The organism is Shewanella sp. P1-14-1, from assembly GCF_001401775.1.
Classification (GTDB): Bacteria; Pseudomonadota; Gammaproteobacteria; order Enterobacterales; family Shewanellaceae; genus Shewanella; species Shewanella japonica.
On record NZ_LKTL01000006.1, the window covers coordinates 57,672 to 115,342 of the forward strand.

Sequence of the window (57,671 nt, forward strand, 5' to 3'; positions counted from 1 at the left end):
ATAACAATTCCTGATGATTGTTGATAAAAATGCAAATTAAAATGAAACACCTAAGGTGATTAGGCGCTTTCTGATTCTGAAAACGTGGGATAATCAGTTAAGCCTTTTTCATTACTGCCAAACAAGGTTTGTGGATCATGATTTGCCCAAGGTTGACCGTGTTTTATCCGTGATGGCAGGTCTGGGTTCGCGACAAATGGTCTACCAAAAGCAATCATGTCAGCCACACCTGATTCGATAGCTGAGATTGCTCGTTCAACGGTGTATTTACCCGCATAAATCAACACTCCGGCAAAGGCATTGCGTATGGCATTTTTAAAGCTATTACTCATAACGGGGGCATCATCCCAGTCGGCCTCTGCAATATGTAAATACGCAATATTATGCTTATTTAACAGCGCAGCTGCAGCAACATAGGTTTGTTCTGGATTAGCATCGACAGTGCCATTAAGTGTCGTGAGTGGTGCTAACCTGACACCAATTTTGTCGGCACCAATAGCTGCAGCCATTGCGCTAATCACCTCATCAAGAAATCGCAGTCTATTCGTTAAGTTACCACCATATTTATCAGTACGGTGATTAGATTCAGAATCAATAAACTGGTTAATCAAATAGCCATTAGCGGCATGAAGTTCAATACCATCAAAACCTGCATTAATTGCATTGCTAGCCGCTTGTGTAAACTCGGCGATCACTGTATCAATATCTGCTTGTGTCATTTCGCGTGGGGTTACCACATCAACAAAACCGGGAGCATGAGTACCATCGTCGATGAAAACCTTGACGTTATTCGCTTTAATTGCAGAGGATGAAATAGGTTGCAAACCACCAATATTTTGCGGGTGAGTAACACGACCAACATGCCACAATTGAGCAAACATGATCCCATTGTTGGCGTGTACAGCTTTGGTAACTTTTTGCCATCCATCTAATTGGGCTGATGAATATATTCCTGGGGTCCAAGCATAGCCTTGTGCTAAAGGGGATATTTGTGTGCCTTCACCAATGATAAGTCCTGCTGAACTTCGCTGAGCGTAATAGGCTGCCATCATTTCATTTGCGCTGTTATCAGGCAAACTCGCTCTTGAGCGGGTCATGGGGGGCATGACAATGCGATTTGCCAACGTAAGTTGGCCTAATTTGATAGGGTTAAATAGTGCTGCTGTCATGATTTTTCCTCGACATTGGGCTAATGAAGGAAATCATAACGGCAAGAACTCATTGCAAAAACAGCAAATGATACAAATAACTTTTGTTAATTATGCAAAAGTAAATACTGTAATTTCAGCGCTACAACTTCATTGAGCGCCAAAACAGTTCAAAACTTGCTTCACGATGGACTTTATCATGGCCCCACTGAGGGTTATCGGTGAAGTAGCGAATCGCAGCTAAATATTGACCATGGCAATTCTCAAGCATTAATGTGATTGGAAAATCGGCAATGATATTCAGTTGCTGACCTTTAGCGATAAGCTCAATAATGAAATGTAAAATACTGTTCATCGCTTGAGAGCGGATTTCGGGATCAATATCAGATGATAAAGAAAACTGCAGGAAAAATTTTTGTTTGGTTGGATTTAACAGTGCCCAATCAATCGCATGTTGCCACAGTTTATTGGCGCTGCTTTTTAATGTCGCTGCGTTATTTACATCGGCTGAAATAGAGTTACTGGTATGAAAATCTATATCAGTAATCAATTGCTCTAAAGAAGCCTCTTTATCATTGATTGGCGATAAGGATTGCGTCATCGAATGGGTAAGCGAATCAGCAAACTCTTGCTTTACCACAACAAAGAGATGATTCAATAGGGCTTCTTTAGAAGGAAAGTGATGAAATAAGGTGCCTGTTGCCACCCCTGCTGTTTTTGCTATTGAAGCCGTGGAAGTGCCATGAAAGCCTTGGTCGACAAACAGTTGTAGCGCGCCATCTAAAATAGCTTGTTTTTTATCTGTTGCAGCAGGTTTTACGGTGGCTGACATACGCGTTTGATTTCCTATGTTGATTTATATTCTTTGTTTTACTTAGGCTTAGAATAAAGTGGGTGAGGATATATTGCACCCACTTTGAACTAACGTAAAAACATCTTCATCAATAGCGCTTGGATTTTTGTACCATAAGGAGGATGAACAAATAAACCAGAATTAAACTTGCCACTTTTAAGGACTGTTTTGGCATGGCTAAACGTCAAAAAACCTTCTTTACCATGATAATGTCCCATGCCTGATGGGCCAATACCGCCAAAAGGTGCATCATCTGCAGCAACATGAAACACAGTATCGTTTATACAAACGCCACCCGAATGGGTGTGCTGAACGATGTGTTGCTGGGTTGAGCTATCAAAACTCATGATATATAAGGCTAATGGACGTTCTCGTTGATTAATATATCCGATCGCATTATCAATATTTTTATAGCTCACAATAGGAAGCAAGGGGCCAAAAATCTCTTCTTGCATCACGGTCATATCATCGCTGGTAGCAGTGATTAATTGAGTCGGTAATTTTCGAACATTAGTATCAATGTTGTATTTGGTTGCAGAGTGGATCACCGCACCTTTTTGTTTAGCGTCTTCCAATGCAGTTAATAAACGCGAATATTGACGTTCATTAATGACATTGCCGTAATCAGGGTTAGAGTCAAAGTCAGGGTACATCTTATTGAAGCGCTTTTGATATTCACTGATGAGTTCATCAACCTTATCTTCTGGGCATAAAATGTAATCAGGTGCGACACAGATTTGGCCAGCATTTAAACATTTACCGTAAATGAGTCGCTCGACTGCTGTGGCAATATCAATATCAGGTGCAATAACAACAGGAGATTTCCCGCCGAGTTCAAGTGTGACAGGCGTGAGGTTATCGGCCGCAGCACGCATAACGTGACGACCTACTGTGGTAGAACCGGTGAAAAGCATATGATCAAAAGGCAGGGCAGAGAATGCCGCTGCTACATCAGCTTCACCCTCAATGACTGCAACTTCATCTTCATTAAAGATTTTTGCCAACATTGCTTTAATCACTTGGTTGGTCGCTGGGGTAAATTCAGACATTTTCAACATGGCTCTGTTACCAGCAGCAATGGCGGTTATTAATGGACCAATGGCTAACATCACAGGGAAATTCCATGGGACGATAATGCCGACAACTCCCAATGGCTGATAGTGAACCGTTACAGATGAAGGCGCGAGAAGTAAGCCCGCATGACGACGATTTGGTTTCATCCATTTTTTAAGGTTTTTCAGCGTGTAATTGATGTTATTTACACATGGCATGATGTCAGAAATCATGGTGTCGTTACTTGAGCGATGACCATAATCGGCAGCGAGAGCAGTAACAAATTGCTCACTTTGCTCCAATAATCCAGCTTTGAGCTGTTCAAGTTTGCTGACTCTTGACTGATAACTAGGTGCTGGCATTGAGTTGTAAGCCTGTCGCTGTAGGTCGAGGTGTTGTTTCAATGAGGTTTGGTGTGTTTCATTGAGCGCCATATTCATCTGCTTCTCCTAGTGTTTTTCTGCAGCCTAGTTATCGTTTAAAATTAAACCGACTGATTAGTCGGTTTAATATGGGCTATAAATCATCAAAAGGCAAGTTTTAGATAATTTGAGTCACAGAAGTTGATACAGCTCAAGGAGCAAATTAGTGTTTTACACTACACTTTTATTAGGAGATAGTAATTAACGTAAGCCACACGAGATTTAAGTATTAATTAAAAATGTGTTGATATTCTGCCTATGGATATTGTCACATTAAGTCTTGTTTAGGCGATATCAGTAACACCTAGTTAGCTGAAAAATTTAATTTTTTTCAATCTACAAGAGGGCGTCACTATGCGTTCACGTAATATATTATGGCCGACTGATTTTTCTGAGACGGCTTCTCATGCTTTGCGATATGCCATCGAAATGGCAAACTTATATCAAGTTGGTATTCGTATTCTTCATGTGGTTGATCAGCCTCTAGGTGATGAGAATTATATGATTCTCGCCATCACACCAGAAGAGTTAGCAAAAAGTATGGAGCAGGCCGCTGCAGATAAAATGCGCGGTTTATTAGCTGAGCTTAAAACTGACTTACCCGTCGAAACCCTAATTCGTCGAGGCGATGCAATTGAAGAAATCGTTGCAGAAGCCAATAGCGGTGATATTGGTATGGTAGTGATCGCTAGTCATGGCCGAACAGGGTTAGCACATTTTCTCCATGACAATGTCGCGGAGGAAGTAGCCAATCAAGCGCTTTGTCCAGTACTGGTTGTGAAATAGTTAGCGTGCACTGCGCTTGATATGTGAGTTGTTTTGTAAAGCGAGAAGTCACGATTAAGCTTATTTAATCGTGACTTTAGCGGATAAAAACGTCTTTATAATGTTATTGGTAGCTAGGCTTAAATCCAATTAGTGGTGTCATACTTTGTCGCCATCATGGCTTTTTCCGATATATATTGCGCATCGCTTTGACTAATATAAGGCAAAGTCATTTCGCCACTGGCTAATCCTAATGTCAGGTACGCATAACCTTTTTGTTTTTGTCCTTGAGTTTGCGTGAGAGTGACATGCTGAACTTTAGTAAAAGGAATGCGCTTCCATTCTCGACTGAACAATCCACTATGTTGCCATACCGCTTCCTCATCAATAACATATCCCCATTGTCGGTAGCGCAAGTAGATAAGCCCACTGACAACAACTGCGGATACACAAATTAGTAGACTTGCTAAGTTGGCGCCCAAAAACAGTGACAAAATCGCAGCGGGAATGAACGGCAAATACCCTCGCCGTAAAAACCAAGCAAAAGCGATTGACTGATACTGACGCGGAACATTGCACGAGCCGCCTGCAAGTCCGGTTATTTTGCCAAGGGTGGATTGTAGCTCTGTGGTTTTGACTGAAGGAATGAGCATGTGCTGTTCAGTTTTTTGCTCAACTTCTTGTCCCTTTACTTGTTTTAAATACACAGTCCAAACATTAAATAACCTTGCTAATACAGGTTGGCTGATTTGTACAAGTTGAATCCGTCTAATCGCTAATGCATCTTGCTGATGTGAAATGACTCCACCACTTCTTTGCAGAGTTTGTTGTCGCTTCTCTAGGGTGAAGGGAAAATATTTTAGTACGGCAGAAAAAATAGAAATCAAAGCGAACAGGCAATATACCAAGGCTATTAATAGTAAAATGATGCTCACTTTTAGAATAATATTGTCACCGCTTAACGTGATAATACTATGCCAAAGTTGTTGAAAAAACGGGATTTCGGCGAGTGTTTCCCATTGTATTTGTCCAAGGATTGGGCCTGCGATAACGGCGAGCCAGATAAGGTTATTCTGATAAAATCCAAATTTGATTAGCTGTAATAAATTGCGCTTAATAATAATGTTCGGCAGTGACTGGCTAGAATTATTTGCTGGTTCTGTATTATCGAATGCATGAGTTCGTGTCGCTAAGTTGGTTACATCATTTTCGCAGCTGGCATCATCATGAACCAATAAAGATTCACTATTGCCGTTTTCCTCAAGACTATTTGCTGTTATCTGTAACAGTTGCTGCTTAATTTTATAGGCGGTATTTGAGTCCACTGCTGCAAGATGTGCTTCATCATTTTTTGAGCCTGCCGTTTCAATGATTAACGTTCCTAGCTTTAAGGGCTTAAAATACAGAGGTTGCTCGTAGCGAATATTTTGGATTTTATTAAATGGGATCTCGTCTTTGCGAGTAAACAGTAGCCCTCGCTTAATATTCAATTGATTATCAATAAGCTTAAAACGGTATTTTTTCCACTGTATAAATGAAAACACAGTTAACGAGATAATCAGAAATAGTGCAGCAATCATTGCAAAGGATAAATCAAAGCCGTTTTTCCAACCTGCGAAGACAATTGGGATCATGGCATAACCATTCGATAAAATGGCTTTTGCAGTCCCGAAACTAAAACTGAGCATGGCCCAAGGTGATAAAGCTTGCCACTGACTAAATTTGCCCATGGATTGCTGATTGGTGCTTTGTTGGGAAGGTTCAGTCATCTTGTTTTTCCGACTTTAGCTTATTTTCAGCGGTTGCTGATTGAGTCGTTTGATGTGAGATAACAGGCTGCTCTGCTGATGTTTGTTGGACTGATGTTTGTTGGGCAGAGGGGATAAACTGTTGTTCGACCTGCATATGCTCTGTGTTGTCTGGCTCAATCTCTGTGTTGTCTGTTTGAAGTTCCGTTTTGTCAGGCTCAATCTCTGTGTTGTTTGTTTGAAGTTCCGTTTTGTCAGGCTCAATCTCTGTGTTGTCTGTTTGAAGTTCCGTTTTGTCAGGCTCAATCTCTATGCTGTCTGATTGATGCTCCGTTTTGTCTGGCTTAATCATTGTGCTGTCTGATTGAAGCTCTGTTTTGACTTGTTCAGGTATTGATTTTTCTTGTTGGTGCGAAGTCGCTCTATGCAGTAAGTGTTGTCTTAGGTGTTCTGCTGTTTCAAACTTCAAGCCGGGTAAGTTAATTTCTGCAGCGCCACTTCCTGCACTGAAGCATTTTAACGTCGCTAAGTTAAACTGTCGCTGAATCGGGTTTTGCGACAAGCTGACATGCTGCAGTCGGCTAAAAGGTAGGGTGGTGGTTTTTACCCACCACAAGCCTTTTCTCATGACAAGTTCATGCTTGAGTACGCCGTAATAGACCTTTTTTGCAGCTAGATACTTCAGTGAGATCCAAAGAGTGCCAATAGACGTTATGGCAGTAATAGCAATCAGGATATCTGCGAGTGGTTGGGTGTGCTGAATATTCATCAGCACCATGATGGCGGTTAGAATGATTAGCACAATAATACTGATTTGAAGCGCGGCTTGTATGGGGTAGCGCTTATCAACGGGAGTTAACGTTAACGCGTTGTATGGTTGCCATTGTGTTGGCTCAAGCTGGCTTTTATCGTCAATTTTTGTCATCTATATGCTCATTGGCTGCAATGTCAGGGTTCAATGTTAGGCTGCAATGTAAAGGGTAATGCTAATCAGACATAGCAGCCTTGTGCAGTAAGTCGAAAAGGTCTTTGGGCACTCATGTAAGTTTAAGTGACTAAAATAGCTTTATATTCATGCAATAATCTTTTACTTTGAAAGTATAAGACAAAGGCTCCTTTGTTGGTATTTAACTATTATTTTCATCAAAAAAGAGGCGAAATTGACTCAAACTGTTTCTAAAGCACATAAAGCATTTTTGCGAAAACTCTATCTTTGCTATTTGATTAGCCAAGATAAACATAATTTATTATCTTTGCATAAAATGACCCAAATGCCCCGCAGAACCATTCAAGATACATTGGCATCAATGTCTGATATTGGTGTGACGGTTCAGTTTATTCAAGAGGGTGAACGTCATAATGCTGGTTATTATAAAATTGATGATTGGGGCCCCATTAACCCGCAATGGTTAGAGCAAAATTATGTGTGTATGACAACACAATTAGAGACGACGATACCTTAATGGTAGTAGGGGATTCCCTCTTTTATCTAGGTCGCTAATTTATCTATTCTTTCCTTGCTGGGGGATGTGCCCGCTGAAATCTGGTTCCTGCCAGCTCGCTTAGCTTGGTATAGGTGTTTATCGGCGATCTCAATAAGCATAGGTAATTGGTTGATGGCACTGCAACTGGTGACAATGCCAATACTGGCTGTGACGTTGACCTTTTGCTGACTTTGAGTAAAGGAGAGTTTAGCAATGTTTTCACACAGCCTTGTTGCTAGGGTACTGGCTTCTTGCTCTTGGGTGTAAGGTAAAAAGATAATAAATTCCTCGCCGCCCCAGCGCGCTAAAATATCGTTTTTTCGTAATGTATCTCTGATTAACGCGGCGACTTTGACCAGCACTTCATCGCCAAAATTATGCCCATAGGTATCATTAATGCTTTTAAAACGATCGATATCTACCATCAAGATAGACGCTGCTTTTTTGACTTGCCTTTCTGTAAATTGAGGCTCAACTAATTGGTAAAAAGCTCGGCGATTATTCAACCTTGTTAACGGGTCCATGTTAGCCATTTTCTCGGCAATTGTTTTTTCGTTTTCTACCCGTCTAAAGCGTTCTGTTAATGCCAGTGCGAGCAGTAATACATCAATAAACACCCCGAGCTCAGCAGCCCTATAAGTAAATTGATTGAATGGGATATAAGCCCAAACGGCAAGACAGGTAATGGCAATCCCGATCATTGACGAAATTGAGGCGATTAAGAAAAATCTTGCTGAGATGTTACCAAAGTTCAGTGACAGTATTCCCAGCACTATCATCAAGCCGCTAAACAGCAGCATTAAATCAAACGCAAAAATGAGCCCTAAAACTCGGTCTTGAAGCACTGCAGCAAGCAGCATTAGTGCCGGAAAGATAATACAGAGGCTCTTGAGAATTTTGTTTAAAGTGGGGAGTTGGAATTTAAGTCGTAAAAAGTGGCAAGCAAACATTATCCCACTGGTGCAAAAGCTGACCATCAGTATCGGGATAGACCATTGTTGCCATATCGGTGAATCTGGCCATAACCATAATGAACCATGGCCGCTATAGGCAAAATTAAGCAGCAAAAAATTCAATAAATATAAACTGTAAAATAAGTAGCTTTTTAGACGAAGACCAACATATAAAATAAAGTTATAAATTAATAACGCAGTGATTGAGCCATACAAAAAACCATAGCTATAAGCATTGAAGGCATTTTTCTTAGCCATTTCCTGCTGGTCGAATAAATACACAGGGATAACCATAGCATCAGGGGTTTGCACCCGAATTAACACCGTGGTTTTACCTGGTGGATAGCGGTAGTTAAAATTAAAACTAGGCTGCTGTGACTCTTGTTGGTAAAACAATGATAAGTCACCTTGGTGCTCAAAATGGATGATGTGATCATCCGCAAACCAAAAACTACTGACTTCATCTAGCCAATAGTTATCGATATGAATGGTTTTTTCTTGTTCTGTTTGGCTGTTATTAATGAGTGTGAGACTTAACCAAACTGGTTTGGCATTGATACCATAATTACTGATATGTTGACTGACAGGACTAAACTGGCCTTGCTGTAATAACGAATATGCTTGTGAGGCATTGAGTCGCTCATCTTCAATATATTGCTTTAGTGATAAACCGATAGGCTTGTTGTGTTTATCAGATAAATACAGCTCTTTGGCGTGAACAGCGTTAGGGTTCATGCAGATAAATAAACAAATAATCAGCGTCAATATCCATTTCATAAATGCGGTCACATGCCATTGTTATGATGTCATCGAGAAATCCATTCATTACTTTTTTACAAAAAAGTAATCCAACTTTATGGCGACAGGGTATAAATCCATATCGCTCTGAGTGAACGTTTTAGCTAAATAAGTATAATATACAAGCCTAGCTCAATTTAGACTCTCATAATATAACTAAGCTTAATATCATAAATGCGTATCAATTTTGTTTATATACTAAAGGATTAGTCACAACGGTCAGGTTAGATGCTGTGCATCATCATAAAGTGATACAAAGGCAGGTTATTTAGCATGAAACAATTAGGATTTGAACTTGTTAACTCTCAACCAGTGAGTTGTACTACTCAGGGGGCTGATGATATCGGTGAAAATCAAACTGCTGAGGCAAGTTTACCTGTTGCGCCCATTACATATTTAGCCAACTTCTTACCTTTACCATTGCAAACTTCACTGCTTCAAGAAGCGAACTCATATCAATTTGAAAAACCGATCGTAACGATATTTGGCAAGCAACATCCTATTCCACGCTCCCAGATCTGGTTTGGTGATTCAGGTTGCGAATATCAATATTCATCACTCATGATAAAGCCACAACCTTGGCCACCTGTATTGCTGAAAGTAAGACAAATACTTGAGTCGCAATTTAATATCATGACCAATGGCGTGTTGGTTAATCGCTATGAAAATGGACAAGATTGCATGGGATGGCACAGTGATAACGAGCCTGAGATTGCTGCCAATTCAGATATTGTATCGTTAACATTAGGAGCCAGTCGTACTTTTGTTATGAGACACATGCAAACACGGCATAAACACGCCATTGAACTTAGCTGTGGCGACTTACTGATCATGCATGCAGGTATGCAAGATGAGTGGCAACACGCCATACCTAAACGCCTAAAAGTGAATGAGCCAAGAATTAATTTTACCTTTAGGCAAATGATTGTGGGATTTCATCAGGGTGGGTAAGAGAGTGAGCAGTAGATAAAGTATACAAGACGTAATCGTAAACTTGTTTTGCCAACTGGATCTTGTTGGGTTGTTGCAAGTTTGATTTTTGAAACGTTAATCAGTAGTCTTCACTTTTTACGATGTAGATAAAAAGAGCTTGTTATGTCAGTTGAACACGTTATTACCGAAAAACTGAACCAATCTTTTAGCCCTGTCCATTTAGACGTGCTTAATGAAAGCAATCGTCATCATGTGCCGCCTAATTCTGAAACCCACTTTAAAGTCGTTGTCGTCAGCGACAAGTTTGATGCTCAGCGTCTCATTGCTAGACACCGTGCTGTCAATGCTGTGTTAGCAGAAGAGTTAGCTAATGGAGTGCATGCGCTGTCGATTAATGCTTATACACAAGAAGAGTGGCAAGCGCTAGACAGTGTGCCAAAAACACCAAACTGCAAAGGTTAATACAGCTTAACAATTAGCGATTAACACATGACCTAAACCTCATCTTTCGTATGGGGTTTTTTATTGCCTTACATTTACTAAACCAAATCTTTTATCTTATTTTTTACATGAGTTATTTTCATATTATTATGGATTAATTGAGTATTTTCTGAGCTTTGATGTGGGATTTATTGGCTATTGGGGCTTGTTTGTCCATTACTGATAGTTTGTCATAACAGTGTCATCAATCATTGTTAAAGATTAATGTAGGCCTGAAATAGGCCTAGCTGCTTGCTGTTAATTTTGATGCTATGATGCCAAAAGATTTCACCCACTTTAAGGAATAAGCAATGCCTTTACTTGATAGTTTCACCGTTGATCATACTCGAATGGAAGCACCAGCTGTACGTGTAGCGAAGCATATGAGCACACCAAAAGGTGACACCATTACAGTATTTGATTTACGTTTTTGCACCCCTAACAAAGATATTCTAAGTGAGCGTGGTATCCATACTTTGGAGCACTTATTTGCAGGCTTTATGCGTGACCATCTTAATGGAGACAATGTTGAGATTATCGACATTTCCCCTATGGGATGTAGAACGGGCTTTTATATGAGTCTTATTGGTGTGCCATCTGAGCGTATCGTTGCTGATGCATGGTTGGCTGCGATGGAAGATGTACTAAAAGTAGTTGAACAAACTGAAATTCCCGAGTTAAACGAATATCAATGTGGCACCTTCGAAATGCATTCATTAGAGCAAGCACAAGATATTGCACGTGCGATTATTGCTGCGGGTGTAAGTGTGAATCGTAATGATGACTTAAAATTGAGTGATGATATTTTAGGGACTTTATAATTGTTGCTAATGATCCCATTAGGTATTTGATAAAAGCGGCTTAGGCCGCTTTGTTTTTTAGTGGTTAATTTTTTATTAAAATACTGTTTTTATTTGTATGAAAACGTTATTGTTATCAGTCAATGGAAGGATTTTGTCATAACAATAAGGGACCGAACTCAACGGTGCCGATGATGTATTTTGGGAGTTAACCATGTCTAAAAGTCAATTCAGCTTGTCTGTAATTGCTTCTGCTGTGCTATTTGTTTGTCATTCAGGTTCAACTTATGCAGCCGCCTCAGTTACAGCTGCGATGGATGAATCAAATAATAGCGTTATTCTCACTCAACCTCAGACTGCGTCTTTGCATTATCGTGATAGTGATATTCCTTTAGCATTATCAGGCATGACTGTATTGCCGACAAACCAAACAACAACAGTGACCCACCGCGGAGCAATTAATGGCGTGGCGGTGACCCAAGACAGAGTCAGCTTTTCTCCTTCTCCTTATGCAGCGCCTCATTTAGTACTGCAACCTAACTTAGTATTACAAGAGTCTATCGCTGCTTTAAGTCTGACAGATGTGACTAAGGGTGGGATGGGCGCATTTGGTCATGTTAATTACACTACAGCGCAAATTAGCCCTAATGAAATGGGGGGCCGAGCCAATATTGAAATTAACGATAATGGCGATGGGCATGTTGGCGCAATTGCCAGCGGCTTGAATAAAGAATATGGCATGTTGCTTGGGGTTGATTATCAAAATACGGCTGAAGAAGTAGGTTTTGCCAGTCAATTTGATAATGAAAAAACGCAAACCGATATCATGTTCAAGATTAATGCTGATAGCTTAGTTGGTGCGCGTAACCCACAAAAAACCGAGTTCATGTATCAGTATACCGACTCTGAAAGTGGTTATTCTAATGTTGGCCTAATTGCACAAGACTGGAACAGTAAGCCCGCTACCCGCTACTCAGCAACTCAAAACGATCAGCAAGAAGGTAAGCGGCATAAGTATCAAGTTAGCCATGTGGTTGATTTAACTGGTGGCACTCAAATGGTGTCAGATTTTTATTATCAGTCCTACGATGAAAAAATCTCGCAACTGAATCGTTTAGAAGGCGTTGCAATTGGTGTAGCAGAGTTGCAAGCCATTGCTGCGATGGATGCCAACCCTTCTGCAACGGCAAACTTAGCCTCAATGCTCGAAGATAATCATTATGCTGGTTATGGTTTACAAACCGAAGGTGTCAGTCAATACGGTGCTCATCAAGTCACCTACGGCGCTTTATATCATTCAGATAAAGCAGAAATGAAATTTGGCCAACAAGATTGGCTCTGGAATATTGATAGAAGTTTATCAAGCGTATCGGTAGATAAAGCGCTTATGGCTTATGTAGATGATGTGAATGTTTTCACGACAACTGCAGATGCAAAGCTAAACTACGGCGCGTTGTCATTTAACCTTGGTGTGGCCTTCGAGAGTGTCAGTACAACTCGTGAAGTTGGAGTGGAAGCTTATGGTGTTGAAGAAGCTGACTTTTCTGATGATGGTTGGATCCCGTCTCTTGAAATAGCTTATACAACAGGTAACTGGAAAGCCGCTTTTGCCGCCAAACAGTCTTGGACTGCTGCATCTGCAGGTAATGCTGAGATGAAAGCGCAAGAGTCAATGCATTATCAACTTGGTTTTACTTATCAAACCCAAGTATTGAATCTTGGTGTTAACTTATACATGCAAGACTTTGATAATCAGCATGTCACTTGTATGTGGAGCATGGCGTGTGATTTCTCACAACGTTATATACAGGTCAATATCGAAGACGTAACAGCAAATGGTGTCGATCTATCTGCAGATTATCAATTTAGTTTTGATTCGTTTGCGATACCGTTATCGGTTCAATATCAGTATAGCCAAGCAGAGTTTGGTGAATCTGGTGTCAATGAGCTTATTGGCCTTTACGTTGAAGGTGAGCAATTACCTTGGGTTCCTGAACAACAAATTGCCTTGAGCACGGGTGTTGTAGTAGGGGACTTTAGCTTTATGACTCAGGCGCTTTATCAATCAGAGCTGGGTTATGCTACGGCAATTTCTGGTGGTGAAAAAATAGATGGCCAGTGGAAAGTTGATATTGCTGCAAATTATCATTTATCGAATGTGCATGAAGTTTATCTACGTGTTGAAAATGTACTTGATGAAAATTTAGTCAGTCAGCAATCAAGTTTAGGTATTACCTCGCAGGGTGAAATGCTGAGTTATGTGGGTTACCAAGCGCGTTTCTAATTAATTTGAGTGTCAGCCTTCCTACCTTACTGTTTTAAAAGCGCTTTAGCATGGGCTATTTTAGCCTATGCTAAACGCTACATTTGTTAACAAATAGATAAAACACTTCTTATATTAATTCTTTTAAAATTAATGCTATAGTGCCCTTGTTACTGAAATATTGCATCGGATCGCTATTTATCGGCCTATTCCACACCCTAAATAGGTGTAATTGTTTAAAAATGAACAATCAAAAATTTCAATCACCTATTATTTTCGTGGCGATAGCGCACATTTTGGGGTAAAATGCGCGCGACCAGCGTGATTGCGATCGCATTTCCGTGATAAATCTGCGCTAGCTCAACACTGAAGTGTTTGTTAACACTTTGTTTTTTTGGGTAGGAACGCGGCGCATTGTCTTTCCTTCAAACGTAGTGCTTGTGGATATGATTACAATAAAGAAAGGATTGGAACTACCTCTAGCAGGTGGCCCAGAGCAAGTTATCCATAATGGCCCAGCCATTAAGAATGTCGCCACTTTGGGTGAAGAGTATATTGGCTTACGTCCAACGATGAAAATCAAGGTTGGCGATAAAGTTAAAAAAGGTCAGGTAATTTTTGAAGACAAAAAGAACCTTGGCGTTAAATATACTGCTTTAGCTAGTGGGACTGTATTAGAAATTAACCGGGGTGCGAAACGTGTACTTCAGTCAGTAGTTATTGAAGTTGAAGGTGATGAAAAAGTCAGCTTTACTCAATACAGTGCTGATGCGTTAAACACGTTAGATGCAGCTGTTGTCAAAGAGAACTTGATTGAATCAGGTCTATGGACAGCTTTGCGTACTCGCCCTTTCAGTAAAGTACCTGCTGTTGACTCAGTCGCTGCTGGTATTTTCGTCACCGCAATAGATACCCAACCACTAGCTGCAGATCCTGCCGTTGTGATTGCTGAGCACAAAGAAGACTTCGCAAACGGTTTGACCCTACTTGCTAAGTTAACTGAAGGCAAAGTATTCCTGGCTAAAGCACCTGGTGCCGATATTCCTTTTGGGAATGCACAAGTTGAAGAGTTTGCTGGAAAGCATCCTGCTGGCTTAGTGGGTACTCATATTCATAACTTACTTCCTGCATCTGCAACACGCACTGTATGGCATGTTGGCTATCAAGATGTGATTGCAATCGGTCAGCTATTTACTCAAGGCGAACTTAACACTCAACGTGTTATTGCCATTGGTGGCCCACAAGCTAAGAACCCACGTTTAATTCGTACGGTCTTAGGTGCAAGCACAACTGAAATTACCGCTGATGAGGTAGAAGGTAATGCTGTACGTGTTATCTCTGGTTCAGTATTAAGTGGTCGTCAAGCTGCAGGTCCTCATGCTTACCTTGGTCGTTATCATCAACAAATCAGTTTGTTGCTTGAAGGCACTGAAAAAGAATTGTTTGGCTGGGCGATGCCTGGTAGCGACAAATTCTCTATTACACGTGCATTCTTAGGCCACTTAAACCGTTCACGTTTATTTAATATGACGACCAGTACTGGTGGTTCTGACCGTGCAATGGTGCCAATTGGTAATTATGAGCGTGTTGTTCCGCTAGACATTTTACCAACAATGCTACTACGTGACTTAGTTTCAGGTGATTACGATGGTGCTGCGGCGCTAGGTGCACTTGAACTAGACGAAGAAGATTTAGCATTGTGTACCTTCGTATGTCCGGGCAAGTATGACTATGGTACATACCTGCGTGATTGTTTAGATACGATCGAGAGGGAAGGCTAATATGAGCTTGAAAGATTTTATCGAGCGTATTGAACCGCAATTTGAAAAAGGCGGCAAGTACGAAAAGTGGTATGCCCTGTATGAAGCGGCTGCGACTGTGTTTTACACTCCGGGTAAAGTAAACAAAGGTAGCACGCACGTGCGTGATAACCTTGACCTTAAGCGTATGATGATTACGGTTTGGGCTTGTACTTTTCCTGCGATGTTCTTTGGTATGTACAACGTTGGCTTACAAGCGCAAGATGCGTTAATTGCTGGCTTTGCTACTCCTGATGTATGGCAAGTTAGCTTATTTAGCTTGTTTGGAACTGAGCTTACCGCAGACTCAGGTGTTGCAGCCTTGATGTGGTATGGCGCCTGTTGGTTCTTACCTATTTACGCGGTGACCTTTGCGGTCGGTGGCTTCTGGGAAGTGCTTTTCGCTTCTGTTCGTGGCCATGAAGTTAACGAAGGTTTCTTTGTTACCTCGATTCTTTTTGCATTAACACTGCCAGCAACAATTCCATTATGGATGGTTGCACTAGGTATTACCTTCGGTGTGGTTGTTGCGAAAGAAGTCTTTGGTGGTACAGGTCGTAACTTCCTTAACCCTGCATTAGCTGGTCGTGCTTTCCTATTCTTTGCTTACCCACTTAACATGTCAGGTGACACGTCATGGGTTGTTGCTGATGGTTTCTCTGGTGCTACTGCACTGAGCCAAGCGGCACAAGGCACATTAGAATATGGCTTAACGCAAGATTGGTGGGACGCATTCTTCGGTTTCATTCCTGGTTCTGTAGGTGAAGTGTCTACCTTTGCTATTTTACTTGGTGGCGCAGTTATCGTTTATACCCGTATTGCTTCATGGCGCATCATTGGTGGTGTGTTACTTGGCATGATTGCGGTATCAACATTGCTTAACGTTATTGGTAGTGATACCAACGCTATGTTTGCAACACCATGGTATTGGCACCTTGTTTTAGGTGGATTCGCTTTCGGTATGATGTTTATGGCGACTGACCCTGTTTCAGCCTCATTTACTAATAATGCGAAATGGGCTTACGGTCTGTTAATTGGTGCGATGGCGGTATTTATCCGTGTTATTAACCCAGCATTCCCTGAAGGCATGATGTTAGCAATTCTATTCGCTAACTTATTCGCACCTTTATTTGACCACTTTGTGGTTCAAGCAAATGTTAAGCGGAGGATTTCACGTGGCCAGTAATAAAGAATCAATCGGCAAAACATTATTTGTTGTTATTGGTTTGTGCTTTGTCTGCTCAATGTTTGTTTCGACTGCAGCAGTATTATTAAAGCCGACTCAACAACAAAATAAATTATTAGATAAGCAAAAGTATATTCTTGAAGCTGCGGGCTTAGTGGATACTAAAGCTGGCAAAGTAGAGAAAGACGTTATCATCGAAAAGTACAATAAGTACGTTGAAGCTCGCCTAGTTGATTTAAAAACGGGTGACTTTGTAGATGGTGATGCTGATACGTTTGATGTTGAAAAAGCAGCGCGAACTCCAGCGACTTCTTTCAAACCTGAAAACGATATTGCTTCTGTTAAACGTGTAGCGAATCAAGGTGTTATATATCTTGTAAAAGATGATAACAATGCTCTACAAACCGTTATTATTCCTGTTAAAGGTTACGGTTTATGGTCAACCATGTTTGCTTTCTTAGCAGTTGAAGCTGATATGAACACGATTCGTAGTTTAGTGTATTACGACTTCACTGGTTCTGGTGAAACCCCAGGTCTAGGTGGTGAAGTTCAAAATCCACAATGGATTGCGAAGTGGGAAGGGAAGAAACTTTATGATGATAATGGCAACTTAGCTATTCAAGTGACTAAAGTTCCAACTATCGCTTCTTCAGTTCACGGTGTAGATGCATTATCTGGTGCGACACTGACAAGTAATGGTGTTCAGCATTCATTAACTTTCTGGTTAGGTGAAGAAGGTTTTGCACGCTTTATCGAAAAAGCACGCAATGGAGGACTTAGCTAATGGCTGATGCTAAAGAACTTAAACAGGTTCTGACTGGACCTATCATTAATAACAACCCAATTGCTCTGCAAATTCTGGGTGTATGTAGTGCGCTAGCTGTTACCGCGAAAATGGAAACCGCTATTGTAATGACATTAGCGTTAACTGCAGTGACCGCATTTTCGAATTTATTTATTTCGATTTTACGTAATCACATTCCAAGCAGTGTTCGTATTATTGTGCAAATGACGATTATTGCTTCGTTAGTAATCGTGGTTGACCAAGTATTGCAAGCTTACGCCTATGACGTAGCTAAGCAGTTATCAGTATTCGTTGGTTTGATTATCACTAACTGTATTGTAATGGGTCGTGCAGAAGCTTATGCGATGAAAACGCCACCTTTAATGAGCTTTATGGACGGTATCGGTAACGGCTTAGGCTATGGTGCAATCCTATTATCAGTTGGCTTCTTCCGTGAGCTATTTGGTAACGGTTCTTTATTTGGTGTTGAAATCCTAAGCAAGGTCTCTGACGGTGGCTGGTACCAACCAAATGGTTTGTTACTTCTTCCTCCTAGTGCGTTCTTCTTGATCGGTATGTTGATCTGGATTATCCGTACTTACAAGCCAGAGCAAGTAGAAGCGAAAGGGTAAGCGCAATGGAACATTATATTAGTCTGTTAATTCGTTCAATATTCATTGAGAACATGGCATTAGCCTTCTTCTTGGGTATGTGTACCTTCTTGGCTGTGTCTAAGAAAGTCACAACTGCGATGGGACTTGGTGTAGCAGTAATTGTGGTTCTTGCCATTGCTGTACCAGTTAACCAAATCATCTATCAAGGTTTATTAGCACCCGGCGCACTCGCTTGGGCAGGTGTACCTGATGCAGATTTGAGCTTCTTGAAGTTCATTACTTTCATCGGTGTTATCGCTGCACTCGTACAAATTTTGGAAATGGCGTTAGATAAGTACTTTCCTCCTTTGTATAACGCGTTAGGTATTTTCTTACCATTGATTACCGTCAACTGTGCGATTTTTGGTGCAGTATCATTCATGGTTGAGCGTGACTACAACCTAGGTGAGAGCTTGGTATTCGGTATCGGCTCAGGTATTGGTTGGGCATTAGCAATCGTATTGTTAGCCGGTCTTCGTGAGAAAATGAAGTATTCTGATGTGCCAAATGGCCTACGTGGTTTAGGGATTACCTTCATCACTTCTGGTTTAATGGCGCTAGGTTTCATGTCGTTCTCAGGTGTCTCTCTTTAAGAGAGACCTTACGACGTATTACTTTGAACCTTAAAGGATAAGTTAATGGATATTCTTAACGCTACTCCAATAGATGTATATCTAGGTGTGAGTATGTTTACTGCAATCGTTTTGATCTTAGTATTAGTGATCCTATTCGCTAAATCTAAGCTGGTTGCAAGCGGTGATATCACTATCTCAATCAATGATGATAGCGACAAAGCAATTAAAACAGGTGCGGGAAGCAAGTTACTTGGCGCATTAGCTGATAACGGTATTTTCGTATCAAGTGCCTGTGGTGGCGGTGGCTCTTGTGGTCAGTGTCGTGTGAATGTGAAATCAGGTGGTGGTGATATTTTACCGACCGAGCTTGATCACATCAGTAAAGGTGAAGCTCGTCAGGGTTGTCGTTTAGCCTGTCAGGTTAACGTTAAAACTGACATGGATATCGAACTTGATGAAGAAATCTTCGGCATCAAGAAGTGGGAATGTGAAGTTATCTCTAACGATAACAAAGCAACCTTCATTAAAGAGCTTAAGCTACAAATTCCTGATGGCGAATCAGTGCCTTTCCGCGCTGGTGGTTACATCCAAATTGAAGCGCCAGCTCACCATGTTAAATATGCAGATTTTGATGTACCTGCAGAGTATCGTGGCGACTGGGAGCACTTTGGCTTCTTCAACCTTGAATCTAAAGTTGATGAAGAAACTATTCGTGCATACTCAATGGCTAACTACCCAGAAGAGTTTGGAATTATTATGTTGAACGTGCGTATTGCTACGCCGCCTCCACGTAACCTAACTCTACCTTGTGGTAAAATGTCTTCGTACATTTGGAGCCTGAAAGAAGGTGATAAAGTCACTATTTCTGGTCCATTTGGTGAGTTCTTCGCAAAAGAAACTGATGCTGAAATGGTGTTTGTTGGTGGTGGTGCTGGTATGGCACCAATGCGCTCACACATCTTCGATCAACTTAAGCGTCTTAACTCTAAGCGTAAGATGAGCTTCTGGTACGGCGCACGTTCTAAGCGTGAAATGTTCTACGTAGAAGACTTTGATGGCTTAGCTGCAGCAAATGAAAACTTCGAATGGCATGTTGCGTTATCTGATCCGCAAGAAGAAGATAACTGGGACGGATACACGGGTTTCATTCACAACGTATTGTATGAAAACTACCTACGTGACCATGATGCGCCGGAAGATTGTGAGTTCTACATGTGTGGACCTCCAATGATGAATGCTGCTGTTATCGGTATGCTTAAAGACTTAGGTGTTGAAGATGAAAACATCTTACTCGATGACTTTGGTGGCTAATGTGCTAATCGCAAATGATTAGATATAATCCTAAAAGACATTGAACGTCATAAATTGCAGCTTGCTGACACGGAGGTCATCTTCGTTAAGTAAGCTGCATTTTTTTATGTTAGATAACCCTAATTTGAAGTTTGAGATGATTAATATTTCTTTTAAAGCACTGCTTGTATCTTTGGTTGTATTACTTCTAACTGCTTGTGGAAGTGAAGACGATATTGTGTCGTTATCGGGCAATACTATGGGAACGACTTACCACATCAAAGTGGTGAGAAATGATCGCTTACCGACCACCCAACTATTGCAAGCGGAAATCGACATTGCGCTTGAGTTAGTGAATGACCAAATGTCGACTTATCGACCTAAGTCAGAATTGTCTCGTTTCAATAAGCTGTCAGTAAACCAAAGCATCACTGTTTCGGAAGATACCATCAAGGTATTTAAAGAAGGGGTACGATTATACAATGTGACAGGTGGTGCGTTAGATATCACATTAGGCCCACTGGTTAATCTTTGGGGGTTTGGGCCAGACAAGCGCCCTACGGAAATACCAAGCCAAGAAACCATTGATATCGTTAAAGCAAAGGCTGATATTCATGGCTTTACCATTAATGGGCTAAAGATTACTAAAACTAACCCCGACTTGTATGTGGATTTGTCTTCACTTGCTAAGGGTTATGGCGTAGATAAAATAGCTAACTTACTTAATAAGTATCAGGTAGCGGGTTACTTAGTTGAAATTGGTGGTGAGATCAGTGTTAAAGGTGTGAAGGATGATGGTTCGCCTTGGCGTATTGCAGTTGAAAAGCCAACGACTGAGGGTGGCGTCATCCAGCAGGTCGTAGAACCTGGCAATATGGCTTTAGCTACATCAGGTGATTACCGTATTTATTATGAAGAAGAGGGTGAGCGATTCTCGCACCTCATCGACCCTAGAACGGGTTACCCAATTAAACACAAGTTAGCTTCAGTCACAGTATTACATCCTAGTAGTATGACTGCTGATGCGTATGCTACGGCAATGATGGTACTGGGTACCGAAGCGTCATTGGCACTTGCTCATGAGCAGAACTTACCAGTTATGTTGATTGAGAAAGATGACGACCATTACGAAGTCTTTTATAGTGAAGCTTACGGGCCTTATATTCAGTAAGTGGCGATTAAGCTTTATTGGCAATACAATGATAAAGAAGTATAAGTGAGAAATTATGATGAGTACCTTTATAGCGGCCTTTGTCGTGTTGTTATTATTTTTCCTATTAATGTCTGTTGGCTACATTATTAAGCGTAAAGCTGTAGAAGGCAGTTGCGGTGGTCTTGGTGTTCTTGGCATCGAAAAAGCTTGTGATTGCGATGATCCGTGCGATAAAAGAAAACGTCGAATGGCGGAATCTGAGCGTGAAGCTAAGCTAAATCAGAACCGTATTATTTAACCTTTATCTCATCGCGATACTCAAAGCGATTTAGCGGATCTAGGTTAATTAAATAGCCCAATGAGGTTTATCTCATTGGGCTTTTTTATGTCTGAAATAGTTTGTCATCTCATTCGATACAAAATTTACAAAAATCTTTTTAGGTAACATTTTACGATTAATCTGTGATCAAGCGCATGTAGCGTTTTTGTATTTTTAACCTATAACCGTGATTCCATTGAAGTTAACGGTATTTAAACTAAAGTGAAACTAGTTAATAACCTAAGTTGTAATGATAATGATTATCACTAATCAAGTGTATGATTTTAAAGGGTATTTGTAATTAATGAACGTATGTACTATCCTGTTGGAAATTGATCCAGATCAATCTTGAATTAAAGGACAGAATTATGAAAGGCCACCCTAAAGTAATTAGTCAGCTGAATAAAGTGCTGACGTGTGAGTTAACTGCCATTAACCAGTATTTCCTACATGCACGCATGTTCAAACATTGGGGTTTAGAAAACCTGAATGAAAAAGAATACAAGAAATCGATTCAAGATATGAAGCATGCCGACAAGCTAATTGAGCGTGTGTTATTTCTGGAAGGATTACCCAATTTACAGCAACTCGATAAGTTACGTATTGGTGAGCATTGTGAAGAGATGCTTGATTGTGACGAGCAAGCGTTAACCGAGCAGCTTGTCGTACTGAAAGAAACCATCAAGTTGTGTGAAGCAGAGCGTGACTATGTGAGTCGTGATCTACTTGAAGATTTACTCGAAGATGAAGAAGAACATCTTGATTGGATTGAGTCTCAAAAAGAACTAATCAATCAAACAGGTATTCAAAATTACCTTCAATCACAAATTAAAGATTAATAGGAATTTAACATGAAAGGTCATCCAGAAGTTATTGCAGCGCTAAACGCACTATTAACCGGTGAATTGTCGGCGATGGATCAATATTTTGTTCATGCTCATATGTATGAAGATTGGGGATTTGATGAGTTATACACTCGTATTCTTCATGAATCAGACGATGAAAAAGCGCATGCTGCCAAGTTAGTACAACGTATTTTATTCTTAGAAGGTACTCCAGACGTTGCGAGTCGTGAAGCACTCAACATAGGTAAAGATGTTGAAGAGATGCTGAAAAATGATTTGAACTACGAGTATGCCGTTGCTGATCATTTACGTGAAGTCATTGCACTTTGTGAAGAAAAAGAAGATTTCCAAACTCGTGAAATCTTAGAAGTATTATTAGATGATACTGAATCAGATCATATGTACTGGTTAGAAAAACAAATTCGACTGATTGATCGTGTTGGATTACAGAACTATTTACAGACGAAAATGTAAAAAGTCACTGGTATTAACAAGCCCAACAATGTTGGGCTTTTTTGTTTTTATACTAAGTTACTTGGTGAAAAAGTCACTATAAAAGGGCTTAGATAAATAATGTGTAACAGACATCTCCGTAACTAAATCACCATGTTAAGTCGCAAACGCTTGTTGAAATAGCTAATTTCGGTTCATTGATAAGCAGATTTGATTCAAATATCAGCGTTACTAGTGTTATTATACGACACTGTTTATTTATACAGTGATTTTATCCATCTGCTATGATAAATTAATTAATCAGTTAATGAGCTAGAAAGAGCTTGCTTGAAAATGGTCCGTAAAATTATTCATATCGACATGGATTGTTATTTTGCAGCGGTGGAGATGAGAGATTTTCCAGAATTGCGTGGCAAACCCTTAGCTGTGGGGGGCAGAAGCGATCGCAGAGGCGTGATCAGCACGTGTAATTATGAAGCTCGCCAGTTTGGTGTACGCTCTGCTATGTCGAGTTATCAGGCGTTAAAATTATGCCCAGATCTCACTTTAGTGCCAGGTCGAATGGATGTCTATAAATCAATTTCCGTACAAATTAGAGCTATCTTTCATCGCTATACCGATTTAGTTGAGCCTTTATCTTTAGACGAAGCCTACCTAGATGTCACGGACTGCCATGCTCACAAGGGTAGTGCCACTTTAATTGCTAAGGCGATTCGTCAAGAAATACTCGATGAAACCGGGTTAACAGCATCAGCAGGTGTTGCGCCCATTAAGTTTCTTGCCAAAATTGCTTCAGATTTAAATAAGCCCAATGGGCAGTATGTTATCCCTCCTGAAGATATTAACGCCTTCGTAAAGCCATTAACGCTGAATAAAATTCCTGGCGTGGGTAAAGTGACCTCGGCAAAGCTAGCCGCCCTTGGTCTAACAACTTGTGAAGACGTGCAACATTACCCAAGTGATAAACTGATTGCAGCATTTGGTAAATTTGGTCGAGTTCTGATTGAACGTGCGCAAGGTATCGATAATCGGACAATCAGCCCCAATCGAGTCAGGAAATCGGTCGGAGTTGAAACCACACTAGCACAAGATATCTTTACGCTTGAGCAGTGCAATAATGTCATGCCGCAGTTAATTCAAGAACTCATTGCTCGAGTTCACCGCAGTGCAAAGGATAGGCAAATTCATAAGCAAGTGGTTAAGCTTAAGTTTAATGATTTTAAACAGACCACGATTGAACACCGTAGTGATGAAATATCATTGAACCTGTTTCATGATTTATTAAGCCAAGCTCTAGCGCGAGCAAATGGCAGGGGGATTCGTCTAGTCGGCGTGTCGGTCGGATTAGCTGATATTGAAATTGATACCAAGGATAAACAGTCGAACACTGAACAACTTGATTTAAACTTTTAAGCGGATGCGTATTTTACTGACTACTCGCTTCGCTTAAATGAAAAAGGCTGCCTTTCTCAATGAGAATGGCAGCCTTTTTGACGTTTTTACTAATTAGTCTTTTGCTGGAATACGTTCAAGTACCGCAAGCAGTAACTCCCAGTATTGTCCAACGGTTGTGATATTAACCATTTCATCAGGACTATGCGGGAAGCGAATTGTAGGACCAATAGATACCATATCCATAGTCGGGTAGGGTTCTTTAAACAGACCACATTCAAGACCTGCGTGGATCACCATGATCGTAGGGTCTTTTTTATAAATGTCGTTATAAGTGTCACGAACTATCGCCATTACAGGTGAGTTATTATCAGGTTTCCAGCCAGGGTATGCGCCTGAAAGTTCGATACTTGCACCTGATAAGTTAGCTAATGCTGTTAACTGAGTTTCGATTTCTTCACGACCGGAGTTTATTAACGAGCGGATAAGGCATAGGACTTCTACAGACTCATTTTCAGTGTTGATAACACCGACATTCAGTGATGTTTCTGTTACGCCTTCAACTTCATCACTCATACGCATAACGCCATTCGGGCAAGCATGAAGTAAGTCAATTAAGGTATTCTGCGCTTCTTCGCCGATGACCTTTTCTGGTGTCTCGATTGATTCAAGTGTCAGTAACATGTCAGGATCGGCAATCGATAGCTCTGCACGTACTAAGGCTTGGAACTCAGTAATCGCTTGTTCAAGTTTTACTTGGTTTTCACTAGGTAACATAAAGCTGATATTCGCTTCACGAGGAATCGCATTACGTAATGAACCACCAGTAAAGTTGACTAATTCAAGTGCTAAATCGTCCGCATAAATGAATAGGAATCGTGCTAATAATTTATTCGCATTACCACGACCTAAATGAATGTTCACACCAGAGTGACCACCTTTAAGTCCCGACAAGGTTAATTTGAAGCTAGCATTGGTTTGCTCAGGGGCTTGCCACGACATCGGCACGCTTATTTGCGCATCGACACCGCCAGCGCAACCCATATAAATTTCGCCTTCCTGTTCAGAATCGGTATTAATTAAAATATCAGCATCAAGCATGCCTGCTTCGAGTCCAAAAGCGCCGGTCATGCCAGCTTCTTCATCAATAGTTAACAAGACTTCTAATGGGCCGTGTTTAATGTCATCAGCACCTAACACTGCAAGAGCTGATGCCATACCGATACCATTATCAGAGCCCAATGTGGTGCCGTTAGCTTTTACCCATTCACCATCGACATAGGCTTCAATAGGGTCTTTTTCAAAATCATGAACTTTGTCTGCATTCTTTTGCGGCACCATATCAATATGGGCTTGAAGTACCACGACTTTTCTATTTTCCATGCCTGGGTAGGCTGTTTTTTTGATGATAAGGTTACCGACCTTATCTTCAATAACGCTAAGATTTTTTGATTTTGCCCACTGTTGAATGTGCGCACTTAAAGCATGTTCAAACTTTGATGGATGCGGGATAGAACAAATTTGTTCGAACCATTGCCATAGTGGCTGAGGGTATAATTGATTAATCGCTGTCACGGAGACTCCCTTATAGTTATGAGGTGGGAATAGATGAACCACAGTTTACCATAATGATTTGTACAGACAGTGATCTGGATGATTTGATTGTTCGAAACCTGACTAAAATCTGTAAATAAATATTAACCATTTTACAGAGTAAAAATATGTACTTTGCTCACTTATAGCCGCTATTATCAATGGATATAAAGCGCACTAAATTTCTCATACCTTACATAATAAAAATCAAAAGGAAGGCTCATGTTGCAAGCAAATGTTGTCGATGTAAAAAATGAAGATGCGATATTTGAAGGACAAGGCTGGGATGCCGTCATTGTTATCACCACTGACTTAAATGACATCAAACAAGATGAAATTAAATTGTTAGCCAGTCACGGCAAACAAATTGATAACCGTATTGGCCAAAGTGCCACCTTATTATTTGCTCCGGGGTTAGCGGGTGGAAGGTTAATTATTTCCCCTGTAAGCGCAGCGTCTAATGAATACAGTGATGTTAGCGTGTTTGCTAAAGCGGCTAGAGAAGGGCTTGCTATTGCAAAAAGTGCAGGCGCAGTTAAACCGTTATTAGTTGTTAATCAACAAAACCAAAGCCGCTACCAATATGCTCAACAAGTGTCAGCTTTAGCTTGTGGTCAAGAGTTATGGCAATCACTAGAGTTAAGAGAGGCGACTCAAGCTGAAGGGCAATCTATACAAGCATCAGTCACTGAAATTGGCTTGTTAACCAGTCAGTCTGAAGGTCATTCATTTAGTGATCTAATCAATGCTGTTGAAGCCGGTAAAATTTTAACTCGAGATCTGTGTGGTACAGAGCCTGAAAGAATGGCCGCCCCAGCTTTTGCTGATTATTGTGTTGATGCATTCACAGGATCTGGTTTATCTGTATCTGTAATAGAAGAGCAAGAAGAGCTTGAACGTGATTACCCATTACTTTGTGCGGTTGGACGGGCTTCTTTCTCGGTGCAAAGGCATCAACCACGCGTTGTCAAAGTTGAGTATGTGGGTGAAGGTACTATCGAAAAAACCTTATTCTTTGCTGGTAAAGGGGTGATCTACGATACCGGTGGTGCTGACATTAAAGTTGCAGGTGGTATGGCTGGCATGAGCCGAGATAAAGGTGGCGCTGCGGTAGTCGCAGGTTTAATGAAAACATTATCTATTCTAAAACCAAAAGGGCTGCGAGTCGTGGCCGAATTAGGGTTAGTCAGAAACAGCATTGGCAGTAATGCATTTGTCCCTGATGAAATTATTAAAAGTCATGCAGGTGTCAGGGTTCGCATTGGTAATACCGATGCAGAAGGGCGCCTAGTGTTGGCTGATTTATTGTCACATTTACGTATAAAAGCGACGACTGCAGTCAACCCTCAATTATTTTCTGTGGCAACATTAACTGGGCACGTAGTACGTTGTTACGGCGGTTATACCGCTGTTGTAGAAAATGCTGTAGCAAAAAAAGTGGGTATTAGCCAAGACTTAGAACAAATATCAGCCTTATGGGGTGAATCATTTGAGGTTTCAAGGTTGCGAAGTGATGACTTTAATAAAGTGAATAATATTTCTGGAGAAGGCGAATTATTATCATCCAATAATGGCCCATCAGCCATTACTGCTCGAGGACATCAATACCCTGCTGCCTTCTTAATAAATGCATCAGGCCTTGATAATCATGGGTTGAATTCGTCACAACCTATGCCGTTCGCTCATATTGATATCGCAGGTAGTGCAACAGAAGGACACCCTTTATATGGCAAACCGACAGGTGAACCTTTGGTAACTTTATTACAGAATGCGATAAAATAAGTATCTAGTTGTATTATTTTTGTTCAAGCACAATATGTAGTGGCTTTGTCACTTAGGTGACAAAGCTTAATATTTATAAAATGACTAAAAACTGTAATAAATTTCCCTTTTTAAGGTTTTTTTTAAATAATTAAAATAATACTTGTAATTAAATTACATTTTGGTATTATTGTTCTCGTTGAAGAGCAACGGTGCTTTTCAATTCTAGTTAATCCAGGATGGATAAAGTCTCCAAGGAATCGAGTGATAAGTTGTCTCAACGGATTGAGAAAAGTAAGTTCCAAGGAACCGAGCCCAGCAAGACTAGGTTTTAAACAACTTTATTTGGAGTATTTACTATGTCTTATACAGGCAATCAATATATTTATTGGCAAAACACTTGGTTAAGTTCTAATGCTTTAGCTGGTGGTTTATATGCCATGACCTTCAAGGGCTAACCCATCCTTGATTGTAAGTTTGACCCGTATCAACCCTTTTTTCTGTCGTCTTTTAGGCGAATTTAGACAAACGATAAATTAGTTCTCTATTGCTAATTTATATTGAAGTTTTATCACTTAATTGTGATGCAGTTTTCCTCTCCCCATACTGGAAAACTTTTTAACTTGTCAGCCTGCTCTTTGAGCAGGCTTTTTTTTTGCCTGCCTAACACGTCTTACTTCAAATCAAACGATTAAATTGTCTTTCTTACAAATATGAGTGTTTATAGTGTGAACATGGCTATACGCCATATAAATACCTATAATCGCGTTCATTAAAGTGTCATATTTTGATGTGCTTTCAGTCCGTTATTTGACCTTTAGCCCAATTAAATCACGCTTATTAACTCCCTTTTTTAAGGATTTACGTTTCATGTTAGAGAAACTGTTCAAGCTAAAAGACAATCAATCTAGTTTAAAACAAGAAGTTATCGCAGGTATAACCACCTTTTTGACAATGGCTTACATTATTTTTGTCAATCCAATGATGTTAGCTGATGCAGGCATGGATCAAGGTGCTGTTTTTGTTGCGACTTGTTTAGCCGCTGCAATTGGTTGTCTTATTATGGGGTTGGTCGCTAATTATCCTATTGCTTTAGCTCCTGGAATGGGATTAAACGCCTTTTTCACATACACAGTTGTAGGGGAAATGGGTTATAGCTGGGAAACAGCACTCGGCGCAGTGTTCATGTCTGGTATCTGTTTCTTAGTATTGTCGCTGGTAAAAATTCGAGAGTGGATTGTTAATAGTATTCCGATGAGTTTACGACTTGGTATTGCCGCAGGTATTGGTCTTTTTTTAGCTTTTATTGGCTTAAAAGCAGCGGGAATAGTCGTGGCGAGCCCAGCGACCTTAGTTACCATGGGAGATATTACGTCGTTTCCGGCTGTGATGGCGGCACTTGGTTTTTTCCTCATTATTGCAATGGTACAACGTGGACTTAAAGCATCGGTTATTTTGAGTATTTTCATTGTTACCATTCTTGGTTTGATTTTTGGTGATGTCACTTATGGCGGCATTGTGTCTATGCCGCCTTCAGTTGCGCCGACATTCATGAAAATGGACCTGTCTAGCGTACTGGAAATCAGTATGATTTCGGTGATTTTTGCGTTCTTATTTGTCGATTTATTTGATACATCAGGTACGCTGGTTGCAGTTGCTCAGCGTGGTGGCTTTTTAGATGAGCAAGGCCGCCTTCCAAGAGTCAAGCGTGCATTAAGTGCTGACAGTTTGGCGACAGTGGCTGGTGCGACTTTAGGTACATCAACAACAACCAGTTATATTGAAAGTACAGCTGGGGTGAGCGCTGGTGGAAGAACCGGCTTAACTGCGGTTGTCGTTGGTCTTTTGTTTATTCTTTCTTTGTTTTTTGCCCCGTTAGCTGGGATGGTTCCGGCTTATGCGACTAGTGGTGCATTATTTTATGTTGCCATTTTAATGATGTCTGGTTTAGTCAATGTGGAATGGGAAGATCTTACAGAAGCAGCACCAGTGGTGATAGTGTGCTTACTAATGCCATTGACGTTTTCTATCGCTAATGCGATAGGTTTTGGCTTTATCTCATATGCCGTCATTAAGGTATTAACGGGCCGCTTTAAAGATCTTAACTTAGGGATTTTATTCATTGCATTATTGTTTTTAGCTAAATTCATTTATGGCTAAAATGGTATGTAGCAGTCGTTATCGCGTGTAAAGCAATAATCGATGGCTTTGTTATGTTTATATTAAGGGTTATGTAATGCATAGCCCTTTTTTGTGCGTCATCTAAAATTTAACAGTGAATATATTTATCCCTAGTAATGGATAGCTGTTATTTTCTGTATTTATTAGGTATAAAAATCTTTCATTAAACAATTTTTGTTGGGATAAGGTACAAATGGGTTACCAGCGGATCGTAATCAAGTTAGGCACCAGTGTGCTCACATCAGGCAGCAGAAGCCTTGATAAAGCGCATATGGTTGAATTGGCTAGGCAAATGGCTTTGTTAATGCGCTCAGGCGTTGAAGTCGTATTATGTACTTCAGGCGCAATAGCTGCCGGACGTGAACATCTGCAATACCCCGTACTTCCCGATACGATGCCCAATAAGCAATTGTTAGCAGCCGTAGGGCAAAGCCAGCTGATTTTAGCTTGGTCTGAATTGTTCAGCATATACGGTCTGCATGTCGGACAGTTATTACTGACTCGTGCAGACTTGCGAGATAGAGAGCGATACCTTAACGCTAGAGATACGCTCAACGCCTTGCTAGATAATAATATTATTCCAATCATTAATGAAAATGATGCGGTTGCGACTAACGAAATTAAAGTTGGCGATAACGATAATTTATCCGCTCGCGCAGCACTACTTTGTGACGCAGATTTATTAGTGTTATTAACTGATCAAAAGGGGTTATTTGATGCTGACCCTCGAACCAACCCTGATGCCAAGCTTATCTCGTCGGTAAAAAATATTGATGCTGATTTACGCTCGCTCGCTGGCGGGGCAGTTTCAGGGTTGGGCACGGGAGGAATGGCGACAAAGCTCGAAGCGGCTGACATTGCTAGACGTGCAGGCATTGAGGTCGTTATAGCTTCTGGGCATCATCTCAATGTCATCACAAAAGTGGCCAATAAAGAACCCGTAGGGACACATTTTAGTGCTATTGATAATCCACTGGAAAGTCGCAAACAATGGATTTTAGCAGGTCCAGCTTCAGAAGGGCGCTTAGTGTTAGATTCAGGCGCATCAGTTGCCGTCACACAAAACGGTAGAAGTTTATTATCAAAAGGCATTATAAAAGTAGAAGGCAAATTTGAGCGTGGTGCGCCGATAATGTTAGTCGATGAAAAAGGTAAAGTACTCGCAAAAGGGATGAGCCGATATTGTGCAAATGCTTTAGCTTTAATCGCAGGTAAACACTCAAACGAGATAGAAAGTTTACTCGGTTATAACTATGGCGTGGCCGTGGTACATCGTAATGACATGGTATTACTAGATGAATAATTTACAGGACGAAAAAATGTCGAATCAGCAATATTTGCAAACATTAGGTCAGCAAGCTAAAACTGCAAGTTTTCAACTAGCTAATCTATCAAGCCAACAAAAATCAGCACTACTACATTGCATCAGCGAACAACTGACATTGAATACCGATGCGATATTATCTGCCAATGCTAAAGATGTCGCAGCAGCTAAGCAGAATGGGCTAACTGATGCGATGATTGATCGTTTATTACTTGATAAACCAAGATTGGCAGGCATTATCGCGGATATTGATAATGTCATTAATCTAGCTGATCCTGTTGGTAGTGAGTCGGCAAGTCAATTGTTAGATAATGGCTTACGCCTTACCCAACGCCGAGTCCCTTTAGGTGTCGTTGGGGTTATTTATGAAGCACGTCCCAATGTGACAGTAGATATTGCAGTATTAGCACTTAAAACGGGTAATGCCGTTATCTTGCGTGGCGGTAAAGAAACGCTCACCTCAAACCAAGTGTTAAGTGATGTCATTCGCCAAGCCCTGCGAATTCAAGGTTTGCCAGAAGATGCTGTGCAGCTGATTAATTCAACCGATCGTGAACTCGTAACTGGCTTACTGACATTAGATCAATATGTAGACATGATTATTCCTCGTGGTGGTCAAACTTTGCAGCGCTTATGTGCTGAAAAAGCCAGTATTCCTGTCATTTTAGGTGGGATTGGTATTTGTCATTTATACCTGGATAAAATGGCCGATCTCAGTCGCAGTGCAGAAGTGATCATTAACGCGAAAGTACAACGCCCTACAGTATGTAATGCGCTAGATACTTTGTTGATTCATGAAGCGGTTGCTGCAGAATACTTACCTAGATTATTTGAAGAAATGGCCGCATTAGGGGTGAGTTTTTATACCTGTGATAAAACCAAAGCCTTAGTTGATAGTCCTGCTTTTGAGCTACATTCAGCAACTGATGAGAGCTATTCTACAGAGTGGTTATCCTTGACCTTAGGTGTCAAAGTCGTCAGTAATATTGATGATGCTATTGAGCATATTAGAAAGTATTCAAGCGGACACTCAGAAGCCATTTTATCTGATGATATACATGCAACGACCCATTTTTTGAATGAAGTTGATTCTGCTGCTGTGTATGTCAATGCCAGTACTAGGTTCACCGATGGCTCTCAATTTGGCTTAGGAGCTGAAGTTGCCGTAAGTACACAAAAGTTACATGCCCGTGGACCAATGGCGTTGGATGCATTAACGACCTATAAATGGCTTGCAACTGGCGATTACACAGCAAGAAAATGATTTGGGGTTTCGACTTCGTTTTTATACAAAAAGCACTTCGGTGCTTTTTTGTTTTAGCAATGTGGAAAAGCTAATGGCTTGAATGCAGAAAGTAACTGCTAGATCTACATATTATAAATAAGGTGGCTGGGCATAGGAGGGATAGAGAGCCTTAAATAAGTCGCATAACCCCAAACGCACAAGCTGGCTAAAGTCATAAAGATGGCAACGATGCGAGTTGCTTGAACATATTCTTTTAGCAATGGAAAGTATTTGTCTTGAGTCTTATTTGTAAAATACACCGCAGGGAATACAAAAACACATAGGTACATCGCTGGAAATTGTGTCGAAATATCGCCATTTAACAGTTCGTAGAATATGATTAATGCAGTGACCACTAAACTGCTAAGCCTTATTTTTCGCTCAATCGTATCGCTTAAATTCCAACGTGGCATTCCCATTGCCCAGTTCTCCATGTAGTTGAATATTTGTACAATATATTAGTAGCAAGTAATGATGAAGCAATCAACTATCAATAAGAGGATGTACCAGTTGAACGTTAGCTTAATCGAGCTTATCGCTGTTTTATTACGGGTTATTAGCTTTTAGTAATCGAGGTAATAATTTTTGCAGCATTAAGCCCGTCAAAATAAAACATAAGCCAATGTAGGTGCTAATGGTTATGTGCTCTTTTAAGATAACAGCAATAAGGCCAACAGATAATACAGGCGTTAAAAAAACCAAGGTGGTAATGTTCGCCGTTTTCTGTGTTGTTTTAAGTGCCATTAGCCACAACACGAAAGTTAACCCCATCTCGAACAAACCAACATACATGCCAGCCCCTAGAGCTTGCCAACTGATGGATTCAATAGGTTGGTGTAACATCATTGCCACAGTGACAAATGGTAAACCAATTAAGAAACTGAGCAACAGGCTAACGATTGCATCACCATCATCTTTAGTATTAATAACCCAATAAAGGCACCAAATCACAGTGCTACTTAATACAAAGGCTATCCCTGTAGGGCTTTCGAAATTAAATTCACGGATATTACCGCCAGTGGCAATAACATACACTCCGGCATAAGCGATGATTGCCGCAACAGAATCTATCTTAGTGAGCTTATGACCTAATAAAGGCACAGCTAATATCGGTAATAAAATTGCCCAAGTATAGTTGAGTGACAACGCTTGTTGCGCTGGTAGAAGATCATAAGCTTCAAATAACACATAGTAATAAAGAAAAGGGTTTAACAGTCCCGTAAACAAATAAAATAACGGACGACGTTTCAATTGCTTTGAGATTAAAGTGAGTTTTCCTTGAAAGGTGACAATAATGCCAAGAGCAAGTATTGATGTCATCACGGCAACAAATACAAGTTGCAATGGGGTGAAGTAGCCTAATGCAATTTTGAATGCTGTGGCGACAGTTGACCAAAGTAACACAGCCAGCAGGCCATATAGGTATGCGAGAGTAGTATTTGACACGGCCTTTCCAGTGAAATGATGAGGTTGCTATCGGTTAATGTGAGGATTGTATGCAATATGCAAAAGTGGTGCACGGTTTATTTATCGATCCTTAATATATTTTTAATAAAAATTTCGATCTTCCCCCTTGTAATTCAGATCGCTGTCCCAATATATGCATTAAGGCTGATATGAGAGGCTAAAAAATTAGGACTTGAAATTAATAATCCTGACCCCATATCAACAACCATAAGCAAATTAGTAACACTAAAATTTATATTTCGGAGATCCTCATGGGCAAAATTATTGGTATTGACTTAGGCACAACAAACTCTTGTGTAGCTGTCCTTGATGGCGACAAAGCTCGCGTAATTGAGAATGCTGAAGGCGAACGTACTACTTCTTCTATCATCGCATACACTGAAGATGAAACATTGGTAGGTTCACCAGCTAAACGTCAAGCGGTTACCAACCCAACTAACACTTTCTTCGCGATTAAGCGTTTAATCGGTCGTCGTTTTAAAGATGACGAAGTTCAACGTGACGTAGACATCATGCCTTTTAAAATCATTGGTACAGACAATGGTGATGCATGGGTTGAAGCACACGGTAAGAAAATGGCTCCACCACAAGTTTCTGCTGAAATCTTGAAAAAGATGAAAAAGACTGCAGAAGACTTTTTAGGTGAAGAAGTAACAGAAGCAGTTATTACTGTTCCTGCATACTTTAACGATTCACAACGTCAAGCAACTAAAGATGCTGGTCGTATTGCTGGTCTTGATGTTAAACGTATCATCAACGAACCAACTGCTGCTGCACTTGCTTACGGTATCGATAAGAAACAAGGCGACAACGTTGTTGCTGTATACGATTTAGGTGGTGGTACTTTCGATATCTCTATCATTGAAATCGATAGCAATGACGGTGACCAAACGTTCGAAGTACTTGCAACTAACGGTGATACTCACTTAGGTGGTGAAGATTTCGATAACCGTTTAATTAACTACTTAGCTGATGAGTTCAAAAAAGAACAAGGTCTAGATTTACGTAATGACCCATTAGCAATGCAACGTGTTAAAGAAGCGGCTGAAAAAGCTAAGATTGAACTTTCAAGCACAACTCAAACTGAAGTTAACCTGCCATACATCACTGCTGATGCAACAGGTCCTAAGCATTTAGTTGTTAAAGTGACTCGCGCTAAATTAGAGTCTTTAGTTGAAGATCTAATTCAACGTTCTTTAGAGCCGTTAAAAGTTGCGTTAGCAGATGCAGACTTATCAGTATCTGACATCAATGAAGTTATCTTAGTTGGTGGTCAAACACGTATGCCTAAAGTACAGGCTGCAGTAACTGATTTCTTCGGTAAAGAGCCACGTAAAGACGTTAACCCTGATGAAGCTGTTGCAGTAGGTGCGGCAATTCAAGCAGGTGTTCTTTCTGGTGATGTGAAAGATGTCTTGTTACTTGACGTAACACCACTTTCATTCGGTATCGAAACTATGGGTAGTGTAATGACTCGTCTAATCGAGAAAAACACCACTATCCCAACAAAAGCATCGCAAACGTTCTCAACTGCTGATGACAACCAAGCTGCTGTGACTATTCACGTATTGCAAGGTGAGCGTAAGCAAGCGAGCTACAACAAATCTTTAGGTCAATTTAACCTTGAAGGTATTGAGCCAGCTCCACGTGGTCAGCCACAAATTGAAGTTGTATTCGACATTGATGCCGATGGTATCTTAAACGTGTCTGCAACGGATAAGAAAACGGGCAAAGCGCAAAACATCACCATCAAGGCAAACTCAGGTTTATCTGATGAAGAAGTAGAGCAAATGGTTCGTGATGCTGAAGCGCATGCTGATGAAGATGCTAAATTCGAAGAGCTAGTTCAAGCACGTAACCAAGCTGATGGTATGGTTCACGCTACGAAGAAGCAAATCGAAGAAGCGGGTGACGCATTACCAAGCGAAGACAAAGAGAAAATTGAAGCTGCAATGGCTGAAGTTGATACCGCAACTAAAGGTAACGACAAAGAAGCAATTGATAAAGCGACACAAGCATTAATGGAAGCATCTGCTAAGTTAATGGAAATTGCTCAAGCAAATGCACAAGCACAACAAGGTGAAGCGCCTGCACAAGATGCTCAAGAAGCTAAGCCTGAAGATGACGTTGTTGATGCTGAGTTTGAAGAAGTAAAAGACGACAAAAAGTAAGCTAAATTTTTAGTTAACTTTCAGGCGGGCGTTGGGAGAAATCTCTAACGCCCGTTCGTACAATACCTGCTTGAGAAAACTGAGATTATGTCAAAGCGAGATTATTACGAAGTTCTTGGTATCGGTCGTGATGCCAGTGAACGAGAAATCAAAAAAGCCTATAAACGTTTGGCGATGAAGTTTCATCCAGACCGTAACCCTGGCGATCAAGAAGCTGAAGCAAGCTTTAAAGAAGTAAAAGAAGCTTACGAAATTCTCACCGATGCCAATAAAAAAGCGGCTTATGATCAATTTGGTCATGCTGGTGTAGATCCTAACCGTGGCGGCGGCCATGGTGGTGCAGGCGATTTCGGTGATATCTTCGGTGACGTGTTTGGCGATATCTTTGGCGGCGGACGTCGTGGCGGTGGTCAGCGTCAAGCTGCTCGAGGCAGTGACTTACGTTACAACCTTGAACTTTCGCTTGAAGAAGCGGTTCGTGGCCTTACAAAAGAATTACGCATTCCTACGTTAGCATCTTGTGATAGCTGTGACGGTAGCGGTGCTAATAAAGGTTCTTCAGCAACGACTTGTGGCACGTGTCATGGCCAAGGCCAAGTACAAATGCGTCAAGGTTTCTTTGCTGTTCAGCAAGCCTGTCCAACTTGTCATGGTCGCGGTAAGATCATTAAAGACCCATGTAAGAAATGTCATGGTGAAGGTCGTGTTGAAAAGAGCAAAACCTTATCAGTTAAGATCCCTGCTGGTGTTGATACTGGTGACCGTATTCGTTTATCTGGTGAAGGTGAAGCGGGTGAGTTTGGTGCACCTCCTGGAGATTTATATGTTCAGGTTAGTGTACGTGACCATGCAATCTTCACTCGAGATGGTAATAACCTTTATTGTGAAGTGCCAATCTCATTCAGCAAAGCTGCATTAGGTGGCGAAATCGAAGTTCCGACCTTAGATGGCAAAGTGAACCTTAAGATCCCAACAGAAACTCAAACGGGCCGTATGTTCCGTATGCGTGGTAAAGGGGTTAAGTCTGTACGCAGTCATGCCGTTGGCGATTTGCTGTGTAAGGTGGTAATGGAAACGCCTGTTAACTTAAATGAGAAACAAAAAGAATTACTTCGCGAATTTGAATCGACCTTAACAGGCGAGTCAAAGAAGCATAGCCCAAAGGCTGAAGGATTCTTTGATGGTGTTAAGAAGTTCTTTCACGATTTAAATAGCTAATTGTGATTAACTGAACTCACTCATTGAGTATCAAAAAACTGCTTACTTCGGTAAGCAGTTTTTTTTTGATTTTCGAACAGCGCTTCCTTGCTTTGTTGCCTTAGATGAAAAGAGGCAGCAATAGAGCCGTGCATTTAAACCGCGCTTTGGTTTAAAATAATGCATATAAATACAGAGTTATCTCACCAATAAGAATTATTTTAAAGGATATAAAATGAACAAGTTAGTGCCGCTGTTATTTATTTCGCTGTTGATGTCAGCGTGTGCCACCCATAAATCTCCCACTGGTCGTAGTCAAATGTTGTTATTTGATAAAAATAAAATGAACCAGATGGGTGAACAATCTTTTGCTGCCATGAAAAAATCTGAAAAAATTAGTCAAGATAAGCAAAAAACGGCATATGTAAATTGTGTTGCCAATAGAATAACAGCGGTACTACCTGACCAAACCCAGCAATGGGAAGTGGTACTTTTTGACTCAAAGCAGGTAAATGCTTTTGCTTTACCTGGTGGATACATTGGTGTTTATGCCGGGTTACTTGAGGTCGCTGCGGACCAAGATCAGTTAGCAACTGTCGTTGGCCACGAAGTTGCACATGTTCTTGCTCGACACGGCAATGAGCAAGTCTCTCGCTCACAGATGACGAACACGGGTATTCAACTTGCTGACGTTGCTTTAGGTGCTGGTGGTGTCGCGAATAAAGATTTGTATATGGCGGGACTGGGTTTAGGGGCACAAGTTGGCATTTTATTGCCGTTTGGACGAGATCAAGAAAGTGAAGCTGATGAGCTGGGCTTAGAGTTAATGGCTAAAGCGGGTTTTAATCCAGCAATGAGTGTCACTTTATGGCAAAACATGGCCAAAGCGGGTGGTGAGCAAGGGCCTGAATTGTTTTCAACTCACCCGTCACACTCTACACGAATAGCTGATTTACAAGCACTTCAAGACAAAGTATCCCCGTTATATCTGGCTGCAAAAAAACAGTCATTGCCCCAATGTAAATAAGGCTTATGAAAAATAGTCAATATCACCGCAGATTAGCCTACATCAGGTGGTAAAGTGTGCTAAACTGCCCCGCAAATTTTAACTGATGAATTGAGAGTAAATAAGTTATGTCAGAGTTCAACACAATGGAACAGCAAGCAAGTTATGGTGTAGGTCGTCAAATGGGTGAGCAACTTGCAGCTAACTCTTTCGAAGGTATCGATATCCCTGCTGTACAAGCTGGTCTAGCGGATGCGTTTGAAGGTAAAGAAAGCGCTGTTGCAATGGAAGACTTACAAGTGGCTTTCACTGAAATCAGCCGTCGTTTACAAGCTGCTCAAGAAGAAGCTGCTGCAGCTGCTTCTGCAGAAGGCGAAAACTTCCTAGCTGAAAATGCTAAACGTGACGAAGTTACTGTGACTGACTCAGGTCTTCAGTACGAAGTGATTACACAAGGTGAAGGTGAGAAGCCAACACTTGATTCTACTATTCGTGCACATTACCACGGTACTTTCATCAACGGTGACGTTTTCGATAGCTCTGTTACTCGTGGTGAGCCAGCTGAATTCCCAGTGTCTGGTGTTATCGCTGGTTGGACTGAAGCATTACAACTAATGCCAGTTGGTACTAAGCTTAAATTATTCGTTCCACAACACTTAGCTTACGGCGAACGTGGTGCTGGTGCTTCAATCCCGCCATTCTCGGCGTTGGTATTCGAAGTTGAATTATTAGCAATCGTTTAATGATAAACGCCTAAGTTAATCTTAGGCGTTTTTGTATCACTGGGAGAAAGACATGACTGCAAAAGTAAGAGTCGCTGTTGTTGGTGCCAGTGGCCGTATGGGTCGCACATTGATTGAAGCTGCTAAGCAACATGAAATGATTTATTTAGGTGCCGCAGTTGAGCGTAAAGGCTCTACACTTATAGGTGTAGATGCTGGTGAACTCGCTGGCGTTGGTACTATGAATGTCGCGATTACAGATTCATTAGACATAGCATCAGAACACTTTGATGTATTAATTGATTTTACCTCGCCAGAATCGTCTCTTGTTCACCTTGAATGGTGTTCAAAGAATAATAAAGCGATTGTGATTGGCACAACAGGTTTTAATCATGCTCAAAAAGAAATGATTAACGCCTTTGCCGAGCAAACCCCTGTTGTTTTTGCCCCTAATATGTCTGTTGGTGTGAATTTAACCCTAAAATTATTAGAGTTAACCGCTAAAGTGATGGGTGATTACACTGATATCGAGATAACCGAAGGTCATCATCGATTTAAAAAAGATGCTCCTTCAGGTACGGCATTAAAAATGGGTGAGGTAATAGCCGACACTCTAGGTCGTGATCTTGAAGAATGTGCTGTTTATGGTCGTGAAGGTATGACCGGAGAGCGTGATAGGAATACGATTGGCTTTTCTACTATTCGTGCCGGCGATATCGTTGGTGACCACACAGTGATGTTTGCTGATATTGGTGAACGAGTAGAAATAACCCATAAAGCGACCAGTCGAATGACATTTGCTAATGGTGCAATGCGTGCAGCCTATTGGTTATCCGATCAGGATTCAGGCTTGTATGACATGCAGCAAGTATTAGGTCTCAATTAATATTTAAAAAAACCACCGTTGGTGGTTTTTTTTTGGAAATTATTTTTCCCAAAATAAAATAACTAAGCATAGACGCTTTAACTTAATTCATATAAAATCGCTGGAATTTGCCAAAATTTTGTAAATTGGTGGATTTGTAAAAATTAAATACAAATAATTTCAGTGGCTTGGCTCTTATTTTTTGGAGGTCGCGTTGACACAGTCTGCCTTACTCGTACTCGAAGATGGAACCGTTTTCTCTGGCACAGCAATTGGTGCCGATGGACTCACTGTTGGTGAAGTAGTATTCAATACTTCAATGACAGGCTATCAAGAGATTCTAACGGATCCGTCATATTCTCGCCAGATCGTAACTTTAACTTACCCTCATATTGGTAATACCGGCACAAATGATGAAGATACTGAATCTGATTCAGTTCATGCTTGTGGTCTTATCATCCGAGATTTACCTCTATTAGCCAGCAACTTCCGTAACCAACAATCATTAAGTGATTACTTAAAATCAAATAATGTTGTCGGCATAGCGGATATCGATACCCGTAAATTAACCCGTATTTTACGTGAAAAGGGTGCGCAAGCCGGTTGTATTATGGTTGGCGATATCGATGAAGCTAAAGCATTAGCTGCAGCAAAGGCATTCCCTGGTTTAAAAGGCATGGACTTAGCCAAAGAAGTGACGACTGAGTCTACTTATCAATGGCGTAAAGCTAGCTGGCGTTTAGTTGGCGGTTTACCTGATGAGACACCAGCATCAGAACTTAAATATAAAGTTGTTGCTTTCGATTACGGTATTAAGCGTAACATTTTACGTATGTTAGTTGACCGTGGTTGTGATGTGACTGTGGTACCTGCTCAAACTTCTGCAGCAGAAGTATTAGCAATGAATCCAGATGGTATTTTCCTGTCAAACGGTCCAGGTGACCCAGAGCCATGCGATTATGCGATTACAGCCATTCAAGAAATTCTAAAGACTGACATTCCAGTGTTTGGTATTTGTTTAGGTCACCAGTTACTTGCATTAGCATCTGGGGCTAAAACATTAAAAATGAAGTTTGGTCATCATGGTGCCAACCATCCTGTCAGCAATATCGAAAAAGGTAATGTGATGATCACCAGCCAAAACCATGGTTTTGCTGCTGATGAAGCGACGTTACCAGCGAATATTAAAGTGACACATAAGTCATTATTTGATGGGTCATTACAAGGTATTCACCTGACTGATAAACCTGCGTTTAGTTTCCAAGGGCATCCAGAAGCGAGCCCTGGACCGACGGATGCATCACCTTTGTTTGATCATTTCATTGAATTGATTGAGCAATTTCGTCAAAACACTAAATAGTTAGGTCACTCGGAGAAGATAGAAGCAATGCCAAAACGTACTGATATTAAAAGCATTCTAATCCTAGGCGCAGGTCCAATCGTCATTGGCCAAGCGTGTGAATTTGACTATTCGGGTGCGCAAGCGTGTAAAGCGCTGCGTGAAGAAGGCTATCGAGTTATTCTAGTTAACTCAAACCCTGCAACCATCATGACCGATCCTGAGATGGCCGATGCAACATATATCGAGCCTATTCATTGGGAAGTGGTACGTAATATTATCGCTAAAGAAAAGCCTGATGCGATTTTACCTACTATGGGTGGTCAGACTGCGCTTAACTGTGCACTTCAGCTTGAAGCTGAGGGTGTGCTAAAAGAGTTTAATGTCGAGATGATTGGTGCGACAGCTGATGCAATTGATAAAGCTGAAGACCGTAGTCGTTTTGACACCGCAATGAAAGCAATTGGACTTGAATGTCCACGTGCCGGTATTGCACATACAATGGAAGAAGCTTACGGCGTTTTAGACCAAGTTGGCTTCCCTTGTATTATCCGTCCGTCATTCACTATGGGTGGCAGTGGCGGTGGTATCGCTTATAACAAAGAAGAGTTTGAAGATATTTGTTCGCAAGGTCTTGAGCTTTCTCCTACCAGTGAATTATTGATCGATGAATCATTAATCGGCTGGAAAGAATACGAAATGGAAGTGGTTCGTGACCGCAACGATAACTGTATTATCGTGTGTTCTATTGAAAACTTCGACGCGATGGGTGTGCATACTGGTGACTCAATTACCGTTGCTCCAGCACAAACACTGACTGATAAAGAATACCAGTTAATGCGTAATGCTTCTTTAGCAGTACTGCGTGAAATTGGTGTAGAAACAGGTGGTTCTAACGTTCAGTTTGGTATTTGTCCAAATACTGGTCGTATGGTTATCATCGAAATGAACCCACGCGTTTCTCGCTCTTCTGCATTAGCATCTAAAGCAACGGGTTTCCCAATTGCGAAAGTGGCCGCTAAATTAGCAGTAGGCTTCACTTTAGATGAGTTGATGAATGATATTACAGGTGGTCGAACTCCTGCATCATTTGAACCTGCTATCGATTATGTTGTAACTAAAGTTCCTCGCTTTAACTTTGAAAAATTTGCTGGTGCGAATGACCGTCTTACAACACAAATGAAGTCTGTTGGTGAAGTGATGGCTATTGGCCGTACATTCCAAGAGTCTTTGCAAAAAGCACTGCGTGGTCTAGAAGTTAGTCGCACAGGCTTTGACCCAATTGTTGATATTGCGTTACCTGAAAGCATGCAGCAAATCCGTCATGAGCTTAAAGAACCAGGTGCTGACCGTATTTGGTATATTGCGGATGCATTCCGTGCAGGTTTAAGCCGTGATGAAGTGTTCAAGCTAACGAATGTTGATCACTGGTTCTTAGTTCAGATTGAAGACTTAATTGCGCAAGAAGCGAAAGTTGCTGAAGTGGGTATGTCAGGTCTTGATCAAGCATTCTTACTGAAACTAAAACGTAAAGGTTTCTCTGATGCTCGCCTAGCGCAAATCTTAGGTGTTAGCGAAACAGAAGTGCGTAAGATTCGTGACCGCTTTGATATGCACCCTGTATATAAGCGTGTTGATACCTGTGCTGCAGAATTTGCAACAGACACTGCTTACATGTACTCAACATACGAAGAAGAATGTGAAGCTGCGCCATCAAATCGCGATAAAATCATGATCCTTGGTGGCGGCCCTAACCGTATTGGTCAAGGCATTGAGTTTGATTATTGTTGTGTTCACGCAGCGTTAGCCTTACGTGACGATGGTTACGAAACCATTATGGTTAACTGTAACCCAGAAACGGTTTCTACGGATTATGACACGTCAGACCGCTTATACTTTGAGCCAGTAACCTTTGAAGATGTGCTTGAAATTGTTCGCATTGAAAAGCCAAAAGGCGTTATCGTTCAATATGGTGGTCAAACACCTCTAAAATTAGCACGTGCTCTTGAAGCGGCAGGGGTACCGATTATTGGTACAAGTCCTGATGCAATCGATCGTGCTGAAGACAGAGAGCGTTTCCAGCAAGCAATTCAACGCTTAGAAATGAAGCAACCTGAAAATGACACTGTAACAACAGTTGAAGGTGCGGTTATTTCTGCTGAGCGTATCGGTTACCCATTAGTTGTTCGTCCATCTTATGTACTTGGTGGCCGCGCAATGGAAATCGTGTATGACGAGCAAGACTTACGTCGCTATTTCAATGAAGCAGTGAGCGTATCTAACTCATCTCCAGTATTGCTAGATAGATTCCTTGATAATGCAATCGAGATTGATATCGATGCGGTATGTGATGGCGAGATTGTTGTCGTGGGCTCTATCATGGAGCACATTGAGCAAGCGGGTGTTCACTCAGGTGACTCAGGTTGTTCTTTACCTCCTTACAGTTTAAGTGAAGATGTTCAGAACCGTATGCGTGAGCAAGTTGCTAAATTAGCAATGGAGCTAGGCGTTATTGGTTTGATGAACGTGCAATTTGCTGTTAAAGACGATGAGATCTACATGATTGAGGTTAACCCTCGTGCTGCTCGTACAGTTCCATTTGTCTCTAAAGCAACGGGTGTACCATTAGCGAAAATCGCTGCACGTGTGATGGCTGGTCAATCTTTAGCTGAGCAAAACTTTACTAAAGAAGTGATTCCACCGTACTTCTCTGTAAAAGAAGTGGTATTACCGTTCAACAAGTTCCCTGGTGTAGACCCAATGCTTGGCCCTGAGATGCGCTCAACGGGTGAAGTTATGGGTGTAGGTGAAACTTTTGCTGAAGCGTATGCAAAAGCACAACTAGGTGCGACAGCTGAAGTACCAAAATCAGGTCGAGCATTATTATCTGTACGTAACAGTGATAAAGAGCGTGTTGCCGAGCTTGCTGCTAAGTTAATTGAACTTGGTTACCAAATCGATGCTACACACGGTACTGCCGTGATTCTTGGCGAAGCAGGAATTAACCCTCGCTTAGTTAACAAGGTACATGAAGGACGTCCTCATATTCTTGACCGTATTAAGAATGATGAGTACACCTACATTGTTAACACGACTGAAGGTCGTCAAGCAATTGAGGATTCTCGTCAAATTAGACGTGGTGCACTTCGCTACAAAGTGAATTACACGACAACGCTTAATGCTGCTTTTGCTACTTGTTTAGCACATTCAGCAGATGACAGAAATAATGTGAATTCGGTACAAGAATTACATGAGCGAATCGCTAAAAATTAATTTTATTTAATTTATTGATGATTTGATTAAAAAGGCTGCATTCGTGCAGTCTTTTTTATTACTATTTTTTGACAGTCAGTAGTAAGTATTCTCAAGTTTATGTAAGCTTAAGGCATCATCATTAGATGCATCCTCAACGCAAGACACCGCATCATTTAGACTTATTGTTATAAAGATCGTGCGCTATGCGAATTAATCGAGATTTAACTGTGTTGGTTTTGTACCAGCACGGGGTGCTTTTGTTTTTAAAGGAGACATAAGACATTATGAATACCGTCCCTATGACGATTATCGGAGCTGAGCAGCTGCGTAAAGAATTAGACGAATTAAAATTTGAACGCCGCCCACAGATCACTTCTGCTATTGCAGAAGCACGTGAATTGGGTGATTTAAAAGAAAATGCTGAATACCATGCTGCTCGAGAAGAGCAGGGAATTTGTGAAGCTCGTATTCGTGATATTGAAGGCAAGCTATCAAATGCCCAAATCATCGATGTGACCACGATGCAAAATACTGGTCGTGTTATTTTTGGTACAACAGTCACCATTTTAAATATTGATACTGATGCAGAGTCAACCTACCGTATCGTAGGTGATGATGAAGCGAATATTAAAGAGAATTTAATTTCAGTAAATTCGCCAATTGCCCGTGGACTGATTGGTAAGAGTGTCGATGATGAAGTGGCTATTACAACGCCAGGTGGCACAGCAGAATATGAAATTACGGCTGTTGAGTACATCTAAGCCAGAATTAATATCAATATTAATTACGACTTAAGATTGATATTTTATAGTAATAAAAAAACCACTGATTAACAGTGGTTTTTTTAGGTCAAAATGAACATTTGAATCGTATTGAAGCAATATGAACATTTAAACCGAGTTGTTTGACGAAATTACTTTGCTTTTGGAATGGCAACTTTCATTTCAGCAGACTGACGGAAAATAACTAAGGTGTGTCCGATAAGCTGTATTTTGGTTGATTGAGTTTCGCGAATAATCGCGTCAACGACAGCATTTTTAAGCTCTCTATCAGAAGAGCCTACTTTCACTTTTATTAGTTCATGATGAGTGAGTGCACTATCAATTTCAGCCAGCACACCTTCGGTCAAACCATTAGCACCCAGCAGCACCACTGGCTTAAGATTATGCGCTAAGCCTTTTAAATGCTGTTTTTGTTTGGTTGTTAAGTTCATTTGTACCAACTTTTTGAATGTTACTGTTGAAAAACGGCTATTCTACCCTTATATAAGCTTTATGTAACTCCAAATCGTTACGGAATTTAAATGGCAACGAAAAAACGTTCGGCAAGTTCAAGCCGATGGATGCAAGAACATTTTGACGATCATTACGTTAAACTGTCACAAAAGCGAGGCTTACGCTCTCGAGCTGCATTCAAGTTGGAAGAAATCCAACAGAAAGATAAATTGATTAAACCAGGTATGACAGTGGTTGATTTAGGTGCAGCGCCTGGTGGCTGGTCACAGATTGCTGTTAAATTGGTTGGAGAAAAAGGCAAGCTTGTTGCCTGTGATATTTTACCAATGGATCCAATTGTGGGAGTTGACTTTTTACAAGGTGATTTCCGTGAAGAGAAAGTACTTGATGCTTTACTTGACCGTGTTGGTGAGGATAAAGTGGATGTAGTGCTTTCTGATATGGCGCCTAATATGAGTGGTTCAGACGGTGTGGACCAACCTAGGGCGATGTATCTTGTTGAATTAGCATTAGATATGTGTCATCAAGTATTGGCATCTAATGGTAGTTTTGCAGTTAAAGTCTTTCAGGGGGAGGGCTTTGATGAATATATGAAAGCAGTTCGACAAGCTTTCACTACAGTTAAAACACGAAAACCAGATTCATCGCGACCACGTTCACGTGAAGTGTATATAGTGGCGACTGGTTACAAGTTATAGTAGTCTAACGATTAATTATCGTGGGTCTTTAAGAGGTCTAGAAATTTGAGTGACATGGCAAAAAATTTAATTCTCTGGGTTGTCATCGCCGTTGTGCTGATGTCAGTTTTTCAGGGTTACTCCCCCTCTTCTTCGTCATCGCAGAAGATGGATTATTCCGTATTCTTAGATAGTGTCCGTAATGGCAATATCAATTCGGTTGAAATTAAGAGTGATCAACGAACTATTGAAGGGATCAAGCGTTCTGGAGAGAAGTTCACCACTATTATGCCAATGTATGACCAAGATTTAATTAATGATCTTGATCGTAAAGGGATTTCAATGAAAGGGCAGGAAGCTGAAGAGTCTAGTTTCTTAACCCAAATTTTCATTTCTTGGTTCCCAATGCTGCTATTGATCGGTGTATGGATATTCTTCATGCGTCAAATGCAAGGCGGTGGTGGTAAAGGCGCAATGTCATTTGGTAAAAGTAAAGCCAAATTGATGAGCGAAGACCAAATTAAAACGACTTTTGGTGACGTTGCAGGTTGTGACGAAGCTAAAGAAGACGTGAAAGAATTGGTTGATTACTTAAAAGAACCGACACGTTTCCAAAAATTGGGTGGTCGTATTCCGACGGGTGTGTTACTTGTGGGCCCTCCGGGTACAGGTAAAACCCTACTTGCTAAAGCCATTGCTGGTGAAGCTAAAGTACCGTTCTTTACTATTTCTGGTTCTGACTTCGTTGAAATGTTTGTCGGTGTTGGTGCATCTCGTGTACGTGACATGTTTGAGCAAGCGAAAAAGTCAGCACCTTGTATTATCTTTATCGATGAAATCGATGCCGTAGGTCGCCAACGTGGCGCTGGTGTGGGTGGTGGTCACGATGAACGTGAGCAAACATTGAACCAAATGTTGGTCGAAATGGATGGTTTTGAGGGTAACGAAGGTATCATTGTTATCGCTGCAACTAACCGTCCAGATGTTCTTGATGCTGCTTTATTGCGTCCGGGCCGTTTTGACCGTCAAGTGGTTGTAGGTTTGCCAGATGTCCGTGGTCGTGAGCAAATTCTTAAAGTTCATATGCGTAAAGTACCTCTAGCTGATGGTGTTAAAGCCAGTGTTATCGCTCGTGGTACACCAGGTTTCTCTGGTGCTGATCTCGCTAACCTTGTTAACGAAGCTGCACTTTTCGCAGCACGTGGTAATCGCCGCGTCGTTGGTATGGAAGAGTTTGAAAGCGCAAAAGACAAAATCATGATGGGTGCAGAGCGCCGCACTATGGTGATGTCGGAAGAAGAGAAAGAAATGACGGCTTATCATGAAGCAGGCCATGCGATTGTTGGGTGTTTAGTGCCAGAGCATGATCCAGTTCATAAAGTCACGATTATCCCTCGTGGCCGAGCATTAGGTGTAACATTCTTCTTGCCTGAAGCGGATGCTATCAGCCAAAGTCGTCGTAAACTTGAGAGTCAAATCTCGGTAGCTTATGGTGGCCGTCTAGCTGAAGAGCTCATTTATGGTGGTGAGAAAGTATCGACAGGTGCATCTCAAGATATTAAATATGCTACATCGATTGCCCGTAACATGGTGACACAGTGGGGCTTCTCTGAGAAGTTAGGTCCTGTTCTGTATGCGGAAGATGAAGGCGAAGTGTTCTTAGGTCGCAGCATGGCGAAATCTAAGAATATGTCTGATGAAACTGCTGGCATGATTGATCAGGAAGTGAAGCACCTTATTGATACTAACTATGAGCGTGCACATACATTCCTGACTGAAAATATGGATATCCTTCATTCAATGAAAGATGCATTAATGAAGTATGAAACCATTGATGCTGAACAAATTGATGATCTTATGAATCGACGTGATGTTCGCCAGCCTGCGGATTGGCAAGCGGATGATTCAATGGATGACCAAGATAAAGGCACTCCGGTTAATACCGATTCAGTAGCCGAAGAGTCAATAGAAGATAAGCCTGATGTTGAACCTAAAACAGATGAATCTACAGCAAAATAACTAGCTGTATTTTTGAAATAAAAAACCCCGAAAGGGGTTTTTTTATATTTATTGTACTAGTGTCATAATTAAGTCATATTGCTGGTGTGGCACTTTTTAATGTAAGTGAGGTTGTGTGTTTGAGTTGAAGTCTGGCGATAAAATATTATCGTTATCTAGCCCTATCGTAATGGCAATTATCAATGTTACCCCTGATTCTTTTTCTGATGGTGGTCAGTTTTCTACGTTCGAAAATGCCTGTAAACAGGTTGATAAAGTCATCGAAGAAGGTGCGACCATCTTGGATATTGGTGGTGAATCAACTAGGCCCGGTGCAACTGATGTATCAGTTGAAGAAGAATTGGCTCGTGTGATCCCTGTGATTGAGTATGCGGCTAAACATCCTGATATTTGGATTTCAATCGATACGAGTAAACCAGAAGTGATGGAGAAAGCGGTCGCTGCAGGCGCGCATATTATTAACGATGTCCGCGCTTTACAAGCACCTGGCGCAGTCGCGATGGCGACTAGCTTGGATGTGCCTGTATGCTTAATGCATATGCAAGGTAAGCCTGAAACAATGCAAGATAACCCAAGTTATGACAATGTTATTCAACAAGTTGTCGATTTTTTATCATTACGCATTGATTATTGTGTTGCAGCAGGTATGCCTCGCGAAAATATTATCATTGACCCGGGTTTCGGTTTTGGGAAAACCTTAGCGCACAATTATGAGCTATTGGCAAAATTACCTGAACTTCATAGCATGCACCTACCTGTACTTATCGGCCTTTCTAGAAAGAGCATGATTGGCGATTTACTGCAGCGAAATGTAGATGAACGACTCGCTGGTAGTCTTGCTGGAGCAATGATTGCGGCGCAACAAGGCGCGCAAATTTTACGAGTACATGATGTAAAAGAAACCGTCGATGCGTTAACGGTTATGTCAGCAACCATGGCGAGTTTACATCAATAAAGTGATATAACCTGTTAGTTTAGCTGATTGAGTTAGTGTGAATTCACTTAATGTGAGGTACTAATGCAACAACGTAATCTATTTGGCACGGATGGAATTAGGGGAAAAGTTGGCGCAGGCTTCATGACCCCTGAATTAGCTTTAAAATTAGGTTGGGCTGCAGGCAGAGTGCTTTCACGCAGTGGGACAAAGAAAATTATTATTGGTAAGGATACCCGCATTTCCGGGTATCTTTTCGAATCAGCATTAGAAGCTGGTTTGTCTGCAGCAGGACTTAATGTTTTGCTCGTTGGCCCAATGCCTACCCCGGCAATTGCTTACCTTACTAGAACGTTTAGAGCTGAAGCGGGAATCGTTATCAGCGCTTCACATAATCCATATTATGATAATGGCATTAAATTCTTCTCTGCTGACGGCAGTAAGTTAGATGACAAAATAGAATTGGAAATTGAGCATGAGCTGACTAAGCCTATGCAATGTGTTGAGTCACACCTACTCGGTAAGGCGGCTCGAATTGATGATGCCGCCGGTCGATATATTGAATACTGCAAAGGCCACTTTCCGGCAAATCTGACTTTAAACGGATTAACTTTAGTCGTCGACTGTGCTCATGGTGCTACCTATCATATTGCACCCAATGTATTTAAAGAGTTAGGTGCCAACGTGATTACCATTGGTGATAAACCCAATGGATTAAATATTAATGATAAAGTTGGAGCAACTTCCATGGCGGCTATTTGTGAAGCCGTTATCAATCACAATGCAGATGTGGGAATAGCACTCGACGGTGATGGTGACCGTATCATGATGGTCGATCATCAAGGCAATATTATTGATGGTGACCAAATATTGTATATTCTTGCTCGAGATGCGATCAAACAAGGTGAATTGCAAGGCGGAGTTGTGGGGACCTTGATGTCAAATCTTGGATTGGAAGTCGCATTGAATGAGTTAGATGTACCGTTTGTTCGTTCAAATGTTGGTGACCGATATGTCATGGAGCTTATGCGCCAAAATAACTGGCGTATCGGCGGTGAAAATTCAGGTCATATTCTTAATTTAGATCATGGTACGACTGGTGATGGTATCGTTGCTGGGATATTAGTATTAGCAGCCATGCAATGTGCCAACAGCAAGCTTGCTGCATTAGTTGCCCCTCTAGAAATGTACCCGCAAGTATTAATTAATGTCCGCTATCACGTCGACAAAAAGCCATTAGAATCAAAACTTGTGCGCTCTGTTCAGACAAAAATTGAAAAGCTATTGGGTCAAAATGGGCGAGTACTTATACGAGAATCAGGCACAGAACCCTTGATAAGGGTGATGGTCGAAGGTAAAAATGATGTTCAAGTCACGGCTTTTGCAAACGAAATTGCCGATGTAGTCAAAAGCGTGGGTTTGTGACAAAGTTCGGTATACAATCATTTAGCGTTTTTATTTATTATTAACTTATTTAATATCTTAGCTCAGCGAATAAAAAAACATCATTCCGTCAAGTTATGATAAATATTCCTGAGTTAGCTATTGTAAGTTGTTTGGCGGTTCGTTATCATTCACGCCGCTTTCAAAGGAGACAGTAATGGCACTCAGACGTCCTATGGTAGCTGGCAACTGGAAAATGAATGGCAGTGCAGCGTTAGCTCAAGAGTTATTCAGCAAGTTTGCTACAAAGCTCCAAAATGATTCTGCTGAAGTAGTTTTATGTCCACCTTCAATTTATCTTGAAAGTGTTAGACAACTACTTGAAGCAAATAAGCAAACCTTAGATGGTGCGCTTGTAAGAATGGGCGCACAAAACCTAAGTCAACATGACTTCGGTGCCTATACTGGTGAAATTTCCGGTAAAATGCTAAAAGATTCAGGATGTCGATATGTGATTATCGGCCATTCCGAACGTCGTAGAATGTACGGCGAAACAAGTAATATCGTTGCAGAGAAATTCGCTGCAGCACAAAAACATGGTCTAACGCCTATTCTTTGTGTTGGTGAATCAGGTCCAGCTCGTGAAGCAAGACGAACTTTTGAAGTCATTGCTGAAGAGTTAGACATTGTGATCGAAAAGAATGGCACCATGGCTTTTGATAATGCCATTATCGCTTATGAGCCTTTATGGGCTGTAGGCACTGGTAAAAGTGCAACTCCAGAGCAAGCGCAAGAAGTTCACGCGTTTATTCGTAATCGACTCTCTGAAGTATCTCCATTTATTGGAGAGAATATTCGCATTTTATATGGTGGTAGTGTTACCCCATCGAATGCTGCTGATATATTTGCCCAACCAGACGTAGATGGTGGATTGATTGGCGGAGCTAGCTTAAACTCTAGCGAGTTTTTAAGTTTATGTTCCATAGCGATGAGCGCATAATATTATGTATGAAGTTTTAATTGTTGTTTACTTGGTTGTTGCGATTGGTCTAGTAGGACTGATTTTAATTCAACAAGGTAAAGGCGCAGATATGGGTTCTTCTTTTGGTGCTGGTGCATCAGGAACTCTATTTGGCTCAAATGGTTCAGGTAACTTCCTGACCCGTAGCACCGCTGTTTTAGCGATTGGTTTTTTCGCATTAAGCCTTATTTTAGGTAACTTAAGTGCAAACCACTCTAAAAAAGATGATGCTTGGAATGATTTAGGTTCTGCAGTAGAGCAAGTTGAACAAGCTCCTACTCAGGCTGAAACCTCAGAATCAGAAATTCCTGACTAAATTATTGCCTCCAATTGGCAAAAAACTAGTAGTGATTGCTTTAGCTAACTAGTGTAAAAAGTTTGAATGCGGATGTGGCGGAATTGGTAGACGCGCCATCTTGAGGGGGTGGTGAGCTATGCTCGTGTGGGTTCAAGTCCCACCATCCGCACCAAAATTTAATTAATCAGCCTCAAGTTAACACTGATTAATTATTGCAAGCAAAGACGTAAGTTAATATAATTGCGCAAGTTGACGCGGGGTGGAGCAGTTTGGTAGCTCGTCGGGCTCATAACCCGAAGGTCGTCGGTTCAAATCCGGCCCCCGCAACCAGCTTATTATTTATTTCTTATTTCTAAGGATAAATAATTAAAAGGTTCTATATTTAAGACCTCGTTATTACGGGGTTTTTTGTTATATGGAGCTTAGTAACTCCGTGATTTCACGGACTTTCTTGGGGCTATTTGCCCTTTTTTTCGTTTTTGGGGGTCATTTTTGGCAACATTAGAAACTAAACTGACAGAAATGCTGACAGTACCTGTTGAAGCGTTAGGTTTTCAACTTTGGGGTATTGAGTTTGTCCATGCAGGGCGTCATTCAATATTACGTGTATTTATTGATGGTGAAAACGGTATCAATATTGAAGATTGTGCTGAAGCCAGCCGCCAAGTTAGTGCTGTTCTAGATGTTGAAGACCCAATTTCGACAGAATACACACTAGAAGTTTCATCGCCAGGTGTAGATAGACCACTATTTACGGCTGAGCAATACGCTGCTTATATCGGCGAAGATGCAAAAGTACAGTTAACGATGCCTGTTGCAGGTAGTCGTAATTTAAAAGGTGCTATTACGGCAATTGAAGGGCAAATGCTGACAATTACCGTTGATGGTGAAGATTTGATTGTGGCTTTAGATAATGTGCGTAAAGGCAACATTATTGCGAAGTTTTGATAGTTTCAAGGTGAACGAGGCAAGACATAATGAATAAAGAGATTCTGCTAGTCGCAGAGGCGGTATCCAATGAAAAAGCCGTCCCACGCGAGAAAATATTCGAAGCGCTAGAAATTGCTCTAGCCACAGCAACTAAGAAAAAATACGAAGGCGAAATTGAAGTTCGCGTTGCTATTGACCGTAAAACGGGCCACTACGACACTTTCCGTCGTTGGATGGTTGTTGATGATCAAGGCGAAGCTTTAGAAAACCCTTATAGTGAAATTACACTTGAAGCTGCACGTTTTGAAAATCCCGAAATTCAACCGGGTGAGTTCATCGAAGATGAAATCGATTCAGTTGTTTTTGACCGTATTACAACGCAAACAGCGAAGCAAGTTATTGTACAAAAAGTACGTGAAGCTGAACGCGCGCAAATCGTAGAGCAGTTCATCGAAAGAGAAGGTGAAATTGTTACTGGTGTTGTCAAGAAAAGCACCCGCGAAAGTGTCGTCGTTGATTTAGGTAATAACGCAGACGGTGTGATTTATAAAGAAGACATCATCAGTCGTGAATCTTTCCGCCCTGGTGACCGTGTTCGTGCATTACTTTATGCCGTTCGCCCAGAAGCTCGTGGCGCGCAACTATTTTTAACCCGTAGTAAGCCTGAGATGATCATCGAGCTATTCAGAGTAGAAGTACCTGAAATTTTAGACGAAATGATTGAAATCATGGGCGCAGCACGTGATCCAGGCGCTCGCGCTAAGATTGCAGTGAAAACTAACGATAAGCGTATCGACCCAATCGGTGCTTGTGTTGGTATGCGTGGTGCACGTGTTCAAGCTGTATCAAATGAATTAAGCGGTGAGCGTGTTGATATCGTTATGTGGGATGACAATCCTGCACAATACGTGATCAATGCAATGGCACCAGCTGATGTTGCTTCAATCATTGTTGATGAAGACAACCACTCAATGGATATTGCTGTTGAAGCAGATAGTTTGGCACAAGCAATTGGCCGTAACGGTCAAAATGTTCGTTTAGCTACTCAACTAACAGGTTGGGAACTTAACGTGATGACCGTTGAGGAGCTAAACGCTAAGCATCAAGCTGAAAGCGCTAAAGTGATTAGCTTGTTTGTTGAAACATTAGACGTTGACGAAGATTTTGCAACCGTTCTTGCTGAAGAAGGTTTCACTTCTTTAGAAGAAATTGCATACGTACCAGAAGCAGAACTGTTAGAAGTTGACGGTTTTGATGAAGATATTGTTGCTGCCTTGCGCGAACGTGCCAAAGCAGCGATTTCGACTCGAGCATTAGCAACGGAAGAAGCACTTGATGGTGCAGAACCGGCTGCTGATTTATTAGCGTTAGATGGTTTAGAAAAGCATTTAGCATATGTTCTTGCAAGTAAAGGTGTGTCGACCTTAGAAGACTTAGCAGAACAAGGTATTGACGATTTAATCGATATTGAAGAATTGACAGAAGAAAAAGCAGGTGAGCTCATCATGGCTGCCCGTAATATCTGTTGGTTTGGCGAAGAAGCATAAGTCGATCAACAGGGGGATTTAATTGATGGCAGATACAAGTATAGATAAATTGGCCACAGAAGTGGGCAAGAATGTAGACAGACTGATTGAACAGTTTGCCGAAGCGGGAATTAAGAAGACTAAAACTGACAGCGTTTCTGAAACAGAAAAGCAAACGTTGTTAGATCACTTAAAGAAGCAGCATGGTGGTGAAAATGCGCCGCAAAAAATGACTTTGCAACGCAAAACTGTGTCTACTTTAAGCGTGAATGCCGGTGGTGGCCAATCTAAAGACGTTAAAGTTGAAGTGCGTAAGAAACGTACTTTCGTTAAACGTGATGAAAGTGAATTAGCCGCAGAAGCAGAAAAACAAGCACAACAGCAAAAAGAAGCAGAAGCGGCGGCAAAAGCTGCAGCAGAAGCTAAAGCTGCTGAAGACAAAGCTAAGGCTGAAGCAAAAGCTAAAGCCGATGCAGAAGCTAAGGCAAAGAAAGAAGCCGAAGCTAAAGCAAAAGCAGAAGCAAAACCTGCTAAAGCTGATGATGCTGAAACTGCTGCAGCTAAAGCTGAAGCTGAGCGTATTAAAGCTGCTCAAGAAGAAGCGTTAACTAAAAAGCAAAAAGAAGAAGCTGCACAAGCTGCTGAAACTGCGCGTAAACTTGCTGAAGAAAACTCTAAGCGTTGGGCTGAAGAAGAGCGTCAACGTATAGAAGCTGAGAAAAACAGCGACCATCACATCACAACATCTAAAGCTGCTCGTGCTGCTGAAGATAGCTCTGATGCTGCAGAAGAAAAACGTGGCCGTCGTTCTCGTAACAAGAATGCGAACAAGAAACGTGGTGGCAAAGGCGGTCGTGATAACCGTTCAAGAGGCGCTCGTAACCAAAGTACTGCTCCTGAATCAATGGCACACGGCTTTAACAAGCCTGTCGCAGTGGTTAAAGGCGACATTCGTATTGGTGAAACCGTTTCTGTTGCTGAACTTGCGCAGCGTATGTCTGTTAAAGCAACTGAAATCATCAAGCAAATGATGAAAATGGGTTCAATGGTTACGATTAACCAAATCCTTGACCAAGAAACAGCACAAATGGTTGCTGAAGAAATGGGTCACAAAGTTGTACTACTACGTGAAAACGAACTAGAGCATCAAGTACTTGGTGATCGTGATGAAGAGAACGTTGTTTTAGAAACACGTGCTCCAGTTGTGACCATCATGGGTCACGTTGACCATGGTAAAACATCATTACTTGATTATATTCGTCGTGCAAAAGTTGCCGATGGTGAAGCCGGTGGTATTACGCAGCATATTGGTGCTTACCACGTTGAAACTGACAACGGCATGATCACTTTCTTAGATACTCCTGGTCACGCAGCGTTCACTTCTATGCGTGCTCGTGGTGCTAAAGCAACAGATATCGTTGTATTGGTCGTTGCTGCTGATGATGGTGCTATGCCTCAGACAATTGAAGCAATCCAACATGCTAAAGCCGGTAACGTGCCGTTAATCATTGCTGTGAACAAAATGGATAAGCCAGAAGCTGATCCAGAACGTGTTAAGAGTGAATTAGCGCAGCATGGTGTAATGTCTGAAGATTGGGGCGGCGAGCATATGTTCGTCAACGTTTCAGCTAAAGCAGGTACAGGTATCGATGAGCTACTTGAAGGCATTCTTTTACAAGCTGAAGTTCTAGAGCTTCAAGCTGTTCGTGAAGGTATGGCTGCAGGTGTGGTTATCGAATCTAAATTGGATAAAGGTCGTGGCCCTGTTGCTACTGTTCTTGTTCAAGAAGGTACGTTACGCCAAGGTGATATCGTTCTTTGTGGTCTTGAGTACGGTAAAATCCGTGCGATGAAAGATGAAAACGGTAAGAGCATTACTGAAGCAGGTCCATCAATCCCTGTTGAGATTTTAGGTCTTTCAGGTGTGCCATCTGCGGGTGATGAAGCGACAGTTGTACGTGATGAACGTAAAGCTCGTGAAGTTGCACTTTACCGTCAAGGTAAATTCCGTGATGTTAAACTTGCGCGTCAGCAGAAGTCTAAACTTGAGAACATGTTTGCGAACATGACTGAAGGCGAAGTACAAGAGCTAAACATCGTGCTTAAAGCAGACGTTCAAGGTTCACTTGAAGCAATTTGTGATTCATTAACTAAACTGTCTACTGACGAAGTTAAAGTTAGCATTATTGCTCGTGGTGTTGGTGCATTAACAGAAACTGATGCAACACTTGCAGCAGCTTCAAACGCTATCATGGTTGGTTTCAACGTTCGTGCTGATGCACAAGCGCGTAAGACAATTGAAGCTGAAAGCGTTGATTTACGCTACTATAGCGTTATCTATGACCTAATTGATGAAGTTAAAGCGGCAATGACCGGCATGTTAGCGCCTGAGTTCAAGCAGCAAATCATCGGTCTAGCTGAAGTACGTGACGTATTTAAGTCGCCTAAGATTGGTGCAATTGCGGGTTGTATGGTTACTGAAGGTACCATCAAACGTAGCGCTCCTATCCGTGTACTACGTGAAAACGTGGTTATCTACGAAGGTGAACTAGAATCATTACGTCGCTTTAAAGATGATGTAAACGATGTCCGTAATGGCATGGAATGTGGTATCGGTGTGAAGAACTACAATGACGTCAAAGTTGGCGATCAGATTGAGGTCTTCGAGACGGTCGAAGTGGCCAGAACGCTGTAACACAGAAAGGGCGGCGTAAGCCGCCTTTTTTATTTATATAAAGCTATAAGGTATTAATGTTATGGCAAAAGAATTTAGTCGTACACGTCGTATTGCACAGCAACTCCAGCAAGAGTTAGCGATGATTTTACAGCGCGACATGAAAGATCCACGTATCGGCTTCGTGACAGTAAACGATGTTGATGTCTCTCGTGATTTAAGCTTTGCGAAAGTTTTTGTGACTTTCTTCGAAGAAGATCAAGAGTTGGTTGATCAAAAAATTGAAGCACTGACAGCGGCTGCGCCTTATGTCAGAACATTAGTTGCAAGTCGAATGAAACTGCGTGTTATGCCTGAGCTGCGTTTTGTATACGATAGTTCGTTAGTTGAAGGCATGCGCATGTCTAACTTAGTGAGCCAAGTGATTACAGAAGACAAAGCTAAGCAAGACAAAGCAAGACAAGATGAGTTTGGCTCTGACGATGTTGATGCATCAGAAGATAAAACTGAGGATAAAGATTAATGGCTCGTCGTCGCAAAGGTCGTTTTATTAATGGCATCGTACTTTTAGATAAAGGTACTGGCATCAGTTCTAACCATGCTTTGCAACGCGTCAAACGTCTTTATAACGCCAATAAAGCAGGCCATACAGGTGCTTT

Annotated in this window: 51 protein-coding genes and 2 tRNA genes (2 of these 53 cut by a window edge); 42 read left to right on the plus strand and 11 right to left on the minus strand. The window is 41.3% G+C overall.

The window, feature by feature from the left end:
* The 4 genes from AN944_RS05845 to AN944_RS05860 all read right to left on the minus strand — a co-directional run.
* Positions 1 to 2 carry a 2-nt sliver of an alkene reductase gene (locus AN944_RS05845; protein ID WP_055023667.1) on the minus strand. The gene continues 1,087 nt to the left of window position 1, outside the view, so just 2 of its 1,089 coding nucleotides fall inside the window; only part of the start codon is in view: it crosses the left edge, with 2 bases visible at positions 1 to 2; the stop codon falls past the left edge of the window.
* A 57-nt stretch (positions 3 to 59) separates the two neighbouring features.
* Positions 60 to 1,169, minus strand: coding sequence for an alkene reductase (locus tag AN944_RS05850; protein ID WP_055023668.1), 1,110 nt, complete (start codon positions 1,167 to 1,169; stop codon positions 60 to 62).
* Positions 1,170 to 1,290: 121 nt separating this feature from the next.
* Positions 1,291 to 1,980, minus strand: coding sequence for a TetR/AcrR family transcriptional regulator (locus AN944_RS05855; RefSeq protein ID WP_055023669.1), 690 nt, complete (start codon positions 1,978 to 1,980; stop codon positions 1,291 to 1,293).
* An 89-nt stretch (positions 1,981 to 2,069) separates the two neighbouring features.
* Complete coding sequence (locus tag AN944_RS05860) at positions 2,070 to 3,494, minus strand: coniferyl aldehyde dehydrogenase (RefSeq protein ID WP_055023670.1); 1,425 nt, start codon at positions 3,492 to 3,494, stop codon at positions 2,070 to 2,072.
* Positions 3,495 to 3,830: 336 nt separating this feature from the next.
* Between AN944_RS05860 and AN944_RS05865 the strand changes: the two genes are divergently transcribed.
* Positions 3,831 to 4,262: a universal stress protein gene (locus AN944_RS05865; protein WP_055023671.1), complete on the plus strand. Its 432-nt coding sequence runs from the start codon at positions 3,831 to 3,833 to the stop codon at positions 4,260 to 4,262.
* Positions 4,263 to 4,381: 119 nt separating this feature from the next.
* Here AN944_RS05865 and AN944_RS05870 read toward each other — a convergent pair whose 3' ends face one another.
* Positions 4,382 to 6,010, minus strand: coding sequence for a PH domain-containing protein (locus AN944_RS05870; protein WP_055023672.1), 1,629 nt, complete (start codon positions 6,008 to 6,010; stop codon positions 4,382 to 4,384).
* Positions 6,003 to 6,914 (minus strand): PH domain-containing protein, encoded by a 912-nt coding sequence (locus tag AN944_RS05875; RefSeq protein ID WP_055023673.1) that lies wholly within the window; start codon positions 6,912 to 6,914, stop codon positions 6,003 to 6,005. The genes AN944_RS05870 and AN944_RS05875 overlap by 8 nt, the downstream gene beginning before the upstream one ends.
* 235 nt (positions 6,915 to 7,149) lie before the next feature.
* Here AN944_RS05875 and AN944_RS05880 point away from each other — a divergent pair, with 235 nt between their 5' ends.
* Positions 7,150 to 7,452, plus strand: a complete 303-nt coding sequence (locus AN944_RS05880) for a winged helix-turn-helix domain-containing protein (protein WP_225442090.1) — start codon at positions 7,150 to 7,152, stop codon at positions 7,450 to 7,452.
* A 26-nt stretch (positions 7,453 to 7,478) separates the two neighbouring features.
* Here the strand turns inward: AN944_RS05880 and AN944_RS05885 are convergent, their stop codons facing one another.
* On the minus strand, positions 7,479 to 9,203 hold the full coding sequence (locus AN944_RS05885; RefSeq protein ID WP_082419927.1) for a diguanylate cyclase: 1,725 nt from the start codon (positions 9,201 to 9,203) through the stop codon (positions 7,479 to 7,481).
* A 294-nt stretch (positions 9,204 to 9,497) separates the two neighbouring features.
* On the opposite strand from AN944_RS05885, the gene AN944_RS05890 reads away from it, so the two are divergent.
* The 15 genes from AN944_RS05890 to dinB all read left to right on the plus strand — a co-directional run bounded on the left by AN944_RS05890 (position 9,498) and on the right by dinB (position 24,170).
* Positions 9,498 to 10,175 (plus strand): alpha-ketoglutarate-dependent dioxygenase AlkB, encoded by a 678-nt coding sequence (locus tag AN944_RS05890; RefSeq protein WP_055023676.1) that lies wholly within the window; start codon positions 9,498 to 9,500, stop codon positions 10,173 to 10,175.
* 144 nt (positions 10,176 to 10,319) lie between these two features.
* Positions 10,320 to 10,619 carry a BolA family transcriptional regulator gene (locus AN944_RS05895; RefSeq protein ID WP_055023677.1) on the plus strand — a complete coding sequence of 100 codons (300 nt, stop codon included), beginning with the start codon at positions 10,320 to 10,322 and terminating at the stop codon, positions 10,617 to 10,619.
* A 329-nt stretch (positions 10,620 to 10,948) separates the two neighbouring features.
* Positions 10,949 to 11,458 carry an S-ribosylhomocysteine lyase gene (gene luxS, locus AN944_RS05900; RefSeq protein WP_055023678.1) on the plus strand — a complete coding sequence of 170 codons (510 nt, stop codon included), beginning with the start codon at positions 10,949 to 10,951 and terminating at the stop codon, positions 11,456 to 11,458.
* Positions 11,459 to 11,651: 193 nt separating this feature from the next.
* A complete protein-coding gene (locus AN944_RS05905; RefSeq protein ID WP_055023679.1) occupies positions 11,652 to 13,721 on the plus strand; it encodes a TonB-dependent receptor in 2,070 nt (689 codons plus the stop codon).
* A 425-nt stretch (positions 13,722 to 14,146) separates the two neighbouring features.
* Entirely contained in the window at positions 14,147 to 15,481 is a 1,335-nt protein-coding gene (locus AN944_RS05910) for a Na(+)-translocating NADH-quinone reductase subunit A (protein ID WP_055023786.1), read from the plus strand.
* 1 nt (position 15,482) lies between these two features.
* Entirely contained in the window at positions 15,483 to 16,685 is a 1,203-nt protein-coding gene (locus AN944_RS05915; RefSeq protein ID WP_055023680.1) for an NADH:ubiquinone reductase (Na(+)-transporting) subunit B, read from the plus strand.
* Positions 16,675 to 17,469: a Na(+)-translocating NADH-quinone reductase subunit C gene (locus AN944_RS05920; protein WP_055023681.1), complete on the plus strand. Its 795-nt coding sequence runs from the start codon at positions 16,675 to 16,677 to the stop codon at positions 17,467 to 17,469. The genes AN944_RS05915 and AN944_RS05920 overlap by 11 nt, the downstream gene beginning before the upstream one ends.
* A complete protein-coding gene (locus tag AN944_RS05925) occupies positions 17,469 to 18,101 on the plus strand; it encodes an NADH:ubiquinone reductase (Na(+)-transporting) subunit D (protein WP_055023682.1) in 633 nt (210 codons plus the stop codon). The genes AN944_RS05920 and AN944_RS05925 overlap by 1 nt, the downstream gene beginning before the upstream one ends.
* Before the next feature lie 5 nt (positions 18,102 to 18,106).
* A complete protein-coding gene (gene nqrE, locus AN944_RS05930) occupies positions 18,107 to 18,715 on the plus strand; it encodes an NADH:ubiquinone reductase (Na(+)-transporting) subunit E (RefSeq protein ID WP_055023683.1) in 609 nt (202 codons plus the stop codon).
* A gap of 45 nt (positions 18,716 to 18,760) precedes the next feature.
* Positions 18,761 to 20,008: an NADH:ubiquinone reductase (Na(+)-transporting) subunit F gene (gene nqrF, locus AN944_RS05935; RefSeq protein ID WP_055023684.1), complete on the plus strand. Its 1,248-nt coding sequence runs from the start codon at positions 18,761 to 18,763 to the stop codon at positions 20,006 to 20,008.
* A gap of 136 nt (positions 20,009 to 20,144) precedes the next feature.
* Positions 20,145 to 21,158 carry an FAD:protein FMN transferase gene (locus tag AN944_RS05940; protein ID WP_082419935.1) on the plus strand — a complete coding sequence of 338 codons (1,014 nt, stop codon included), beginning with the start codon at positions 20,145 to 20,147 and terminating at the stop codon, positions 21,156 to 21,158.
* A 58-nt stretch (positions 21,159 to 21,216) separates the two neighbouring features.
* Positions 21,217 to 21,438, plus strand: a complete 222-nt coding sequence (gene nqrM / locus AN944_RS05945) for a (Na+)-NQR maturation NqrM (RefSeq protein WP_055023787.1) — start codon at positions 21,217 to 21,219, stop codon at positions 21,436 to 21,438.
* Between the two features lie 389 nt (positions 21,439 to 21,827).
* Entirely contained in the window at positions 21,828 to 22,298 is a 471-nt protein-coding gene (gene bfr / locus AN944_RS05950) for a bacterioferritin (RefSeq protein ID WP_055023686.1), read from the plus strand.
* Between the two features lie 12 nt (positions 22,299 to 22,310).
* Positions 22,311 to 22,778, plus strand: a complete 468-nt coding sequence (gene bfr, locus AN944_RS05955) for a bacterioferritin (protein WP_055023687.1) — start codon at positions 22,311 to 22,313, stop codon at positions 22,776 to 22,778.
* A gap of 312 nt (positions 22,779 to 23,090) precedes the next feature.
* Positions 23,091 to 24,170: a DNA polymerase IV gene (dinB, locus tag AN944_RS05960; protein WP_055023688.1), complete on the plus strand. Its 1,080-nt coding sequence runs from the start codon at positions 23,091 to 23,093 to the stop codon at positions 24,168 to 24,170.
* Positions 24,171 to 24,263: 93 nt separating this feature from the next.
* Here the strand turns inward: dinB and AN944_RS05965 are convergent, their stop codons facing one another.
* Complete coding sequence (locus tag AN944_RS05965; RefSeq protein ID WP_055023689.1) at positions 24,264 to 25,724, minus strand: aminoacyl-histidine dipeptidase; 1,461 nt, start codon at positions 25,722 to 25,724, stop codon at positions 24,264 to 24,266.
* 240 nt (positions 25,725 to 25,964) lie between these two features.
* Between AN944_RS05965 and AN944_RS05970 the strand changes: the two genes are divergently transcribed.
* The 4 genes from AN944_RS05970 to AN944_RS05985 all read left to right on the plus strand — a co-directional run bounded on the left by AN944_RS05970 (position 25,965) and on the right by AN944_RS05985 (position 32,272).
* A complete protein-coding gene (locus AN944_RS05970; protein ID WP_055023690.1) occupies positions 25,965 to 27,524 on the plus strand; it encodes a leucyl aminopeptidase family protein in 1,560 nt (519 codons plus the stop codon).
* Between the two features lie 849 nt (positions 27,525 to 28,373).
* The gene (locus tag AN944_RS05975) at positions 28,374 to 29,663 is read left to right on the plus strand and encodes an NCS2 family permease (protein ID WP_055023691.1); all 1,290 of its coding nucleotides are present in this window, start codon (positions 28,374 to 28,376) and stop codon (positions 29,661 to 29,663) included.
* Between the two features lie 214 nt (positions 29,664 to 29,877).
* A complete protein-coding gene (gene proB, locus AN944_RS05980; protein ID WP_055023692.1) occupies positions 29,878 to 30,987 on the plus strand; it encodes a glutamate 5-kinase in 1,110 nt (369 codons plus the stop codon).
* Positions 30,988 to 31,003: 16 nt separating this feature from the next.
* On the plus strand, positions 31,004 to 32,272 hold the full coding sequence (locus tag AN944_RS05985; protein ID WP_055023788.1) for a glutamate-5-semialdehyde dehydrogenase: 1,269 nt from the start codon (positions 31,004 to 31,006) through the stop codon (positions 32,270 to 32,272).
* Positions 32,273 to 32,376: 104 nt separating this feature from the next.
* On the opposite strand, the gene AN944_RS05990 is transcribed toward AN944_RS05985, so the two are convergent.
* Together AN944_RS05990 and AN944_RS05995 are read right to left on the minus strand one after the other, a co-directional pair.
* Positions 32,377 to 32,706 (minus strand): hypothetical protein, encoded by a 330-nt coding sequence (locus AN944_RS05990; protein ID WP_225442089.1) that lies wholly within the window; start codon positions 32,704 to 32,706, stop codon positions 32,377 to 32,379.
* A gap of 133 nt (positions 32,707 to 32,839) precedes the next feature.
* Positions 32,840 to 33,739, minus strand: coding sequence for a DMT family transporter (locus AN944_RS05995; protein WP_055023694.1), 900 nt, complete (start codon positions 33,737 to 33,739; stop codon positions 32,840 to 32,842).
* A 272-nt stretch (positions 33,740 to 34,011) separates the two neighbouring features.
* Between AN944_RS05995 and dnaK the strand changes: the two genes are divergently transcribed.
* The 8 genes from dnaK to greA all read left to right on the plus strand — a co-directional run bounded on the left by dnaK (position 34,012) and on the right by greA (position 45,076).
* Complete coding sequence (gene dnaK / locus AN944_RS06000; protein ID WP_055023695.1) at positions 34,012 to 35,931, plus strand: molecular chaperone DnaK; 1,920 nt, start codon at positions 34,012 to 34,014, stop codon at positions 35,929 to 35,931.
* A gap of 87 nt (positions 35,932 to 36,018) precedes the next feature.
* The gene (gene dnaJ / locus AN944_RS06005) at positions 36,019 to 37,149 is read left to right on the plus strand and encodes a molecular chaperone DnaJ (protein ID WP_055023696.1); all 1,131 of its coding nucleotides are present in this window, start codon (positions 36,019 to 36,021) and stop codon (positions 37,147 to 37,149) included.
* Positions 37,150 to 37,363: 214 nt separating this feature from the next.
* Positions 37,364 to 38,155, plus strand: coding sequence for a M48 family metallopeptidase (locus AN944_RS06010; protein WP_055023697.1), 792 nt, complete (start codon positions 37,364 to 37,366; stop codon positions 38,153 to 38,155).
* 107 nt (positions 38,156 to 38,262) lie between these two features.
* The gene (locus AN944_RS06015) at positions 38,263 to 38,877 is read left to right on the plus strand and encodes an FKBP-type peptidyl-prolyl cis-trans isomerase (RefSeq protein ID WP_055023698.1); all 615 of its coding nucleotides are present in this window, start codon (positions 38,263 to 38,265) and stop codon (positions 38,875 to 38,877) included.
* Positions 38,878 to 38,929: 52 nt separating this feature from the next.
* Entirely contained in the window at positions 38,930 to 39,742 is an 813-nt protein-coding gene (gene dapB / locus AN944_RS06020) for a 4-hydroxy-tetrahydrodipicolinate reductase (protein ID WP_055023699.1), read from the plus strand.
* Between the two features lie 181 nt (positions 39,743 to 39,923).
* Complete coding sequence (carA, locus tag AN944_RS06025; RefSeq protein ID WP_119968453.1) at positions 39,924 to 41,081, plus strand: glutamine-hydrolyzing carbamoyl-phosphate synthase small subunit; 1,158 nt, start codon at positions 39,924 to 39,926, stop codon at positions 41,079 to 41,081.
* Positions 41,082 to 41,108: 27 nt separating this feature from the next.
* Positions 41,109 to 44,333: a carbamoyl-phosphate synthase large subunit gene (gene carB, locus AN944_RS06030; protein ID WP_055023701.1), complete on the plus strand. Its 3,225-nt coding sequence runs from the start codon at positions 41,109 to 41,111 to the stop codon at positions 44,331 to 44,333.
* 266 nt (positions 44,334 to 44,599) lie between these two features.
* Positions 44,600 to 45,076 (plus strand): transcription elongation factor GreA, encoded by a 477-nt coding sequence (gene greA, locus AN944_RS06035; RefSeq protein ID WP_055023702.1) that lies wholly within the window; start codon positions 44,600 to 44,602, stop codon positions 45,074 to 45,076.
* Positions 45,077 to 45,228: 152 nt separating this feature from the next.
* On the opposite strand, the gene yhbY is transcribed toward greA, so the two are convergent.
* The gene (gene yhbY / locus AN944_RS06040; RefSeq protein WP_055023703.1) at positions 45,229 to 45,528 is read right to left on the minus strand and encodes a ribosome assembly RNA-binding protein YhbY; all 300 of its coding nucleotides are present in this window, start codon (positions 45,526 to 45,528) and stop codon (positions 45,229 to 45,231) included.
* Between the two features lie 90 nt (positions 45,529 to 45,618).
* Here yhbY and rlmE point away from each other — a divergent pair, with 90 nt between their 5' ends.
* From rlmE to truB, 13 genes are all read left to right on the plus strand, one after another.
* Positions 45,619 to 46,248: a 23S rRNA (uridine(2552)-2'-O)-methyltransferase RlmE gene (gene rlmE, locus AN944_RS06045; RefSeq protein ID WP_055023704.1), complete on the plus strand. Its 630-nt coding sequence runs from the start codon at positions 45,619 to 45,621 to the stop codon at positions 46,246 to 46,248.
* A gap of 54 nt (positions 46,249 to 46,302) precedes the next feature.
* Positions 46,303 to 48,246 carry an ATP-dependent zinc metalloprotease FtsH gene (gene ftsH / locus AN944_RS06050; protein WP_055023705.1) on the plus strand — a complete coding sequence of 648 codons (1,944 nt, stop codon included), beginning with the start codon at positions 46,303 to 46,305 and terminating at the stop codon, positions 48,244 to 48,246.
* Positions 48,247 to 48,361: 115 nt separating this feature from the next.
* A complete protein-coding gene (gene folP / locus AN944_RS06055) occupies positions 48,362 to 49,201 on the plus strand; it encodes a dihydropteroate synthase (RefSeq protein ID WP_055023706.1) in 840 nt (279 codons plus the stop codon).
* A gap of 63 nt (positions 49,202 to 49,264) precedes the next feature.
* Positions 49,265 to 50,605, plus strand: coding sequence for a phosphoglucosamine mutase (glmM, locus tag AN944_RS06060; protein WP_055023707.1), 1,341 nt, complete (start codon positions 49,265 to 49,267; stop codon positions 50,603 to 50,605).
* A gap of 175 nt (positions 50,606 to 50,780) precedes the next feature.
* Positions 50,781 to 51,563, plus strand: coding sequence for a triose-phosphate isomerase (gene tpiA, locus AN944_RS06065; protein ID WP_055023708.1), 783 nt, complete (start codon positions 50,781 to 50,783; stop codon positions 51,561 to 51,563).
* Between the two features lie 4 nt (positions 51,564 to 51,567).
* Positions 51,568 to 51,900: a preprotein translocase subunit SecG gene (gene secG / locus AN944_RS06070; protein WP_055023709.1), complete on the plus strand. Its 333-nt coding sequence runs from the start codon at positions 51,568 to 51,570 to the stop codon at positions 51,898 to 51,900.
* A gap of 68 nt (positions 51,901 to 51,968) precedes the next feature.
* Positions 51,969 to 52,054 (plus strand) — tRNA-Leu (locus tag AN944_RS06075).
* Positions 52,055 to 52,135: 81 nt separating this feature from the next.
* Positions 52,136 to 52,212: transfer RNA gene (locus tag AN944_RS06080), tRNA-Met, on the plus strand.
* Between the two features lie 162 nt (positions 52,213 to 52,374).
* Entirely contained in the window at positions 52,375 to 52,830 is a 456-nt protein-coding gene (gene rimP, locus AN944_RS06085) for a ribosome maturation factor RimP (RefSeq protein ID WP_055023710.1), read from the plus strand.
* 29 nt (positions 52,831 to 52,859) lie between these two features.
* Positions 52,860 to 54,359, plus strand: a complete 1,500-nt coding sequence (gene nusA / locus AN944_RS06090; protein ID WP_055023711.1) for a transcription termination factor NusA — start codon at positions 52,860 to 52,862, stop codon at positions 54,357 to 54,359.
* 25 nt (positions 54,360 to 54,384) lie between these two features.
* Positions 54,385 to 57,033 carry a translation initiation factor IF-2 gene (gene infB, locus AN944_RS06095; RefSeq protein WP_055023712.1) on the plus strand — a complete coding sequence of 883 codons (2,649 nt, stop codon included), beginning with the start codon at positions 54,385 to 54,387 and terminating at the stop codon, positions 57,031 to 57,033.
* A gap of 61 nt (positions 57,034 to 57,094) precedes the next feature.
* Positions 57,095 to 57,535: a 30S ribosome-binding factor RbfA gene (rbfA, locus tag AN944_RS06100; RefSeq protein WP_055023713.1), complete on the plus strand. Its 441-nt coding sequence runs from the start codon at positions 57,095 to 57,097 to the stop codon at positions 57,533 to 57,535.
* A protein-coding gene (truB, locus tag AN944_RS06105) for a tRNA pseudouridine(55) synthase TruB (protein WP_055023714.1) crosses the window boundary here: on the plus strand, positions 57,535 to 57,671 show its beginning. Its footprint extends 808 nt past the window's final position; 137 of the gene's 945 nt are visible here — the first part of the coding sequence; its start codon is at positions 57,535 to 57,537; its stop codon lies beyond the right edge, outside the window. The genes rbfA and truB overlap by 1 nt, the downstream gene beginning before the upstream one ends.

Bases quoted from the DNA above. Each gene is read 5' to 3' on its own strand.
- AN944_RS05850 (WP_055023668.1), bottom strand. From the start codon at position 1,169: ATGACAGCAGCACTATTTAACCCTATCAAATTAGGCCAACTTACGTTG.
- AN944_RS05855 (WP_055023669.1), bottom strand. From the start codon at position 1,980: ATGTCAGCCACCGTAAAACCTGCTGCAACAGATAAAAAACAAGCTATT.
- AN944_RS05860 (WP_055023670.1), bottom strand. From the start codon at position 3,494: ATGAATATGGCGCTCAATGAAACACACCAAACCTCATTGAAACAACAC.
- AN944_RS05865 (WP_055023671.1), top strand. From the start codon at position 3,831: ATGCGTTCACGTAATATATTATGGCCGACTGATTTTTCTGAGACGGCT.
- AN944_RS05870 (WP_055023672.1), bottom strand. From the start codon at position 6,010: ATGACTGAACCTTCCCAACAAAGCACCAATCAGCAATCCATGGGCAAA.
- AN944_RS05875 (WP_055023673.1), bottom strand. From the start codon at position 6,914: ATGACAAAAATTGACGATAAAAGCCAGCTTGAGCCAACACAATGGCAA.
- AN944_RS05885 (WP_082419927.1), bottom strand. From the start codon at position 9,203: ATGAAATGGATATTGACGCTGATTATTTGTTTATTTATCTGCATGAAC.
- AN944_RS05890 (WP_055023676.1), top strand. From the start codon at position 9,498: ATGAAACAATTAGGATTTGAACTTGTTAACTCTCAACCAGTGAGTTGT.
- AN944_RS05895 (WP_055023677.1), top strand. From the start codon at position 10,320: ATGTCAGTTGAACACGTTATTACCGAAAAACTGAACCAATCTTTTAGC.
- luxS (WP_055023678.1), top strand. From the start codon at position 10,949: ATGCCTTTACTTGATAGTTTCACCGTTGATCATACTCGAATGGAAGCA.
- AN944_RS05905 (WP_055023679.1), top strand. From the start codon at position 11,652: ATGTCTAAAAGTCAATTCAGCTTGTCTGTAATTGCTTCTGCTGTGCTA.
- AN944_RS05910 (WP_055023786.1), top strand. From the start codon at position 14,147: ATGATTACAATAAAGAAAGGATTGGAACTACCTCTAGCAGGTGGCCCA.
- AN944_RS05915 (WP_055023680.1), top strand. From the start codon at position 15,483: ATGAGCTTGAAAGATTTTATCGAGCGTATTGAACCGCAATTTGAAAAA.
- AN944_RS05925 (WP_055023682.1), top strand. From the start codon at position 17,469: ATGGCTGATGCTAAAGAACTTAAACAGGTTCTGACTGGACCTATCATT.
- nqrE (WP_055023683.1), top strand. From the start codon at position 18,107: ATGGAACATTATATTAGTCTGTTAATTCGTTCAATATTCATTGAGAAC.
- nqrF (WP_055023684.1), top strand. From the start codon at position 18,761: ATGGATATTCTTAACGCTACTCCAATAGATGTATATCTAGGTGTGAGT.
- AN944_RS05940 (WP_082419935.1), top strand. From the start codon at position 20,145: ATGATTAATATTTCTTTTAAAGCACTGCTTGTATCTTTGGTTGTATTA.
- nqrM (WP_055023787.1), top strand. From the start codon at position 21,217: ATGAGTACCTTTATAGCGGCCTTTGTCGTGTTGTTATTATTTTTCCTA.
- bfr (WP_055023686.1), top strand. From the start codon at position 21,828: ATGAAAGGCCACCCTAAAGTAATTAGTCAGCTGAATAAAGTGCTGACG.
- bfr (WP_055023687.1), top strand. From the start codon at position 22,311: ATGAAAGGTCATCCAGAAGTTATTGCAGCGCTAAACGCACTATTAACC.
- dinB (WP_055023688.1), top strand. From the start codon at position 23,091: ATGGTCCGTAAAATTATTCATATCGACATGGATTGTTATTTTGCAGCG.
- AN944_RS05970 (WP_055023690.1), top strand. From the start codon at position 25,965: ATGTTGCAAGCAAATGTTGTCGATGTAAAAAATGAAGATGCGATATTT.
- AN944_RS05975 (WP_055023691.1), top strand. From the start codon at position 28,374: ATGTTAGAGAAACTGTTCAAGCTAAAAGACAATCAATCTAGTTTAAAA.
- proB (WP_055023692.1), top strand. From the start codon at position 29,878: ATGGGTTACCAGCGGATCGTAATCAAGTTAGGCACCAGTGTGCTCACA.
- AN944_RS05985 (WP_055023788.1), top strand. From the start codon at position 31,004: ATGTCGAATCAGCAATATTTGCAAACATTAGGTCAGCAAGCTAAAACT.
- AN944_RS05990 (WP_225442089.1), bottom strand. From the start codon at position 32,706: ATGCCACGTTGGAATTTAAGCGATACGATTGAGCGAAAAATAAGGCTT.
- dnaK (WP_055023695.1), top strand. From the start codon at position 34,012: ATGGGCAAAATTATTGGTATTGACTTAGGCACAACAAACTCTTGTGTA.
- dnaJ (WP_055023696.1), top strand. From the start codon at position 36,019: ATGTCAAAGCGAGATTATTACGAAGTTCTTGGTATCGGTCGTGATGCC.
- AN944_RS06010 (WP_055023697.1), top strand. From the start codon at position 37,364: ATGAACAAGTTAGTGCCGCTGTTATTTATTTCGCTGTTGATGTCAGCG.
- AN944_RS06015 (WP_055023698.1), top strand. From the start codon at position 38,263: ATGTCAGAGTTCAACACAATGGAACAGCAAGCAAGTTATGGTGTAGGT.
- dapB (WP_055023699.1), top strand. From the start codon at position 38,930: ATGACTGCAAAAGTAAGAGTCGCTGTTGTTGGTGCCAGTGGCCGTATG.
- carB (WP_055023701.1), top strand. From the start codon at position 41,109: ATGCCAAAACGTACTGATATTAAAAGCATTCTAATCCTAGGCGCAGGT.
- greA (WP_055023702.1), top strand. From the start codon at position 44,600: ATGAATACCGTCCCTATGACGATTATCGGAGCTGAGCAGCTGCGTAAA.
- yhbY (WP_055023703.1), bottom strand. From the start codon at position 45,528: ATGAACTTAACAACCAAACAAAAACAGCATTTAAAAGGCTTAGCGCAT.
- rlmE (WP_055023704.1), top strand. From the start codon at position 45,619: ATGGCAACGAAAAAACGTTCGGCAAGTTCAAGCCGATGGATGCAAGAA.
- ftsH (WP_055023705.1), top strand. From the start codon at position 46,303: ATGGCAAAAAATTTAATTCTCTGGGTTGTCATCGCCGTTGTGCTGATG.
- glmM (WP_055023707.1), top strand. From the start codon at position 49,265: ATGCAACAACGTAATCTATTTGGCACGGATGGAATTAGGGGAAAAGTT.
- tpiA (WP_055023708.1), top strand. From the start codon at position 50,781: ATGGCACTCAGACGTCCTATGGTAGCTGGCAACTGGAAAATGAATGGC.
- secG (WP_055023709.1), top strand. From the start codon at position 51,568: ATGTATGAAGTTTTAATTGTTGTTTACTTGGTTGTTGCGATTGGTCTA.
- nusA (WP_055023711.1), top strand. From the start codon at position 52,860: ATGAATAAAGAGATTCTGCTAGTCGCAGAGGCGGTATCCAATGAAAAA.
- infB (WP_055023712.1), top strand. From the start codon at position 54,385: ATGGCAGATACAAGTATAGATAAATTGGCCACAGAAGTGGGCAAGAAT.
- rbfA (WP_055023713.1), top strand. From the start codon at position 57,095: ATGGCAAAAGAATTTAGTCGTACACGTCGTATTGCACAGCAACTCCAG.